The organism is Chelativorans sp. (assembly GCF_031180965.1).
Taxonomy (GTDB): Bacteria; Pseudomonadota; Alphaproteobacteria; order Rhizobiales; family Rhizobiaceae; genus Chelativorans.
On sequence record NZ_JAPSLH010000006.1, the window covers coordinates 56,091 to 111,256 of the forward strand.

Annotated in this window: 56 protein-coding genes (2 of these 56 cut by a window edge); 36 read left to right on the forward strand and 20 right to left on the reverse strand. The window is 66.6% G+C overall.

All coding sequences use genetic code 11. The annotated features are described in order from the left end of the window. The 3 genes in view from RIN79_RS06495 to RIN79_RS06505 are tightly spaced (each overlapping or abutting the next) and all read left to right on the forward strand, a layout consistent with a single transcriptional unit that may run on beyond the window. Positions 1-1,232, forward strand: partial view of a LutB/LldF family L-lactate oxidation iron-sulfur protein gene (locus RIN79_RS06495; RefSeq protein ID WP_309083823.1) — the 3' portion only. It extends 205 nt beyond the left edge of the window; only the last 1,232 of its 1,437 coding nucleotides appear in the window; its start codon lies off the left edge, out of view; its stop codon occupies positions 1,230-1,232. Next, the gene (locus RIN79_RS06500) at positions 1,229-1,906 is read left to right on the forward strand and encodes a lactate utilization protein (protein ID WP_309083824.1); all 678 of its coding nucleotides are present in this window, start codon (positions 1,229-1,231) and stop codon (positions 1,904-1,906) included. Before RIN79_RS06495 ends, RIN79_RS06500 begins: the two co-directional genes overlap by 4 nt. Then, on the forward strand, positions 1,896-2,639 hold the full coding sequence (locus RIN79_RS06505; RefSeq protein ID WP_309083825.1) for a metallophosphoesterase family protein: 744 nt from the start codon (positions 1,896-1,898) through the stop codon (positions 2,637-2,639). The genes RIN79_RS06500 and RIN79_RS06505 overlap by 11 nt, the downstream gene beginning before the upstream one ends. A gap of 10 nt (positions 2,640-2,649) precedes the next feature. Here RIN79_RS06505 and RIN79_RS06510 read toward each other — a convergent pair whose 3' ends face one another. Further along, entirely contained in the window at positions 2,650-2,781 is a 132-nt protein-coding gene (locus tag RIN79_RS06510; RefSeq protein ID WP_309083826.1) for a hypothetical protein, read from the reverse strand. A 275-nt stretch (positions 2,782-3,056) separates the two neighbouring features. On the opposite strand from RIN79_RS06510, the gene RIN79_RS06515 reads away from it, so the two are divergent. The 8 genes from RIN79_RS06515 to yihA all read left to right on the forward strand — a co-directional run bounded on the left by RIN79_RS06515 (position 3,057) and on the right by yihA (position 10,047). After that, on the forward strand, positions 3,057-3,695 hold the full coding sequence (locus tag RIN79_RS06515) for a hypothetical protein (RefSeq protein WP_309083827.1): 639 nt from the start codon (positions 3,057-3,059) through the stop codon (positions 3,693-3,695). A gap of 31 nt (positions 3,696-3,726) precedes the next feature. Continuing rightward, entirely contained in the window at positions 3,727-4,467 is a 741-nt protein-coding gene (locus RIN79_RS06520) for a 16S rRNA (uracil(1498)-N(3))-methyltransferase (protein WP_309083828.1), read from the forward strand. 87 nt (positions 4,468-4,554) lie between these two features. Continuing rightward, positions 4,555-5,928: a glutamate--cysteine ligase gene (locus tag RIN79_RS06525; protein ID WP_309083829.1), complete on the forward strand. Its 1,374-nt coding sequence runs from the start codon at positions 4,555-4,557 to the stop codon at positions 5,926-5,928. 281 nt (positions 5,929-6,209) lie between these two features. Further along, positions 6,210-6,344, forward strand: coding sequence for a 50S ribosomal protein L34 (rpmH, locus tag RIN79_RS06530; RefSeq protein WP_309083830.1), 135 nt, complete (start codon positions 6,210-6,212; stop codon positions 6,342-6,344). Between the two features lie 22 nt (positions 6,345-6,366). After that, entirely contained in the window at positions 6,367-6,726 is a 360-nt protein-coding gene (gene rnpA / locus RIN79_RS06535; protein WP_309083831.1) for a ribonuclease P protein component, read from the forward strand. Positions 6,727-6,734: 8 nt separating this feature from the next. After that, positions 6,735-8,588, forward strand: coding sequence for a membrane protein insertase YidC (yidC, locus tag RIN79_RS06540; protein WP_309083832.1), 1,854 nt, complete (start codon positions 6,735-6,737; stop codon positions 8,586-8,588). 143 nt (positions 8,589-8,731) lie between these two features. Next, positions 8,732-9,370, forward strand: a complete 639-nt coding sequence (locus RIN79_RS06545; protein ID WP_309083833.1) for a CatB-related O-acetyltransferase — start codon at positions 8,732-8,734, stop codon at positions 9,368-9,370. A gap of 44 nt (positions 9,371-9,414) precedes the next feature. Beyond that, the gene (gene yihA, locus RIN79_RS06550; protein ID WP_309083834.1) at positions 9,415-10,047 is read left to right on the forward strand and encodes a ribosome biogenesis GTP-binding protein YihA/YsxC; all 633 of its coding nucleotides are present in this window, start codon (positions 9,415-9,417) and stop codon (positions 10,045-10,047) included. Between the two features lie 24 nt (positions 10,048-10,071). Here the strand turns inward: yihA and msrB are convergent, their stop codons facing one another. Continuing rightward, positions 10,072-10,575, reverse strand: a complete 504-nt coding sequence (gene msrB, locus RIN79_RS06555; RefSeq protein WP_309083835.1) for a peptide-methionine (R)-S-oxide reductase MsrB — start codon at positions 10,573-10,575, stop codon at positions 10,072-10,074. 152 nt (positions 10,576-10,727) lie between these two features. Between msrB and argB the strand changes: the two genes are divergently transcribed. Beyond that, complete coding sequence (gene argB, locus RIN79_RS06560; protein WP_309083836.1) at positions 10,728-11,621, forward strand: acetylglutamate kinase; 894 nt, start codon at positions 10,728-10,730, stop codon at positions 11,619-11,621. A 9-nt stretch (positions 11,622-11,630) separates the two neighbouring features. Here the strand turns inward: argB and RIN79_RS06565 are convergent, their stop codons facing one another. Beyond that, on the reverse strand, positions 11,631-12,533 hold the full coding sequence (locus RIN79_RS06565) for a DMT family transporter (protein ID WP_309083837.1): 903 nt from the start codon (positions 12,531-12,533) through the stop codon (positions 11,631-11,633). 159 nt (positions 12,534-12,692) lie between these two features. Here RIN79_RS06565 and RIN79_RS06570 point away from each other — a divergent pair, with 159 nt between their 5' ends. Further along, on the forward strand, positions 12,693-13,403 hold the full coding sequence (locus RIN79_RS06570) for a pyrimidine 5'-nucleotidase (protein WP_309083838.1): 711 nt from the start codon (positions 12,693-12,695) through the stop codon (positions 13,401-13,403). On the opposite strand, the gene RIN79_RS06575 is transcribed toward RIN79_RS06570, so the two are convergent. The 4 genes from RIN79_RS06575 to RIN79_RS06590 all read right to left on the reverse strand — a co-directional run bounded on the left by RIN79_RS06575 (position 13,404) and on the right by RIN79_RS06590 (position 16,062). Then, a complete protein-coding gene (locus tag RIN79_RS06575; RefSeq protein WP_309083839.1) occupies positions 13,404-13,637 on the reverse strand; it encodes a hypothetical protein in 234 nt (77 codons plus the stop codon). 90 nt (positions 13,638-13,727) lie between these two features. Beyond that, entirely contained in the window at positions 13,728-14,684 is a 957-nt protein-coding gene (locus RIN79_RS06580) for a DUF1775 domain-containing protein (protein ID WP_309083840.1), read from the reverse strand. 55 nt (positions 14,685-14,739) lie between these two features. Beyond that, positions 14,740-15,135 carry a hypothetical protein gene (locus RIN79_RS06585; RefSeq protein WP_309083841.1) on the reverse strand — a complete coding sequence of 132 codons (396 nt, stop codon included), beginning with the start codon at positions 15,133-15,135 and terminating at the stop codon, positions 14,740-14,742. A gap of 87 nt (positions 15,136-15,222) precedes the next feature. Then, entirely contained in the window at positions 15,223-16,062 is an 840-nt protein-coding gene (locus RIN79_RS06590; protein ID WP_309083842.1) for an LOG family protein, read from the reverse strand. A 148-nt stretch (positions 16,063-16,210) separates the two neighbouring features. Here RIN79_RS06590 and dapD point away from each other — a divergent pair, with 148 nt between their 5' ends. From dapD to RIN79_RS06615, 5 genes are all read left to right on the forward strand, one after another. Next, positions 16,211-17,065, forward strand: a complete 855-nt coding sequence (dapD, locus tag RIN79_RS06595; protein WP_309083843.1) for a 2,3,4,5-tetrahydropyridine-2,6-dicarboxylate N-succinyltransferase — start codon at positions 16,211-16,213, stop codon at positions 17,063-17,065. Positions 17,066-17,076: 11 nt separating this feature from the next. Then, positions 17,077-17,445 (forward strand): DUF805 domain-containing protein, encoded by a 369-nt coding sequence (locus RIN79_RS06600; RefSeq protein WP_309083844.1) that lies wholly within the window; start codon positions 17,077-17,079, stop codon positions 17,443-17,445. Between the two features lie 101 nt (positions 17,446-17,546). Then, positions 17,547-18,176, forward strand: coding sequence for a DJ-1/PfpI family protein (locus RIN79_RS06605; RefSeq protein ID WP_309083845.1), 630 nt, complete (start codon positions 17,547-17,549; stop codon positions 18,174-18,176). A 111-nt stretch (positions 18,177-18,287) separates the two neighbouring features. Further along, the gene (gene dapE, locus RIN79_RS06610) at positions 18,288-19,475 is read left to right on the forward strand and encodes a succinyl-diaminopimelate desuccinylase (protein WP_309083846.1); all 1,188 of its coding nucleotides are present in this window, start codon (positions 18,288-18,290) and stop codon (positions 19,473-19,475) included. Next, positions 19,475-20,071 (forward strand): transporter, encoded by a 597-nt coding sequence (locus RIN79_RS06615; protein WP_309083847.1) that lies wholly within the window; start codon positions 19,475-19,477, stop codon positions 20,069-20,071. Before dapE ends, RIN79_RS06615 begins: the two co-directional genes overlap by 1 nt. Here RIN79_RS06615 and RIN79_RS06620 read toward each other — a convergent pair. Further along, entirely contained in the window at positions 20,039-21,247 is a 1,209-nt protein-coding gene (locus RIN79_RS06620; RefSeq protein ID WP_309083848.1) for an MFS transporter, read from the reverse strand. The two genes, RIN79_RS06615 and RIN79_RS06620, sit on opposite strands and share 33 nt — an antisense overlap. 48 nt (positions 21,248-21,295) lie before the next feature. On the opposite strand from RIN79_RS06620, the gene RIN79_RS06625 reads away from it, so the two are divergent. After that, positions 21,296-21,850: an Lrp/AsnC family transcriptional regulator gene (locus RIN79_RS06625; RefSeq protein WP_309083849.1), complete on the forward strand. Its 555-nt coding sequence runs from the start codon at positions 21,296-21,298 to the stop codon at positions 21,848-21,850. Here the strand turns inward: RIN79_RS06625 and truA are convergent. The 4 genes from truA to def form a co-directional block, all read right to left on the reverse strand. Beyond that, a complete protein-coding gene (gene truA / locus RIN79_RS06630) occupies positions 21,834-22,577 on the reverse strand; it encodes a tRNA pseudouridine(38-40) synthase TruA (RefSeq protein ID WP_309083850.1) in 744 nt (247 codons plus the stop codon). The two genes, RIN79_RS06625 and truA, sit on opposite strands and share 17 nt — an antisense overlap. 2 nt (positions 22,578-22,579) lie before the next feature. Then, positions 22,580-23,083 (reverse strand): N-acetyltransferase, encoded by a 504-nt coding sequence (locus tag RIN79_RS06635; protein WP_309083851.1) that lies wholly within the window; start codon positions 23,081-23,083, stop codon positions 22,580-22,582. Beyond that, positions 23,080-24,015, reverse strand: a complete 936-nt coding sequence (gene fmt / locus RIN79_RS06640) for a methionyl-tRNA formyltransferase (protein WP_309083852.1) — start codon at positions 24,013-24,015, stop codon at positions 23,080-23,082. Before fmt ends, RIN79_RS06635 begins: the two co-directional genes overlap by 4 nt. A 147-nt stretch (positions 24,016-24,162) precedes the next feature. Next, positions 24,163-24,696, reverse strand: coding sequence for a peptide deformylase (gene def, locus RIN79_RS06645; protein ID WP_309083853.1), 534 nt, complete (start codon positions 24,694-24,696; stop codon positions 24,163-24,165). A gap of 115 nt (positions 24,697-24,811) precedes the next feature. Between def and RIN79_RS06650 the strand changes: the two genes are divergently transcribed. Continuing rightward, a complete protein-coding gene (locus RIN79_RS06650; RefSeq protein WP_309083854.1) occupies positions 24,812-26,083 on the forward strand; it encodes a DNA recombination protein RmuC in 1,272 nt (423 codons plus the stop codon). 114 nt (positions 26,084-26,197) lie between these two features. Here the strand turns inward: RIN79_RS06650 and hisG are convergent, their stop codons facing one another. Genes hisG through hisS form a run of 3 tightly spaced genes read right to left on the reverse strand, consistent with a single transcriptional unit; the run spans position 26,198 to position 29,535 of the window. Next, positions 26,198-26,899: an ATP phosphoribosyltransferase gene (hisG, locus tag RIN79_RS06655; RefSeq protein ID WP_309083855.1), complete on the reverse strand. Its 702-nt coding sequence runs from the start codon at positions 26,897-26,899 to the stop codon at positions 26,198-26,200. Further along, a complete protein-coding gene (locus tag RIN79_RS06660; protein ID WP_309083856.1) occupies positions 26,896-28,017 on the reverse strand; it encodes an ATP phosphoribosyltransferase regulatory subunit in 1,122 nt (373 codons plus the stop codon). The genes hisG and RIN79_RS06660 overlap by 4 nt, the downstream gene beginning before the upstream one ends. A gap of 42 nt (positions 28,018-28,059) precedes the next feature. Then, on the reverse strand, positions 28,060-29,535 hold the full coding sequence (gene hisS, locus RIN79_RS06665) for a histidine--tRNA ligase (protein ID WP_309083857.1): 1,476 nt from the start codon (positions 29,533-29,535) through the stop codon (positions 28,060-28,062). Positions 29,536-29,739: 204 nt separating this feature from the next. On the opposite strand from hisS, the gene RIN79_RS06670 reads away from it, so the two are divergent. The 4 genes from RIN79_RS06670 to RIN79_RS06685 all read left to right on the forward strand — a co-directional run bounded on the left by RIN79_RS06670 (position 29,740) and on the right by RIN79_RS06685 (position 36,596). Further along, positions 29,740-30,600: a TIGR01459 family HAD-type hydrolase gene (locus RIN79_RS06670; protein WP_309083858.1), complete on the forward strand. Its 861-nt coding sequence runs from the start codon at positions 29,740-29,742 to the stop codon at positions 30,598-30,600. 6 nt (positions 30,601-30,606) lie between these two features. After that, entirely contained in the window at positions 30,607-31,590 is a 984-nt protein-coding gene (locus RIN79_RS06675; protein WP_309083859.1) for a bifunctional riboflavin kinase/FAD synthetase, read from the forward strand. A gap of 1,177 nt (positions 31,591-32,767) precedes the next feature. Next, positions 32,768-35,755: an isoleucine--tRNA ligase gene (gene ileS, locus RIN79_RS06680; protein WP_309083860.1), complete on the forward strand. Its 2,988-nt coding sequence runs from the start codon at positions 32,768-32,770 to the stop codon at positions 35,753-35,755. 172 nt (positions 35,756-35,927) lie between these two features. Further along, positions 35,928-36,596 carry a hypothetical protein gene (locus tag RIN79_RS06685; protein WP_309083861.1) on the forward strand — a complete coding sequence of 223 codons (669 nt, stop codon included), beginning with the start codon at positions 35,928-35,930 and terminating at the stop codon, positions 36,594-36,596. A 10-nt stretch (positions 36,597-36,606) separates the two neighbouring features. Here RIN79_RS06685 and RIN79_RS06690 read toward each other — a convergent pair whose 3' ends face one another. Further along, positions 36,607-37,050 (reverse strand): nucleoside deaminase, encoded by a 444-nt coding sequence (locus RIN79_RS06690; protein WP_375165886.1) that lies wholly within the window; start codon positions 37,048-37,050, stop codon positions 36,607-36,609. A gap of 93 nt (positions 37,051-37,143) precedes the next feature. On the opposite strand from RIN79_RS06690, the gene RIN79_RS06695 reads away from it, so the two are divergent. From RIN79_RS06695 to RIN79_RS06715, 5 genes are all read left to right on the forward strand, one after another. Next, positions 37,144-38,709, forward strand: a complete 1,566-nt coding sequence (locus tag RIN79_RS06695; RefSeq protein WP_309083862.1) for a pseudouridine synthase — start codon at positions 37,144-37,146, stop codon at positions 38,707-38,709. 9 nt (positions 38,710-38,718) lie between these two features. Further along, positions 38,719-39,279 carry a 16S rRNA (guanine(966)-N(2))-methyltransferase RsmD gene (gene rsmD / locus RIN79_RS06700; RefSeq protein WP_309083863.1) on the forward strand — a complete coding sequence of 187 codons (561 nt, stop codon included), beginning with the start codon at positions 38,719-38,721 and terminating at the stop codon, positions 39,277-39,279. A gap of 91 nt (positions 39,280-39,370) precedes the next feature. Next, on the forward strand, positions 39,371-40,732 hold the full coding sequence (locus tag RIN79_RS06705; protein WP_309083864.1) for a pitrilysin family protein: 1,362 nt from the start codon (positions 39,371-39,373) through the stop codon (positions 40,730-40,732). Further along, entirely contained in the window at positions 40,729-42,075 is a 1,347-nt protein-coding gene (locus RIN79_RS06710) for a pitrilysin family protein (RefSeq protein WP_309083865.1), read from the forward strand. The genes RIN79_RS06705 and RIN79_RS06710 overlap by 4 nt, the downstream gene beginning before the upstream one ends. An 89-nt stretch (positions 42,076-42,164) precedes the next feature. Further along, a complete protein-coding gene (locus RIN79_RS06715) occupies positions 42,165-43,049 on the forward strand; it encodes a patatin-like phospholipase family protein (RefSeq protein ID WP_375165882.1) in 885 nt (294 codons plus the stop codon). 10 nt (positions 43,050-43,059) lie between these two features. On the opposite strand, the gene RIN79_RS06720 is transcribed toward RIN79_RS06715, so the two are convergent. After that, positions 43,060-44,859, reverse strand: a complete 1,800-nt coding sequence (locus tag RIN79_RS06720; protein ID WP_309083867.1) for a monovalent cation:proton antiporter-2 (CPA2) family protein — start codon at positions 44,857-44,859, stop codon at positions 43,060-43,062. Positions 44,860-45,023: 164 nt separating this feature from the next. Here RIN79_RS06720 and RIN79_RS06725 point away from each other — a divergent pair, with 164 nt between their 5' ends. The 6 genes from RIN79_RS06725 to lpxK all read left to right on the forward strand — a co-directional run bounded on the left by RIN79_RS06725 (position 45,024) and on the right by lpxK (position 50,683). Next, positions 45,024-46,358 (forward strand): TldD/PmbA family protein, encoded by a 1,335-nt coding sequence (locus tag RIN79_RS06725; protein WP_309083868.1) that lies wholly within the window; start codon positions 45,024-45,026, stop codon positions 46,356-46,358. Then, positions 46,345-47,148, forward strand: coding sequence for a 3'(2'),5'-bisphosphate nucleotidase CysQ (locus RIN79_RS06730; RefSeq protein WP_309083869.1), 804 nt, complete (start codon positions 46,345-46,347; stop codon positions 47,146-47,148). The genes RIN79_RS06725 and RIN79_RS06730 overlap by 14 nt, the downstream gene beginning before the upstream one ends. A gap of 114 nt (positions 47,149-47,262) precedes the next feature. After that, on the forward strand, positions 47,263-47,511 hold the full coding sequence (locus RIN79_RS06735; protein WP_309083870.1) for a DUF4170 domain-containing protein: 249 nt from the start codon (positions 47,263-47,265) through the stop codon (positions 47,509-47,511). A gap of 3 nt (positions 47,512-47,514) precedes the next feature. Next, complete coding sequence (locus RIN79_RS06740; protein WP_309083871.1) at positions 47,515-48,318, forward strand: lysophospholipid acyltransferase family protein; 804 nt, start codon at positions 47,515-47,517, stop codon at positions 48,316-48,318. Beyond that, positions 48,315-49,637, forward strand: a complete 1,323-nt coding sequence (gene waaA, locus RIN79_RS06745; protein ID WP_309083872.1) for a lipid IV(A) 3-deoxy-D-manno-octulosonic acid transferase — start codon at positions 48,315-48,317, stop codon at positions 49,635-49,637. Before RIN79_RS06740 ends, waaA begins: the two co-directional genes overlap by 4 nt. Then, positions 49,634-50,683, forward strand: a complete 1,050-nt coding sequence (gene lpxK / locus RIN79_RS06750) for a tetraacyldisaccharide 4'-kinase (RefSeq protein ID WP_309083873.1) — start codon at positions 49,634-49,636, stop codon at positions 50,681-50,683. The genes waaA and lpxK overlap by 4 nt, the downstream gene beginning before the upstream one ends. On the opposite strand, the gene RIN79_RS06755 is transcribed toward lpxK, so the two are convergent. The 3 genes from RIN79_RS06755 to mutL all read right to left on the reverse strand — a co-directional run bounded on the left by RIN79_RS06755 (position 50,671) and on the right by mutL (position 54,155). Beyond that, positions 50,671-51,837 (reverse strand): GGDEF domain-containing protein, encoded by a 1,167-nt coding sequence (locus tag RIN79_RS06755; RefSeq protein ID WP_309083874.1) that lies wholly within the window; start codon positions 51,835-51,837, stop codon positions 50,671-50,673. The genes lpxK and RIN79_RS06755 overlap by 13 nt on opposite strands. A gap of 160 nt (positions 51,838-51,997) precedes the next feature. Beyond that, complete coding sequence (locus RIN79_RS06760; protein ID WP_309083875.1) at positions 51,998-52,225, reverse strand: DUF2093 domain-containing protein; 228 nt, start codon at positions 52,223-52,225, stop codon at positions 51,998-52,000. Between the two features lie 67 nt (positions 52,226-52,292). Beyond that, positions 52,293-54,155 (reverse strand): DNA mismatch repair endonuclease MutL, encoded by a 1,863-nt coding sequence (mutL, locus tag RIN79_RS06765; RefSeq protein WP_309083876.1) that lies wholly within the window; start codon positions 54,153-54,155, stop codon positions 52,293-52,295. Positions 54,156-54,274: 119 nt separating this feature from the next. On the opposite strand from mutL, the gene RIN79_RS06770 reads away from it, so the two are divergent. After that, positions 54,275-55,166: the 5' portion of an acyl-CoA dehydrogenase gene (locus RIN79_RS06770; RefSeq protein ID WP_309083969.1), read on the forward strand. The gene runs 299 nt beyond the window's last position; only the first 892 of its 1,191 coding nucleotides appear in the window; the start codon lies at positions 54,275-54,277; its stop codon lies off the right edge, out of view.

The following is a 55,166-nucleotide window of genomic DNA, read 5'->3' on the forward strand; positions in this document are numbered from 1 at the left end:
AAGCCTATGAAAAGAAGGTGACGGAGGCGGGCGGCCACGTGCACTGGGCCGAGACGGGGGCCGACGCGCGGGCGATCATCCTGGAAATCTGCCGCGCCGCGGGCGCGCGCACGGTGACCAAGGGCAAATCCATGATCACCGAGGAGATCGAGCTTAATCATTTCCTCGAGAAGGAGGGGATTCGCCCCGTCGAGACTGACCTTGGCGAATACATCATCCAGCTGCGCCGCGAGAGCCCGAGCCATATCATCGCGCCGGCCGTTCATCTTACCAAGGAGCAGGTGGAGGCGGATTTCCGCCGGATGCACGACCACCTGCCCTTCGCGCGCGATCTGTCGGAGCCTGAGTCGCTCCTGAACGAAGCGCGGCGCGTGCTGCGCGCGCAATATTTCATGGCCGATGTCGGCATCACCGGCGCCAATTTCCTGGTGGCGGAGACCGGAAGCTCCGTCATCGTTACCAATGAGGGCAATGGCGACCTTACGCAGATCCTGCCGCGCGTGCACGTGGTCGTGGCCTCGATCGAGAAGATCGTGCCGACATTGGAGGATATGGGCCAGATCCTGCGTGTTCTGGCGCGCTCCGCCACCGGCCAGGACATGAGCGTCTACACGACGGTCTCCACCGGCCCGCGCCGGCCGGGAGATCCGGATGGGCCGGACGAATATCACGTCGTCCTCGTCGACAATGGCCGCTCGGCGATGCTCGGAACGGAGTTCCAGGACATGCTGCGCTGCATCCGCTGCGGCGCCTGCATGAACCACTGCCCGGTCTATCACGCGGTCGGCGGCCACGCCTACGGATCGGTCTATCCCGGACCGATGGGCGCGGTGCTGACGCCCTCCCTGGTCGGGGTCGACAAGGCTGGGCACCTCCCCAACGCCTCCACCTTCTGCGGCCGATGTGAGGCGGTCTGCCCCATGCGCATTCCGCTGCCGAAGATGATGCGCCACTGGCGCGAGCGGGAATTCTCGCGCGGCCTCAACCCGGCCACGCAACGCTACGGCCTGCGGGCCTGGGCGCTGTTCGCGCGCCATCCCCGGCTCTATCGCCTCGCCACCGCGATCGCCATTCCGGCGCTTTCCCTGTTCAGTGCCGGGAAGGGGAGGTTTAGGCACCTGCCGCTTGCCGGCGGCTGGACGAAGCACCGCGACATGCCGGCGCCCGAAGGCCGCACCTTCATGCAGCAATGGCGCGACCGCGACGCGCTGAAGCAGGGAGGGCAGGCATGAGCGGGCGGGAAGCGATCCTGAACAAGGTGCGCGGCGCACTAGGGGTTTCCTTCGGCGATGCGTCCCGTGCGAGCGCCGTGGCAAGGCGGCTTGACGATGCCCCTGTCGGCGTGGTGCCCGCGCGCGGGCAGTTGCCGGAGAGCGACCGCATCGCCCTCTTTTGCGCCATGGCGCTAAAGGTGTCGGCCAGCGTGGATCGGGTGAAGGGCCCGGGCGAGGTGCCCGAGGCCGTCGCCGCCTATCTGCGTTCCAAGAACCTGCCCGCCTCCGTGCGCATGGGGGCGGATGAGCGGCTGCAGGCGATGCCCTGGAAGGCGGTCCCGGCGCTGGAGGTGAAATCCGGGCCGGCAGGCGCCGAGGATGAGGTCGGCGTAAGCCACGCCATTGCCGGGGTCGCGGAGACCGGAACGGTGGTGCTTCATTCGGGCGCTGCCAATCCGACCACTGTCAATTTCCTTCCCGAGCACCATATCGTGGTGGTTGACGCCAAGGAGATTGCGGGTGATCTGGAAACGGTGTTTTCCAGGATCCGGCACAGATTCGGCAAAGGGACGATGCCGCGCACGGTCAACCTGATTACGGGCCCTTCCCGCTCGGGCGATATCGAGCAGAAGCTTCTGCTTGGTGCCCATGGTCCGCGCGCGCTGCATTTGATCGTGGTCGATGCCGGGTGAGGGTATCCGCTACGATGAGGCCTCGACGCCCGCGGGCATGCGCGTTTACGCCATAGGCGATATCCATGGCCGCTATGATCTTTTGGCCGAGATGCACCGCCGCATCATGGCCGAGATCATCGACGACCGGCCGGAGGACTGGCGTATCATCTGTCTTGGCGACTATGTCGATCGCGGCCCGGAGAGCAGGCAAGTGCTGGAGTTCCTCTCCCGGTCAAGCGCGGCCGATCCGCGGATCATCTGCCTGGCCGGCAATCATGACCTCGGCTTCCTCTCCTTCCTGGCGCAGCCCCGCGCGGAAGGATTGTTTGCCAACAATGGCGGCGATGCGACCGCCCGCTCCTATGGGGTGGAACTCCAGTTCAGCCCGCGTGAAGCGCTCCAGCGCGGCCATGCGGCGCTGATGGAGGCGATCCCGCAGGAGCACCTCGATTTTCTGCACGGCCTGAAACTGTCAGCCAGCTTTGGCGACCTGTTCTTCTGTCATGCCGGCATCAGGCCCGGCATTCCGCTGGACGTGCAGTCGGCAGAAGATCTTATCTGGATCCGCGAGCGCTTCCGGCATGATCCGACCCTGCACCCGAAGCTGGTGGTGCACGGCCATACGCCTCAGCGCGCGCCCGAGATCATGCCCAACCGGGTAAACCTCGACACCGGAGCCTGGCACTCAGGCCGGCTAACGGCAATGATGTTCGAAGGGAGGCGCAAGCGCCTGCTGGAGGTCGCCGGCTAGTCCGGCGAGACTAGCGCGCGAAAGCGGTGATGCCGTAGCCGTCAGTGGCCTGGTAAACGCCACCGGCGGTCGCGGCATAGATGCCTGCACCGCTCATCGTCACTGCCGTGAACAGCATAAGCGAAAGGATTGCAGCGCGCATCACACTCATCTCTCTTCCGATTTTTTGCGAGCATAAACAGGAGCCGTTACCAATTGGTTCCGGCCAGGCGCCCACATTTGGTTAAAGGTTTCATTGAATCTCGGCGCGCCAGATGAGGCTTTGCCGGCGAAGTTGCAAGATGACTCCCGTGCTCGATTCACAGTTTCGTAGGGGTGTTGCTCTTTTGCAGCGCCGAGCATGGCGGGCGCAGGAAACGGATTGCCGATGGGCCGCAGATGTCGCTCCTCGGCCTGCTGAGACCGGAGGGTCCTCCCATGCCTTTCCAGAACCGCGTCGATCCGTTCGGCGCCATCCACGCTGTTGCCGCTCGCGGCCTCTTCACGGGGAACCGAGGCGTCATTCACGATCCCGGGACCAGAACTCTGCTCAAGCGGCGGTGGACGACGCGCGCATGGCTCATCTGCGAATGCGCCTTTCAGGGCCGCCGGCGCGACGTCATGGGCCGTAACGGCCGCACGGGCGGCGCGGGCTGGACCGAGCTCTTCTTTCTCGACGAGGTGACCGCACTGGCGGCCGGCCACAGGCCCTGCTTCTACTGCCGGCGCGAACGCGCGCAGGCCTTCGCCCGCTCCTTTGCGGCGGGGCAGGGGCGGCATCGGATGTCCGCGCCCGACCTGGACGTCATTCTGCATCGCGAGCGGCGCGCCAGCGGCGGCCCGCTCGTTCGCCTTCCGCCCAGCGAGGCAGCGTCACTCCCGGACGGAGCCATGGTGGAGCGCGACGGCCGTCCCTTCGCTGTTCGCGCCGGGAAGCTTCTGCCATGGGATTTCGGCGGGTATGGCGAAGCCGAGCTCACTGCCGCCTCGGAATTCAAGCTGATCACACCGCCTTCCACCGTTGCCGCGCTCAAAGAGGGCTACCGGCCGGTCTGGCACCCTTCCGCCACCCCTTGACCGCGCGAGGGCGCCGACGCATCAAGCGCCGATGCGGGCGAATTACAGGATGCAGCGGCTCTATCTGCCGGACGACCTCTCGGCAGGGGCCGAGATCGAGACCACGCGCGAGCAGGCGCATTATCTCGCCCATGTGCTGCGTATGCGCGAAGGCAGCGAATTGCTCGTCTTCAACGGGCGGCATGGCGAATGGCTGGCCGAGATCGCCGGCGTCGCGAAAAAGTCCGCCCGCCTGGCGGTGCGCACGCTTACCCGCCCGCAGACGCCGCAGCCCGATCTTCTCTATTGCTTTGCGCCGCTGAAGCAGGGGCGGCTCGATTACCTCGTGCAGAAGGCAGTGGAGATGGGGGCCGGCATCCTTCAGCCCGTCATCACCCAGCACACGCAGGTGCCGAGGATCGGGCTGGAACGCATCGAAGCCAACATCATCGAGGCAGCCGAACAATGCGGCATCATCTCCATCCCCATTGTGCGGGAGCCGCTGAAGCTCGAGAGGATGCTGGAGATATGGGAAGAGGGCAGGCGGCTCGTCTACTGCGACGAGGATGCGCCGGGCAACAATCCGCTGCCGGCCCTCTCAGCCCTTGCCGGCCGGAAGCTGGCGCTGCTTGTCGGTCCGGAAGGCGGCTTCTCGGAAGCGGAGCGCGCAATGCTGCGCGCGCTGCCCTTCGTCGTTCCGGTTCCGCTTGGCCCGCGCATCCTGCGCGCCGACACGGCGGCCGTTGCCGCGCTCGCGCTTATCCAGGCGTCCGCTGGCGACTGGCGCGCCTGACGCAGGCTTCAGAACTTTTCGCTTGATTGGGATTTCGGTCTTCGCCAATCAGGCGATGCTTGGGTCAGGCCGGAGACGACGACAACAATGGCGCGCGATACAACCGACAACCGGCCGATCGAAAAGGCCGACGAACTCGTCGCCCATATCGCCGCCGGCTGCAAGCCGAAGGAAGCCTGGCGCATCGGCACCGAGCACGAGAAGTTCCCCTTCTATGTCGATGGCCACCGGCCGGTCCCCTATGACGGGGATCGCGGCATACGCGCGCTGCTCGAGGGCATGCAGAAGATCCTGGGTTGGAACCCGATCATCGACGGCGGCCGCATCATCGGCCTCGTCGAGCCCACCGGCCAGGGCGCGATATCGCTGGAGCCGGGCGGCCAGTTCGAGCTTTCCGGCGCGCCGGTGGAGACGATCCACCAGACCTGCCGCGAGAGCAATGCCCATCTGGCGCAACTGCGCGAGATCGCCGAACCGCTCGGCATAAGGTTCCTGGGGCTTGGCGGAAGCCCGAAATGGACACTGGCGGAAACGCCGCGCATGCCCAAGTCGCGCTACGAGATCATGTCGAATTACATGCCCAAAGTGGGCAGCCGCGGGCTCGACATGATGTACCGCACCTGCACCATACAGGTGAATCTGGACTTCTCGTCTGAAGCCGACATGCGCCGCAAGATGCAGGTCGGCATGCGGCTCCAGCCGCTCGCCACCGCCCTTTTCGCAAGTTCGCCTTTCACCAATGGCGCCGTGAATGGCTTCCAGTCCTGGCGCGCCGATGTCTGGCGCGACACGGATAACCAGCGCGCCGGCCTGCTCTCCTTCGTATTCTCCGACAGTTTCGGCTTTGCGGATTATGTGGAATGGGCACTGGACGTGCCCATGTATTTCGTCATCCGCAACGGCCGTTATTACGATTGCACGCACGTCACCTTCCGCCAGTTCATGCAAGGGGCGCTGCGCGATTCTGTGCCCGAGGGGATGCCCACGATGGGCGACTGGGCCAACCATCTCTCCACGCTTTTCCCGGAGGTGCGCCTGAAGCGGTATCTGGAGATGCGCGGCGCCGATGGAGGGCCGTGGCGGCGCATCTGCGCACTGCCCGCCTTCTGGGTCGGGCTTCTTTACGACGATGCCGCCCTCGACGCGGTGGAAGACCTGACGAAGGGCTGGAGCTTCGAAGAGGTGCAGAGGCTGCGCGACTTGGTGCCCGTGGAAGGCCTCTCCGTCATGTTCCGCAATCATCGGCTGCGCGAGACGGCTCGCGAGGTGCTGGCGATTTCGCGTATGGGGCTTGCGAACCGCGCGCGCAGGAACCGGGAAGGCTATGACGAGACCGGCTTCCTGAGCCCGCTGGAGGAAGTGGTGGCGCGCGGCACCACCAGCGCCGAGGAAATGGTCACCGCCTACAACACCCGCTGGGGAGGCTCCATCGAGCCGGTTTTCCTGGAACATGCGTATTAGGTGATAAGGCGCTCGGGGACCGCCACCCTCTTTGAGGACCATAGCGGCTGTTGCGAATTTGTCTAATTGTCTAGACGACCGGCACAATTAGAACGCCCCACGGCGTCCTCCTGCCCTGATCACGCTCTCCTTCATTGACTTTCGCCGTCCGGCTACCTATAAGCCCGGCACGTTCGGGCTGGCCGCCCGGCGCGTTGTCGTGCGTCCGCTGCGGTCAAGAATGAATGCTCCTGTTCGGAAGACAGAATGAAGAAGGGCCGCACTCCGCGGTATCTAAATAAATGAAGCGCACTTATCAGCCCTCGAAACTCGTCCGCAAACGCCGCCATGGCTTTCGCGCGCGCATGGCCACCAAAGGCGGCCGCACCGTGATCGCCGCCCGCCGCAATCGTGGCCGCAAGCGGCTGTCCGCCTAGGCGTTCGCCGGGGCCGGGGGCGTTGACTGGCCGAGCGCAGAAGCGTCCGGGGCGGCTTACCAAGCGTGCCGAGTTTCTGGCGGCCCAGCGCGGCATCAAGCGGCGTGGGCGGCTGTTTCTGCTCGAGCTTCTGGAGCGCGGGGATCAGGGTCCGCCGCGCCTTGGCATCACCGTGACCAAGAAGACCGGCAATGCGGTCGAACGCAATCGCATCCGCCGCCGGCTGCGCGAGGCGGTGCGCGTTCATGCCGCCGATGACATGGCGCCCGGCACGGATTATGTGGTCGTCGGACGGCGCGAGATTTTGGACGCGCCCTTCGAGGCGCTGAAGGGCGAGCTTTCGCGTCGCTTCCGCGGCAACAGACCCGATCGCGCGGGCTAAGGACATCCATGGAAAACAATCGCAACCTCCTCATCACGATCGCGCTTTCGGTGCTGATCCTGACCCTGTGGCAGGTCTTCTATGTCAATCCGCGCGTGGAGGCGCAGCGCGAGGCGGCCCGCATTGAGGCGGAGCGGTCGGGACAGGCGGCCCAGCAGGGCGGCCAGACCGCGGCCCAGCAGGAGAACGGCAGCGGCGCGTCGGACATCCCCACGACCGGGACCGGCAGCGCGTCCGTGCCCGGTGGCGCGGGCGCAGCAGCCGGACCGGTGACGCGTGACGCCGCCCTTGCCGCCGGCCAGCGTGTGAGGATCGATACGCCGCGCCTTTCCGGCTCCATCAATCTCTCCGGCGCGCGCCTCGACGACCTGCTGCTCAAGGACTATCGCGTCACGGTCGACGATGATTCCCCCAACATCGAGCTCTTGAACCCCTCGCCGCTCGCGGACGGCTATTACGTCGAGCTCGGCTATGTCGGCAGCGAGGCCAGCGGGAGCGTTCCCGGTCCCGACACCGTCTGGACCGTCGAGCAGGGCTCTGTGCTCTCGCCGGGAAACCCGGTGACGCTGAGCTTCACCAATGATCGGGGGCTGACCTTCCGCCGCACCTTTGCGGTGGACGAAAACTATCTCTTCACCGTCAGCGACACGATCCAGAATGCCGCCGGAGCCCCCGTGGAACTGCGCAGCTACGGCCGCACGACCCGCTTCGGACACCCCGAGACAGCAGGCATCTATATCCTGCACGAGGGCTTCATCGGCGTGCTCGGCGAGGAGGGCCTGCGGGAGGTCGACTACTCCGAAGCCGAGGAGAGCCGCCAAATCCAGCCCGGCACGTCGGCCGATGGCTGGCTCGGCATCACCGATAAATATTGGGCCGTCACCATGGTGCCGCGCGCGGGCAAGGATTTCGAGCCCCGCTTCGCCTATTTCGATGACGGCCGGCAGCGCTTCCAGGCCGACTATCTGACCGGTCCGATCACCGTGGCACCGGGCGCGCAGGCGGCGGTGGAGACGCTTGTCTTCGCCGGGGCCAAGGAGGTCCACGTGGTCGACGGCTACGAGGCGCAATACGGCATCCGCCAGTTCGAACTGCTCATCGACTGGGGCTGGTTCTATTTCATCACCAAGCCGATGTTCTACCTGATCGACTGGCTGTTCAGGCTGCTCGGCAATTTCGGCCTTGCCATCCTCGCCACGACCGTGGTGGTCAAGCTCGTCTTCTTCCCGCTCGCCAACAAGTCCTACAAGTCCATGGCGAATATGAAGATGGTCCAGCCGGCGCTGCTCGAAATCCGCGAGAAATACGCGGACGACAAGATGAAGCAGCAGCAGGCGATGATGGAGCTTTACAAGAAGGAGAAGATCAATCCGCTGGCGGGGTGCTGGCCGATCCTGATCCAGATTCCCGTCTTCTTCGCTCTCTACAAAGTCCTCTATGTGACGATCGAGATGCGCCACGCGCCCTTCTTCGGCTGGATACAGGACCTCTCGGCGCCCGATCCGACGACCATCTTCAACCTGTTCGGGCTGCTTCCTTTCGACCCGTCCCAGGTTCCGGTTCTCGGACCCTTCCTGATGCTGGGCGTGTGGCCGATCATCATGGGCATCACCATGTTCCTGCAGATGCGCATGAACCCCGCTCCGCCGGACCCGACCCAGGCGATGATCTTCAACTGGATGCCGGTGATCTTCACCTTCATGCTGGCGACCTTCCCGGCCGGCCTCGTCATCTACTGGGCCTGGAACAATCTGCTGTCGATCATCCAGCAGGGGGTCATCATGAAACGCCAGGGCGCCAAGATCGAGCTGTGGGACAACCTGATCGGCCTCTTCCGGCGAAAGCCGAAACCGGCGGAATAGGGGCCTCTCCTCGCGGGAGGACCGGCGCCTGCCGCGTCCACCCGCCGATGCCCCGAGGGAGGGTGGCTATCGCGCACCCTGCTTGTCTCCAGGCGCAACTGCGGTGACAATCGGGATATCATCGCCCGGACGGAGGAGCCGCCATGCACGGTCCCAGACCCGAACTGAAGCATCCGCTCATGATGCATCCGCGCGTCGGCTTTCTTAAGCCTCTGGTCGACGCGCCGAACGTAGAGATCGGCGAATACACCTACTACGACGATCCGGAAGGACCGGACCTGTTCTTCAAGAAATGCGTGCTGCATCACTATGAATTCATCGGCGACAAGCTGATTATCGGCCGCTTCTGCGCCATCGCCGAGAATGCGCGATTCATCATGAACGGGGCCAATCATATCCTGTCCGGTTTTTCCACCTATCCGTTCAACATCTTCGGCCATGGCTGGGAGGTCGGCTTCGACGATCAGGCCTGGCGCAACGAGGTTCGTGGCGATACCGTCATAGGCAACGATGTGTGGATCGGCTTCGAGGCGGTCATCATGCCCGGCGTGAAGATCGGCGATGGCGCCATCGTCGGCGGGCGCTCCGTCGTCACCCACGACGTGCCGCCCTATGCCGTGGTCGCCGGCAATCCGGCGCGCACCGTGAAGATGCGCTTCGATGCGGCGACGGTCAGGCGCCTGCTGGAGATCGCCTGGTGGAACTGGCCGGTCGACAAGATCACGCGCAACCTGGATGCAATTCGCGGCAATGACCTGGCGCGCCTGGAGGCAGCGGAGTGAAGGCGGGAGATACGGCTACTGCCGAGCCGGAACGTGCGCCGAGCATGAAATTGTTCGTGCGCCCATGGACCTTCATCCGTGGCGTGCCGGCGATGAAGTTCCTGCCGCCGGAAGGGCCGCCGGAAGTCGCCTTTGCCGGCCGCTCCAATGTGGGGAAATCCTCGCTGATCAATACCCTGGTCGGCCAAAAGGGGCTGGCGCGCACGTCGAACACGCCGGGCCGGACGCAGGAGCTCAACTATTTCGTGCCGGAGGGTTTTAGCGGCGAGGCCGGCGATCTTCCGCCCATGGCGCTCGTCGACATGCCCGGCTACGGCTTCGCCAAGGCGCCGAAGGCGCAGGTGGACGCCTGGACGAAGCTCGTCTTCGACTATCTGCGCGGCCGCGTGACGCTGAAGCGCGTCTACCTCCTCATCGACGCCCGCCACGGCGTCAAGAAGATCGACGAGGAGGTTATGGACATCCTTGACAGCGCCGCCGTTTCCTACCAGGTCGTGCTGACCAAGGCCGACAAGATCAAGCCGCCCGCGGTCGCGCGTCTCATCGAGGAGACGCGGGCGAAGCTTGCCAAGCGCCCGGCTGCCTTCCCTGAGGTGCTCGCCACCTCGTCGGAGAAAGGCCTCGGCATGGAAGAGCTGCGCGAGGCGATCATCCGCGCCGTCAAGGACAATCTCTAGCTGCCGGCGAAAGGGGTCTCTGCCCTAAGCCGCCGTCTCCGGCCTGAACGCCAGGGCCACCCCGTTTATGCAGTGGCGCTTTCCGGTCGGCGGCGGACCGTCGTTGAAGATATGGCCGAGATGCCCCCCGCAGCGCCGGCAATGGCATTCGGTGCGCGCCATGAAGAAGGAATTGTCCTCCTTGGTGCCGATGGCATTGGGAAGGGACTCCCAGAAGCTCGGCCAGCCTGTGCCGGAATCGAATTTCGCCTTGGAGGAATAGAGCGGCAGGTCGCATCCGGCGCAATGGAAGGTACCGGCGCGCTTTTCCTCGTTGAGCGGGCTGGTGAAGGCCGGCTCGGTGTCTTCCTCGCGCAGCACGGAATATTGGTCGGGTGACAAGGTGGCGCGCCATTCGGCGTCCGTCTTGGTGATCTCGAATTCTTCGGCCATGGCGCGTCCGCTCTGTTCTTCGCGCAGGATGAGGGCTCCGCCGGCGAGGGCGGCAATCGCACCGGCGCTGCCAAGGAGAAAATTGCGGCGTCTCATGAGCTGCCTCTCCGTTACCTCCCCAAAGGGTAGGCCAGAAGGGCCGCGGCGGCAAATCACTGGGGCGTGAGGTTCGGAAGATCACTTCGCCGTTGCGTGCGCGACTGAATGCTATATGGAGACGGGCGTCCATAGAGCAGGGCGCGACGACCATGACGGAAATCACCGAAACCGCCGAAGCGCAGGCGCGGCTCCTCTCTGCGGCGCTTCCCTTCATGCAGCGCTACGAGAACAAGACCGTCGTGATAAAATATGGCGGCCATGCCATGGGTGATGTCGCCCTCGGCCGCGCCTTTGCACGCGACGTAGCGCTTCTGAAACAGTCCGGCGTGAATCCGATCGTCGTCCACGGCGGGGGCCCGCAGATCGGCGACATGCTGAAGCGGCTGGGCATCGAATCCAAGTTCGAGGGCGGCCTGCGCGTGACCGACCGGCGCACCGTCGAGGTGGTGGAAATGGTGCTGGCCGGCTCCATCAACAAGGAGATCGTCGCGCTCATCAATGCCGAGGGCGAGTGGGCGATCGGCCTTTGCGGCAAGGACGGCAATATGGTTTTCGCCGAGAAGGCCAGGAAGACGATTACGGATCCGGACTCCAATATCGAGCGCGTGCTGGACCTTGGCTTTGTCGGTGAGCCGGTGGAGGTGGACCGCACGCTCCTGGACCTCCTTGCCCGCTCGGAGATGATCCCCGTCATCGCGCCCGTCGCACCCGGGCGCGATGGTCACACCTACAACATCAATGCTGACACTTTTGCCGGCGCCATCGCCGGCGCCGTCCAGGCAAGCCGCCTCCTTTTCCTCACCGACGTTCCCGGCGTGCTGGATCGCGATAAGAAGCTGATCGACGAGCTGACGGTCTCGCAGGCCCGCGCGCTGATCAGGGACGGTACGATCTCGGGCGGCATGATCCCCAAGGTGGAGACCTGCATCGAGGCCATCGAGCGCGGCGTCGAGGGCGTCGTGATCGTGAACGGCAAGACGGCCCATGCGGTGCTTCTGGAGCTCTTCACCGAGCATGGCGCGGGAACCCTGATCGTCCCCTGAGCGGTGGGTTCAGACAAGCACGAGAACAAGGATGCCTGCCACGATCAGCAGGCATCCGGCCACCTCCGTGCGGTTGATCTGCTCGCGGAAGAAGTAGACCGACGAGGCGAAGGTGAAGATCATTTCGATCTGGGCCAGCGCCTTCACCACCGCGGCCTGTTGCAGCGTCATGGCGGCGAACCAACCAAAGGAAGCGGACGCGCCGACCAGGCCGACGAAGAGCGACGGCTTCCACGCTTTCCCGATGCGGCCGATCTCCGGGCGGTCGCGCCAAAGGATCCAGGCGAGCATCACGACGGTCTGGAAGAAGATGGTGAAGAGCAGCGTCGTGGCCGCCTGCATCATGAAATTGGGGCCGCCGAGCGAGAGCGAAGCGGCACGGTAGGCCACTGCCGCCACGCCGAACAGCGTTCCCGATGCAAGGCCGATCAAGGCGTTGCGGCTGACGAGCGAGACGAGGAGATTGCGCCAGCTCATCGGCACATGGGCGACCGAGATCAGCATGACGCCGAGGACGGTGATCGCGATCGCGATCAGCGAGCCCGGCCCGGAGAGTTCATGCAGGAAGATGAGGCCGAAGACGGCCGCCTGCGCCGGCTCGGTACGGGAATAGGCAGTGCCCACCGCAAAGTTTCGGAAGGAAAAGAGGTGCAGCAGCAGGAAGGTCGCGGCGATCTGCCCGAGGCCTCCCAGCACCACCCAGCCGAGGAAAGCCGGGTTGATCTGCGGCAGCGGATAGCCGGCCAGCCCATGCAGCGCGAGCACGAAGAGCGCGGCGAAGGGCAGGCCGAAGCCGAAGCGCACGAAGGTCGCGCCCGTCGTGCCCATCACGTTCTTCAGGTGCTTTTGCGCCGTCGAACGCAGATTCTGCAGGAGCGCGGCGGCGATGGTGATCGGGATCCAGAGTTCCATGGAAAGTGCGGCAAGTGGGATACCGCGAGGCTTAGACCGGCAATCCGCCTGGCGCAATATGCGTCTCATACGCGATGACGGGAGGTCTTTGCGCGTGGGTCGGCTGGCGCCGCCGGATCATCTCGTTTGAAAAGCGACGGCGACCTGCCATAAGGGGCTATGACGAACCTTCCCGATCCCTCGCGTTTCGCCCATGTCACCGATTGGGTCTTCGACCTCGACAACACGCTCTACCCGCACCACGGCAATCTGTTCTCGCAGATAGATGTCAAGATGACGGCCTATGTCTCGGAACTCCTGCATCTGCCGCGGGAGGAAGCGCGGCTGTTGCAGAAAGAACTCTACCGCGATCACGGAACGACGCTGCGCGGACTGATGGAGCGCTACCAGATCGATCCCGATGATTTTCTCGAGAAGGTGCATGATATCGACTATTCGTGGATCGAGCCCGATGCTGCGTTGGGCGAGGCCATTCGCGCGCTGCCGGGGCGCAAGTTCATTTTCACCAATGGCAATCGCGGCCATGCCGAGCGCGCGGCGCGCCAACTCGGCATACTCGACCATTTCGAGGACATTTTCGATATCGTCGCCGCGGGGCTGCAGCCGAAGCCCTCGAAGGAGAGCTACGACCTCTTCGTGGCGCTCCATGCGATCGCCGGCCCGAATGCGGTGATGTTCGAGGATCTGGCGCGCAATCTTCTGGTGCCGAAGGAACTGGGCATGACGACCGTGCTCATCGTGCCAAGGAATTTCGAGCCGACATTTTCGGAGATTTGGGAGCGCGACGCGGGCAGGGAAGACCACGTCGATTATGTGACGGATGACCTGACGAGCTTCTTGCGGGCAATACTGGCGCCCGCCACGCCGTAGCTATCGCTTCGACCGGTCGGTCGCCCGTTCCATTGCCTTTTCGGTGTCGCTCTTTTCCCGCGGCCGGGTCTGCGTGCCCAGCCCGCGATTGGCGCGCACATCGTCCTCGATCTGCTCCGCGGGGCCTTCCTTCCCGGCATCCTTCGCCTGGTCCGGCTGCGGCTTTGTCGGATGGCCGAGATCTTTCGACTGCTGGGCATCCATCATGTCGTCTTCGGGAACGCTTCGGGACATCGCAAAACTCCTTCTCTCCCGGGCAGAACGTCCTCCTGCCGCGCGCGTTCCCGGGCGAGGCGGCTTTTCCTCCGCCTCGCCCGATGGCGCTCAGTGCTGGTGACCGCCGCCGCGTCCGGTGCGCGCCGGCAGCACGGGCAGGCTGAGATCGACCTTACCCGCCTTCTCGAACTCCAGTGTGACAGGAACTTCGGTGCCTTCGGCAAAGGGCGCGCTCACCTCGAGGAACATGAGGTGCAGCCCCCCTGGTTCGAGCTCGGCGCTCCCGCCGGCGGGGATCTCGAGCCCGCCTTCCAGCGGCCGCATCACCATCACCTCCCCCTTCATCTCCATCGTGTGGATCTCCACCTTTCCGGCGGCGGGCGAAGTCACCGCAACCAGCCGGTCCGCCTCGCTGCCATCGTTGCGGATCGTCATATAGGCCCCCCCGGTGGGCTGGCCGGGCAGCATCGCCCGCGCCCAGGGCTCGGCGATGCGCAGCTCGCCGGCGGATATTTCCGCCGCGCCGTGCTGGTGATGCCCGTCCGCCTCGCCGGCAGCAATGGTCACGAAGGGAGCCGGGCGTTCCAGCGCATGCGGATCCTGCCCGTCCGCTGCCTGCTCCACCCATGCCTCCTCTTTCCCCGAGGGGCAGGTCTGCACGGTGTTGAAGAAGAGCCGCTGGCCTTCTTCGACCTCCGCCAGCGTCCCGCGCAGCGTGAATTCGTCATAGTGCTCGTCGGCAAGACTGCCGCCCGTCCAGGTCACGGCGACGGGTCCGGACGCCACCTCGTCCCCGTGCAGCTGGTAGGTCCTGCCATAGTCGCCCTTTTCGATCTCGACCGTCCAGCCGGGCTTCGGCATGGGTTTGACGCCGACAAATCCTTCGGGGATCTGGACGCGGACGGAGATGGTGGGCTCGCCCTCGCAGCCATGCGGCACGCCGAGCACCGCCTTGTAGGTGCCAGGGGTGGCATCGCTCTGCTGCAGCGAGACATGGGCAAGTGCGGGGATGGCGGACGAAAGGAGGAGTGTTGCCGCGCAAGCGGCCAGGCTGAAGTTGTGCATGATATGCCTTCCTGTTCTGCGTGATGGTCATGGCCGCCAAAAAACCGGCCGGTGCTCACGCGGGAAGGGGCGGTCCTCGAATCGCGGGCGGTGCCTCGCCGGCCGGGGCGGCGAGCCTTGTTCCAGCCGGGATCGCGGTCGGCAGGTCTCTCTCCGGTGGGATGACCGCCGGCGCCGCGCTCGCCGCCGTGCCGAGAAAGCCGGCAAGCCCGCACAGGTGCCCCGTAGGGCAGAGCGGGCAATCCGGACCGCCGGCCGGCGGGTGGTCCGCCGGCGCTGGCGAGGAATGGTCGGTGCAGATGACAAGGAGGTCGGCGAACGTGGCGTCCTTAGCCGCCGCAACAGGCTGCAGGAGGCCGAGCAGCACGGCGAGAGCGCCGACAAGGGCGAAGAGCCCCCTGTCGCGCCGCAGCGCCGCGAACCAGCTTTGATGCGAACCTGCACCTTTCATTCAGTTTTTGTAGCGAAGGGGGACCGGCTGCGCCAGCGCTTGTTGCTGCGACATGCCCGCGCTCCCGTCACAGCAAGGATGGAGAGCTTACAGCTGGTAGAAGTCGGCTATGTATTGCCAAGCCTCCTCGGCGGTCTGGGCAAAGCTGATGAGATCTTCGTCGCCGGGTGAGATCGTACCCTGCTCGGCGAGGAACTCCAGATTGATGGCGCGTTCCCAGAACTCCCTGCCGAAAAGGATCACCGGCATCCGCTCCATGCGCCCGGTCTGGATGAGGGTGAGCGATTCGAAGAGTTCGTCCATGGTGCCGAAGCCGCCGGGGAAGACCGCCAGCGCTTTGGCCCGCATCATGAAATGCATCTTGCGGACGGCGAAATAGTGGAAGTTGAAGCAGAGTTCGGGCGTCACGTATGGATTGGGCGCCTGCTCGTGCGGAAGGACGATGTTGAGGCCGATCGACGGCGCCCCGCAGTCCGCGGCGCCGCGATTGCCCGCCTCCATCACCCCCGGCCCGCCGCCGGTCGCCACCACATACTCCCGGTAGTCGTATTTGGCCGATTGCTCCGAGCACAGGCGGGCGAATTTGCGCGCCTCGGCATAGTAGAGGCTGTTCTTTTCGAGGTTCCTTTTCTGCACCTCGTTCTTCGCCGCCCAGGCCTCGCCGCCCGGCTCGGGGATGCGCGCGCCGCCGAAAAGGATGACGGTGGAGCGGATGCCGCGCTCGGCCAGCACCATTTCCGGCTTGAGCAGCTCCAGCTGCAGGCGCACCGGCCTCAGTTCGCGCCGGGTCATGAATTCTTCGTCGTCCCAGGCGAGCCGATAGGTCTCCGCGCGCGTCTGCGGCGTATCCGGCACGCTGCGGGCGCGCTTCAGATCCTCGTCGGAATGGGGAAGCGGCGTCCAGCCCGTCTTGTCATCCGGATTCATTTTCGTTCCCGTGTTCCTGCGCGGCGGCCTGCTCGCTGCGATTGACCCTCTTCGGCGCATCGCATAGGTTCCGCGCCGGTTGCCATTCCGGCACGTCCCAACCTATGGGGTAGCCCTTAACAGCTCATGTAGCGGAGAGAATTCGCTGATGAAGAGTTCCGACGTCGCCGCGCTCGAACGAGTGGTGGAAAACGCCTTCGAAAACCGCGATTCCGTCAGCACCGAGACCCGCGGGGAGGTGCGCGAGGCGGTCGAGGCCTCCTTGGACCTGCTCGACAGCGGCGCGATGCGCGTGGCCGAGCGGCGGGAGAATGGCGACTGGCACGTGAACCAGTGGCTGAAGAAGGCGGTGCTCCTCTCCTTTCGGCTCAATCCGATGCAGATCGTCAAGGGCGGGCCGGGCGAGGCGGTCTGGTGGGACAAGGTGCCGTCGAAATTCGACGGCTGGAGCCCGAACGAATTCGAGAAGGCGGGCTTCCGTGCCGTGCCCAACTGCGTCGTGCGCCGCTCGGCCTATATCGCGCCGGGCGCGGTGCTGATGCCCTCCTTCGTCAATCTCGGCGCCTATGTCGGTCGCAACACCATGGTCGACACATGGGCGACGGTCGGCTCCTGCGCCCAGATCGGCGAGAACGTGCATCTTTCCGGCGGCGTCGGGATCGGCGGTGTTCTGGAGCCGATGCAGGCCGGCCCGACCATCATCGAGGACAATTGCTTCATCGGCGCGCGGTCCGAGGTCGTCGAAGGCTGCATCGTGCGCGAGGGTTCGGTGCTCGGCATGGGCGTCTTCATCGGCAAATCGACCAAGATCGTCGACCGCGAGACGGGCCAGGTGTTCTATGGCGAGGTGCCTCCCTATTCGGTCGTCGTTGCCGGCACGATGCCGGGCAAGAACGTCCCGGGCGAGAACTGGGGGCCGAGCCTTTACTGCGCCGTCATCGTCAAGCGGGTGGACGAGAAGACGCGCTCCAAGACCTCGATAAACGAGCTCCTCAGGGACTGATCGGTTCGCACGTGAACAGGGCGCAGCTCACCTGGGTTTTCTTCAGCTTTTCCGGACGGGTCAGCCGCGCTCCCTATTTCCTGGCCGGCCTGCTGCTTGGCCTGTTCCAGATGTTCGCCTTCTACCGCTTCCTGCTGGCGCCGGAGGGAAGCGACACGCAGGCCTTCTGGGAGGGCCTGCTGCTTGCGATCCTGGTGGTCTCCATCTGGTCGCATCTGGCTCTCGCGGCAAAGCGGCTGCACGACTTCGGCAAGCCGGGCGTTCTGGCGATCCTGCTCTTCATCCCGGTCGTCTCGATCCTCGCCTTCATCGCTCTTTGCCTCTATCCCGGCGATGAGGCCGCCAACAAATATGGCGAGCGCACCAACGCTCCCGCATAGGCTCTTGGGCGTCGCATCCGAAAAAGCGGCTTTTCCTCCTTCGCACCGCGATCTACCATCGTCTCGCAATTCAGCTCGGCTGTGGAGAGAAGGAGGAGGAAATGCCCGGCAAGAAGATCCTGATGCTGGTGGGTGAATTCAGCGAGGAATATGAGATCTTTGTCTTCGAACAGGCCATGCACGCCGTCGGCCACACCGTCCACGTGGTCTGCCCCGACAAGAAGGCCGGCGAAGTGATCAAGACCTCACTGCATGATTTCGAAGGCCACCAGACCTACACCGAGAAGCTCGGCCACGACTACGCGCTCAACAAGACCTTCTCGGAGGTTCGGCCGGAGGACTATGACGCGGTCTACGTGGCCGGCGGACGCGGGCCGGAATATATCCGCATCGACAAGCGCGTGCAGGCGATCGTGCGCCACTTCCATGAGGCCGGGAAGCCGATCTTCACCATCTGCCACGGCGCGCAGGTGCTGATCGCGGTGGACGGCGTGGTGCGCGGCAAGGAAGTTGCGGCGCTGCAATATTGCGAGCCGGAAGTGACGCTCGCCGGCGGCATCTATGTCGACGTCCCGCCGACCGGCGCGCATGTCGATGGCAACCTCGTCTCGGCAAAGGGCTGGCCGGGTCTGGCGGCCTTCATGCGCGAATGCCTGAAGGTTCTCGGCACCGAGATTCGTCACGGCGAGACGATCATTGCCGGTGGGGCAGAGCGGAGCGCCGCTGCCTGAGCCGTTGCGCTGCGGCGGGCGGCGATGGTCGCGCGCCCGCCGCATGTGAGAATTCGCCGCGCGCATCGGAGCGGCGTGACAGCCGACGGGCTTTCAATTATTGGCAGCCCTATGAGTCTGCCCGTCGATCCAGTCTCCAATCTCGCCGCGCTCATCCGGTGCCCCTCCGTGACACCTGCCGAGGGGGGAGCCTTGGGTGTGCTCGAAGCCATGCTGAAGGCGCTCGGCGCGCGGGTGGATCGCCCCGTCTTTACAGAGGACGGGGAGGCGGATGTGGAGAACCTCTACGCCCGCATCGCGGGCAACGGCCCGCATCTGATGTTCGCCGGCCACACGGATGTCGTCCCGCCGGGCGACGAGAGCGCCTGGACGCATCCCCCCTTTGCCGCAGAGATTGCCGGCGGCGAGATGTTCGGCCGCGGGGCGGTGGACATGAAGGGCGCCATCGCCTGCTTTGTCGCCGCCCTTGCGCGCCATGTGGAGATGCGCGGCGCGCCGAAGGGCTCCATCTCCCTCCTGATCACGGGCGACGAGGAGGGGCCGGCTATCAACGGCACGGTGAAGCTGCTCGAATGGGCGGCCGCCCGCGGCGAGAGCTGGGATGCGGCAATCGTCGGAGAGCCGACCAATGCCGAAGCCCTCGGCGACATGATCAAGGTCGGCCGGCGCGGCTCGCTTTCCGGCCGCATCACGGTTTTCGGCCGGCAGGGCCACGTCGCCTATCCACACCTGGCGGACAACCCCATACCGGGTCTCCTGCCCCTCCTCGAAGCGCTTCTGCAGCCGCCCCTCGATGCCGGCACGGCGGAATTCCCCGCCACCAATCTGGAGTTCACCTCCGTTGACGTAGGCAATCCCGCCGTCAACGTCATCCCCGGCAGGGCGACCTCCGCGTTCAATGTGCGCTTCAACGACACCTGGTCGGTGGAGACCCTGCAGGCCGAGATCCACAACCGCCTCGATCGCGCCGCGGCGGAAAACAGGCTGCGGCCCGGCCGCGCCGAGCCGGTCTCCTTCGAGCTCGAATGGCTCGGCCGGTCCAGCCCCGTCTTCCTGACGCGGGATGAAAAGCTGATCGAGACCCTCTCCGCCTCGATCGAGGCGGTCACCGGCCGAAAGCCCGCGCTGTCGACGACCGGTGGCACATCGGACGCCCGCTTCATCAAAGACTATTGTCCGGTCGTGGAGTTCGGGCTCGTCGGCCGAACCATGCATATGGCGGACGAGCGGGTGGCGGTTGCCGATCTTGAAACCCTGACGCGGATCTATCTGCGTTTCCTGGAAGACTGGTTCGCCTGATGCTGTCAGGCGCGGAAGTCCAGCAGTATTTCGCCGGTGTCTGGCGCATGATGCTGGGCCGGCCGGAGGGGCTGAAGCTGCTCGACCTGTCAGCCGACGGTTTCTGGAATTCGTTCTTCGCGGTAATCGTCGCCCTGCCGCCCTTGATTGTGGGTTGGGTCGGGTTTGCAAACAGTGTTCCGGAGGCGGCCGCCGTCGGCTCGCGCTTTGCTCTGCTGGTCCGCCTGTTCCTGATCGATATAGGCGCCTGGATCCTGCCGCTGGTGGTGCTTGCCGCCTTCGCGCGGCCGGCAGGCATAGCGGACCGCTTCGTCCACTATGTGGTGGCGAGCAACTGGGCCTCGGCGCTCTTTGCCTGGCTGATGCTGCTGCCCGCGCTGTTGCGCCTCTTCGTCCCGCAGGCGTCGGACCTGACGGACGGCATCTCGCTCGTCCTCTTCCTGGTGACGCTCGGCCTCTCCTGGCGCCTCACCGTTGTTGCGATCGGGAAGGGCGCCGCGGTCGGCACGGCGGTGTTTTTCGCCATGCTCGTCATCTCAATCTCCGTCCTGATCGCGCTGCAGTCAGTGCTCGGGCTCGAATTCCAGGGCAGCTGAGCTCACCGGGGCGAGCGCTGCGGCGACGGCGAGGATCATCAGCGCCGCCGCAAGCGCCGTGAGCGCGGCAAAGCCAAAGGCCGCATAGAGCGGACCAAAGCCTAGCGTCCCGGCGAATGTGGCCAGATAGGTGACGGCGCTGTTCATGCCCATGATGGTGCCGCGGCGGGAAGGCCGCAGCGCCGTGAGCCGCACGATCAGGAGGTTGAGCCCGAAGTGGTTTGTAAATCCCCAGAGGAGGGTCAACAGGAGCACCGAGCTGTAGCTCCCGCTTCCCGACGTCATCAGGATGTAGACGAGACAGACGGCGGCAAAGGCGAGCGGCAGGGTGAGCCGGACCGGCAGCCGCTTCTCCAGGCCGTCCAGGAAGGCGGCTGAACCGAAGCCAAGGCCATAGGCAACGGTGATCACCCCGTTCGCGCTGAGCGGCAGGCCGAGTTCCTGGTGCAAATGATCTCCCAGATAGGCATAGACGCCGTAGAAGGCCGTCATGAAGGCGCCGCAGGCCAGAAGCAGAGGCGGCACGCCGGGGATGGAGAGCGCCGCGAGCGGCGAGGGCGCTGAGCCGGATGAAGGCAGATCGCGGCGGCCGTTCGACAGGAGGGCCAGCAGCGCTCCCGCCGAGAGAAGCGCGATCGCGCAATAGACGGCGCGCCAGTGCAGCCAGTCCGCAAGGGCGGCCGAAAGGGAAACCCCCGCCACCATGCTCAGCGTCCAGCCGGTGAGCATCAGGCCGACGGTCTTGGTCTCCCGGCCGGGCGGGGCGATCGCCGCCGCGTTCGCATAAATGGCGGGCACCGCCACGCCGGCGGCTATGCCGGCGCAGAACTGCGCCGCGATGAGCACGGCCGCCGCCGGCGCGACCGCGCTGGCCGCCAGGCTCAGCGTCAGCAGACCGAAGGCGAGCCGCAGCATGCGCCAGGCGCCGACGCGGTCGATATGGCGGGCGAGCAGCAGCGCGCTCGCCGCCGTGCCGAGCCCGAACGCGGCCGTTCCGCCCATGACGGCGGGCACGGAGGTGCCGAAGGAGCGCGCCACTTCCGGCGCGATGGGGGAGAGGCCGAGCGAATTGCAGCCGATCACGGCAATGGCCGCCGTCAGCATGAAGACCGAGGGCGGGATGCGCTGCTCGGCGGCGCCGGCGAGGGAGGACGGTGCTTGATGAGCTTCGGACATAGAGCCATAATGCCCGCTGATAATTCGGCGACAACAGGGTTTTACCGAATGCGCATAAATACAGATGACGTTCAGCCCAAGCTCGCCGCCGGCCAGCCCTTGGACGCGATGGACCGAAAAATATTATGCGCGCTGGTGGAAGATGCGACCCAGAGCTATGCGGAGCTCGGCCACAAGGTCGGCCTCTCCGCGCCCGCCGTGCATGAGCGGGTGAAGCGGCTGAAGCGCAGCGGCATCATCCGCAAGGTGGCGGCGATTATCGACGCCGAGGCGGCCGGAAAGGGCCTGCTCGCCTTCGTCCATGTCGACACGACCGGCTGGGGCAAGACGCCGCAACTGCTGGCCATCTCCGAGCATCCGGAGGTGGAGGAGATCCATTCCGTGGCGGGCGACACCTGCATCATGCTGAAGGTGCGCGCCCGCGACACCCATGCGCTGGAAGGCCTGCTGGCCCGCATCTATGCGGCCCCCGGCGTGGTGGCGACGCGCAGCTATGTCGTGCTTTCCACCTATCTGGAGCGGCCGCCGCAGCCTGCGCACACCGCCACCTGGTCGACCGTCGACGACTGGCGCGAGGCCGCGGCGGTCAGTAGTCGACCCTGAGGAGGTAGAGCCCTTCGGGAGGCGCCACCGGCCCGCAGGCGGCGCGGTCGCGCGCCTCAAGGGCGGCCTCCACGTCGTCGGCCGTCCAGCCACCTTCGCCGACCTTCTTCAGCGTTCCCACCAGCGAGCGCACCTGATTGTGCAGGAAGGAGCGGGCCGAGGCGCGGATCTCGATCGCCTCGCCGACCCTTGCGACATCCAGGCGGTCGAGCGTCTTTACCGGGCTTTTCGCCTGGCATTGGACGGAGCGGAAGGTGGTGAAGTCGTGCTTCCCGACGAGCCTCTGCGCCGCTTCGTGCATCGCTTCCGCGTCGAGCTTTTTCGTCACGTGCCAGGCTTTCCCGCGCTCCAGCGCCAGAGGCGGGCGTCGGTTGACAATGCGGTAGAGATAGTGCCGCCCCTTGGCCGAGAACCGCGCATCGAAATCCTCCGCCACGATCGCCGCGCGCAGGATCGAGATCGTCTCGCCGGCAAGACCAAGATGCGCATTCACCGCGTCGCGCACCTTTTCCGCCTTCCATTCCCGCGAAAGCTCGAAATGGGCGACCTGGCCAAGCGCGTGAACGCCGGCATCGGTCCGGCCGGCGCCGCGCAGGGTCACTTCCTCGCCGCAGAAGGCGGCGATTGCCGTCTCGATCGCCTCCTGCACGCTGTGTTGGCCGGCCTGGCGCTGCCAGCCGGCATATTGCCCGCCGTCATATTCGATGTCGATGCGGTAGCGCAGCATCGTCAGGCAAGGTCCGCGAAGGCGGCGGGATATTCGAGCCGCCCGGTGCTGGGCGCCTCACCCCAGGCGAGCGCCTGCAGGAACTCGCCCTGATAGATGCTGTCGAAGCCTTGCGCGCGTTCTCGGCTGTAGCCGAAGCGACCATAGAAGGCCGGCTCGCCGAGCACGAGCGAAAGAAGCTCGCCCCGGTTCTGCAGGCGCAGATGCGCATCGTCCATCAGCGCCGTGGCGATGCCTTCCTTTTGGTGGTCGGGATGCACCGCCAGCGGCGCGAGCGCCACGGCGGGAAAAGCCTCCTCCCCGGTCCGAACGAGGAGCCGCGAGAACAGGATATGGCCGCGTATTTCTCCGGTGCGCTCGGCGACCAGCGAAAGCACCACGTCATCGGCTCGGCGCAGGGCGTCGACGAGCCCGGCTTCAGCCTCGCCCTTGAAGGCGGCGACAAGAAGCGAGCGGATGGCCGCTTCGTCGTCCGCTTCCTCCGGCCGTATGATCACCGCGCTCATGACAGCCGCATTCCCCTTTCAAGCTTGGCGCCGCGCAGGAAATCTTCCGCCCGCACCGGCTTCCCGCCCGCCCGCTGCACCTCGATAAGCCGCACCGCGTCTTGCCCACAGGCGACGCCCAGCGCATCGTCGATCAGCTCGCCCGGCGCGCCGCTGCCCGCGGCCAGCGTGGAGCGCAGCAGCTTCACCCGTTCCGGCTTGCCGGCGACAGGCATTTCGCACCACGCGCCGGGAAAGGGTGCAAGCCCGCGGATGTGATTGTGCACCTCGGCGGCCGGGCGGGTCCAGTCGACCCGCGTCTCTTCCTTGCCGATCTTTTTCGCATATTTGATGCCTTCAGCCGGCTGAGGCGTGAGCGTCAGCTCCCCTTTTTCGAGCCTCGCCATCGCCTCTGCCATCAACCTCGCGCCGGCCTCCTTCAGGACATCGTGCAACTCGCCTGCGGTCATATCGTGAGCGATCTCGACCTTTTCGGTCATGGCAACGGGGCCCGTATCCAGCCCCTCGTCCATTTTCATCACCATCATCCCGGTGTCCCGGTCGCCGCCCATGATGGCGCGCTGGATTGGCGCCGCGCCCCGCCAGCGGGGGAGCAGCGAGGCATGGCCGTTGAAGGCGCCAAGCCTTGTCCCTTTCAGGATAGGTTTGGGCAGGAGTAGGCCGTAGGCGACGACCACCGCCGCATCGGCTTCAAGCGAGCGGAACGCCTCCTGTTCCTCTGCACTCTTGAGAGATACCGGCGTGCGCACGGGAAGTCCGAGCCTTTCCGCAGCCTGATGCACGGGAGATTTGGTCAGCTCCAGCCCGCGCCGCCCGGCCGGGCGCGGCGGCTGGGTGTAGACGGCGGCGATCTCGTGCCCTGCCTCGGCGAGCGCCTCGAGTGTCGGCACGGAAAATTCCGACGTTCCCATGAAGACGAGGCGCAAGGGCATTGATCGGTCCGCTATCTCTCTTCCGCGATCGTGTGGTCACGCTTCAAGGGGTTCACGAGCACCAGGTCAAGGTCGTCGAAACCGCCTTCCGCGTGACCAGCATTGCGCCTGAAGGGCGCGAAAGCCGCGGCGGAAGATGCCGCAATCCTACCCCGCCATCCTTGCCGGCGGCGGGCGGTCCTTGGCCAGCTTCTTGAACTTGCGCACCACGATATCGCGCTTGAGCTTCGACAGATAGTCGATGAACAGTACGCCGTTGAGATGGTCGATCTCGTGCTGCAGGCAGGTGGCGAGAATGCCGTTTGCCTCCACCACATGCTCCTTTCCGTCGAGACCGATATATTTGACAGTCACTTCGGCCGGACGCTCAACTTCCGCGTAATAGTCGGGAATGGAGAGGCAGCCTTCCTCGTGCAGGTTCCGCTCATCGGACCGCGCGAGGATCTCCGGATTGATGAAGACCTGCGGATTCTTCGGCTCGTCCTTCTCGGCCACATCGAGCACAAGCATCCGAAGGGGCTCGCCTACCTGGATGGCGGCAAGCCCTATCCCCGGCGCGTCATACATGGTCTCCACCATGTCGTCGGCGAACTTGCGCAGATTATCGTCCACGCGCTCGACGGGCTTGGAGACCTGGCGCAGCAGGGGATCGGGCAGGAGGATAAGCGGGCGAATGGTCATGCGCGTGAGGTAATGGCTCGGCAGAGGGCCGTCAATATGCGAACGCCTGTGGGCAGGCCGCTTTGTTCACGTTTTGATCTTCTCTTAACCGCAAGAATCATGTAGCGTGCGGTGCATGAACGAATCCAGCCAACTCCTTTCCACGCCCGTAGTCCACCTCGGTGCCACGGTGATCTCGCTCGGCGAACTGGCGGTCGCCTGCGGCGCGCTCTTGGTTCTCCTGATCCTCGTTCTCGCACTGTCGCTCCGGCGCAGCGCCCGTGCGCGCGCCCTGGCGGAAGCCGAAGCTGCCGCCCGCGCCCGCGAGGCGGAGGCGCGCCTTGCCGAGCTTGCCAAGGCGCAGACCGAGCTCCAGGGCCGCATGGGAGCGATCGCCGAAGTGTTCGGCACGCGGCAGGCGGAGCTGACTAAGGCGATTTCGGAGCGGCTCGACGGCATGACCTCGCGGCTCGGCCAGTCGATCACCGAGCAGACCAAGTCCACGCACGAGAACCTGGCCAAGCTGCAGGAGCGGCTCGCCGTCATCGACACCGCGCAGAGCAACATTCAGTCGCTGGCCGGCCAGGTGGTGCAGTTGCAGCAGATTCTCTCCAACAAGCAGACGCGCGGCGCCTTCGGCCAGGCCCGAATGGAAGCGATCATCGCCGACGGCCTTCCCCCAACGGCCTACGAATTCCAGTTCACGCTGTCCAATGGCAGCCGCCCCGACTGCCTGGTGAAGATGCCGAACGGAACACCGCCGCTCGTCATCGACGCCAAGTTCCCGCTGGAGGCGTGGAACGCGATCCGTGCCGCCGCCGAAGGGGAGGGCGGGCCGGAGGGGCGCAAATATGCCGAGGCGGCCTTCCGCCGCGATGTGGAGGTGCATATCAAGGCCATCGCCGAGAAATATCTTATCCCAGGCGAGACGCAGGACACGGCCTTCATGTTCGTGCCCTCCGAGTCGATCTTTGCCGAGATCCACGAGAATTTCGAGGCGCTCGTGCAGCGCGCGCACCGGGCGCGCATCGTGATCGTCTCACCATCCCTGCTCATGCTTTCGATCCAGGTCATTCAGGCGGTGCTGAAGGATGCCCGCATGCGCGAGCAAGCGCATCTCATCCAGGCGGAGGTGGCCAAGCTGATGCAGGATGTCTCGCGGCTGGACGACCGCGTGCGCAAGCTGCAGGCTCATTTCCTGCAGGCCAACAAGGACATCGACCTGATCGTCACCTCGGCGGACAAGGTGACGAAGCGCGGAGCGCGGATCGAGGCTTTGGAACTGGGGGCGGCGGAAGTCAACGGTGCCGCGATCGGGTCTCAGGACGAGGAAGAAACCGGCCGCCCCGCCGCTGTAGCGGCCGCACCCGGATCCGGCTCTCTGCGGCTGCGGGTCGTGGAGGAATGAGCCTGCTCTCTCAAGCAGGCGCTTGCGACCTGTGCCTGAACTTTTAGTCGCCCGCAAAGCAGACCGCGCGCTGCTTTGGCAGAGTGGCGCCGCCGCGCGCCGGCGGTAGACCCTCTACTTCGCCTGCCCGTCCACCGCCGCGGCAAACTCGGCGATCAACCGGGCATCCTCTGCGGAGCGCTCCCTTCGGGAGGCCACCAGGCAGGCCTGTGAGTGCAAGATGATGCCATCCTCCAGCACCTTCAGGTGGTTGGCCTTGAGGGTCGAGCCGGTCGAGGTGATGTCGACGATGACATCGGCCGATCCCGCTGCCGGCGCGCCCTCGGTGGCGCCGAGGCTTTCCACGATGCGGTAGACCTGGATCCCGTGCTTCTGCGAGAAGAACTGCTGCGTCAGCCGCCAGTATTTCGTGGCGATGCGCAGCCGCCTCCCGTGCCGGTGGCGGAAATCCGCCGCAACGTCGTCGAGGTCGGCCATGGTGGAGACGTCGAACCACACATCCGGCACGGCGACGACCACATCCGCATGGCCGAAGCCGAGCCGGGCGGCGATCTCGACCTTCCGCTCCCAGTCGGGGATGGTCTCGCGCACCAGATCCTCGCCGGTGATGCCGAGATCGATGCCGCCGCGGTCGAGCTCGCGCGCGATTTCGGAGGCCGAAAGGAAGGAGATTTCGAGCCCGTCGAGCCCTTCCACCCCGGCCCGGTAGCGGCGGTCGTTCTCGGGCATGCGAATGGGATAGCCGGCTCTCTGCAGCCGCTCGAGCGCTTCGTCCTTGAGGCGCCCCTTCGAGGGGAGGGCGAGGGTGATGCTCATGGTTCCTCCCCCCTGAGCGCGGCCACCCGGTCGAGCCAGATGGAAAAGCCGACGCCCGGAATGGGACTTTCGGCGCCGAGCAGGGTCAGGAGCCGGTCGTAGCGCCCGCCGCCGGCAAGCGGCTGGCTGAGCCCGTCTGTGCCGATCTCGAAGATGAAACCTGTATAATAGTCGAGCGGCCGGCCGAAACCGGCATCATACTCGATTTGCTCGAGCGGCAGCCCGAAATTCTTGATGCGCATCGCGCGCGCAGCAAAACCTGCGAGCGCCTCGTCGACATAGATGTCCACTGCATCGGCAAACGTGGCAAGCCGTTCACCCGCCTCTGCGAGCGGCGCACGGATGGCAAGAAAACTCTTCAGGGCATCCAGCGCGTCATCGGCGAGCCGCACGCTTCGCAGTTCCGCCTTCTCGAGCAGCCGGCCCGCGATCTCGGACGGCAGCCGCCCGGCAGAGGGTGAAAGGCCGGCGCTTTGCATCGCCTCTTCGATATGCCGGGTCAGCGCGGCCTCATCCCTGCGGGCGACGAGGCTCGCCACCTCCCTCGGCAGGTTGGATGCGGCCTGCGGGTTGGTGAATTCGGCTATCGTTGCCTCCAGCATGGCCGGCGAGCCGAAGGCGCGCGTTAGCCGCTTTTGCCAACCGCGCGGCAGGCCGAGCGCGGAAAGGACGGCTTCGAACACCGCCTGATCGCCCAGCGTGACGCGCAGGGTCCGATCCGGCAGCACCCGCGAAAGGATCGCATGCGCATCGGCGAGCGAGCGCGCATCGGCCGCCGCGCGGTCCTCTGCGCCGAGATCCTCTATGCCCGCCTGGAAGAACTCGGCTCCGCCCTCCCGGCGCTGCCGGAACACCTCGCCGAGATAGGCGTAGCGGCGCGGCGTCGAGGCGCGCGTGGCGATGTGGTCGAGGCAGACGGGGATGGTGAATTCCGGCCGCAGGCACAGCGTCTGGCCGGTCTCGCTTTCGGTGAGGAATATGCGCCGGCGCAGGTCCTCGCCGGCCATGTCGAGGAAGGGGTCGGCCGGCTGGATGATGGCGATGTCGGTCAGCACCGCGTCGCGCTCGGCGAACAGGTCGAGGATCTCCCCGGCGAAGGAGGGATAGCGGGTGGTCATGGGAGGGCAGCCACACGCGCGAAAAGGGCAGCACGACCCATGCTAGCTGTCCCGCTCTTTCGCCTGCGCGTCGAGCACGCGGCGGACGGCGGCGACGATCTCGCTCTCCGGCACGGAGAATTGCGCGGGGCGGGATTCGCGCCAGGTGGCATTGTCCTCGATCTCTTCGGACAGGCGCTTGCCTTCCACGAGGTCCTTGATCTGCACCTCGCCCTTTTCGCGCTCGTCGGCCCCCTGGATGATGACGCAGGGGCTGCCGCGCCGGTCGGCATATTTCATCTGCGCCTTCATGCCCGCGCCGCCCAGATACATTTCCGCGCGGATCCCGGCTTTGCGAAGCTCGGAGACCATTCGCTGGTAGCGCCCGAGGCTTTCCGTGTCCTTGTCCATGACGAGGACGACCACCGGCGCGACCGCCTCGGACGTCTCCAGCTTGCCGAGGTTTTTGAGCGCCGTCATCAGGCGGGAGACGCCGATGGAAAAGCCGGTGGCCGGCACCGGCTCGCCGCGGAAGCGCGAGACGAGTCCGTCATAACGCCCGCCGCCGCCGACGGAGCCGAAACGCACCGTCTCGCCGTCCTCGTTGACGACGGGAAAGGTCAGCTCGGCTTCGAACACCGGCCCCGTATAGTATTCGAGGCCGCGGACGACGGAGGGATCGATGCGGATGCGGTCGGTTTCATAGCCGGCCGCAGACACCAAGGCCGCGATCTCCCGCAATTCCTCGGTGCCTTGGCTCCAAGTCTCGTTCGTCGCCGCCTCCGCGGCCCCTTCGGCGTCGAGGCACATGTGGAGGACGACTTCCTGCTGGCTCTCATCGAGCCCGGCCCCTTTGGTAAAATCACCGCTCTCATCAAGTCGGCCTTTCCCGAGCAGCTCCCGCACGCCCTCCGGCCCAAACTTGTCCAACTTATCGATTGCCCTCAGAACCGTGAGCCTACGTCCGGCATTCTCGTCACCGCCGAGGCCGATCGCCTCCAGCACGCCGTCGAGCACCTTGCGGTTGTTGACGCGGATCACATAGTCGCCGCGCGCAATCCCCAGCGCCTCCATCACATCGGCCATCATCATGCACATCTCGGCATCGGCGGAGACATTGGGCGCGCCCACCGTGTCGGCATCGAACTGCATGAACTGGCGGAAGCGGCCGGGGCCGGGCTTCTCGTTGCGGAAAACCCAGCCGGCGCGGTAGCTGCGATAGGGTTTCGGCAGGCGCTCGAAATTCTCCGCCACGAAGCGGGCGAGGGGAGCCGTCAGGTCGTAGCGCAGCGAGAGCCACTGCTCGTCCTCGTCCTGGAAGGAGAAGACGCCCTCGTTCGGCCGGTCCTGGTCGGGCAGGAACTTGCCGAGCGCATCCGTATATTCGATGAGCGGCGTCTCCACCGGCTCAAAGCCGTAGAGCTCATAGACGGCGCGGATCTTCGCCATCATCTCCTCGACGGCGCGGATGTCGGCCGGATGGCGGTCGACAAGCCCGCGCGGGAGCCTTGCCTTCACCCTGTCCGCCTTGTCAGCCATCACAAAAGTCCGTCCGTTCGTGGGGAGAAATGCGCCCGCTGCCGGGCGCGGCTGTCCTAGCCGATAAGCCCGGTAGCGGCAAGGCCGGCACCGGCCGGCCAGCCGCGCGGAAAGCGGATGACATGCCGCGGGTCTTCGGCTAATTCCCTCTCGGTCCTGCCGGTCGCAGCACCCGGCCCAGCCCGAAGCAACACGGAGAAACCGATGCCGCAGCCGCCGGCCATGATCGAGAGTCTCGACGCCGTCGCCGCCAAATACCCGGTGATCCTCTCCGATATATGGGGCGTGCTGCACAACGGCGTCTCGGCGCATCCCGCCGCCGCCGCCGCGCTTACGCGCGCCCGCCGCGCCGGCAAGGCGGTGGTGCTGGTCACCAACTCGCCGCGCCCGAACCACCTGGTGAAGGAGCAGCTGCGCGACATCGGCGTGCCCGACGAGGCCTGGGACGAGGTGGTCACCTCCGGCGACGTCACCCGCGAACTCATCCGCAACGGCCCGCGCCGGATTTTCCACCTGGGGCCGGAGCGCGATCTGCCGATCTATGATGACCTCGATGTCGAGCTTGTCGAAGAATTCGAGGCGGCGGGCGTCGTCTGCACCGGCTTTTTCGATGACGAGACGGAGACGCCGGAGGATTATGCGGAGATGCTGCAGCGCCTGCGCGCCCGCGACCTGCCCTTCATCTGCGCCAATCCGGACATCGTGGTGGAGCGCGGCGACCGGCTCATCTTCTGCGCCGGCGCGCTGGCGCGCGACTATGCGCATCTGGGCGGCCGCACGCTGATTGCAGGCAAGCCGCACCGGCCGATCTACGAGGCCGCGCTGGCCGCGGCGGGGGAAAAGCTCGGCCGCGAGGTGGGTCCCAGCGATGCGCTCGCCATCGGCGACGGCATCCTGACCGACGTGAAGGGCGCCGCCAATATGGGCATCGACCTTCTGTTCGTGACGGAAGGCATCCACGCCGCCGAGTACAACAACGAGCGGCGGCTGGACCGGGAGCGCCTGGCCGCGTTCCTGGAAAAGCACGGCTATCGGCCAGTGGCCGTGATCGAACGGCTCAGGTAGAGCGCGGTGGGCGACATCCTGCGCTGCTCGGGCTTCCAGGACATCCCGCCGGGACTGCGCGGGGGCGTGATCGCGATCGGCAATTTCGACGGCGTGCATCGCGGGCATCAGGCGGTGCTGGCGCGGGCGCTGCAGATCGCCGAGGTGGAAAACGCTCCGCCCGTCGTGCTCACCTTCGAGCCGCATCCGCGCCGCGTCTTCCGGCCGGACGTGCCGCTCTTCCGCCTGACGCCTGCGCCCATGAAGGCGCGGGTGCTTGGGGCGATGGGCTTCGCCGCCGTGGTCGAGCAGCCCTTCACGCGCGAATTCTCCTCGCTGCCGGCCGTGCGCTTCGTGGCCGAGGTGCTTTCGGCGGGTCTCGGCGCTGCCCATGTGGTGACCGGCTACGACTTCCACTACGGCAAGGGGCGCGGCGGCACGCCGGAAACGCTGGAGGCTGGCGGGCAAGCCTACGGCTTCGGCGTGACGGTGGTGGACGCCTTTTCCGACGAGGGCGGCGAGGTGGTCTCGTCGAGCCGCATCCGCGCGCTGCTGGATGCCGGCGAGGTGGCCGAAGCGGCGGGCCTGCTCGGCTACCGCTATACCGTCGAGGCCGAGGTGATCGGCGGCCGCAAGCTCGGCCGGACGCTGGGCTTTCCGACGGCGAACATGGCGCTGCCCGACGAAACCGGCCTGCGCCACGGCATCTATGCGGTGCGCTTCCGCCGCGCCGACGGAACGCTGCATGACGGGGTGGCGAGCTTCGGGATCCGCCCGACCGTGGAGGACAAGGGCGTTCCCCTGCTCGAGACCTTCCTGTTCGATTTCCATGGCGACCTCTACGGCGAGACCTGCGCCGTCTCCTTCTTCGGTTTCCTGCGCGGGGAGGAGAAATTCGACGGGCTCGACGCGCTGGTGGCGCAAATCCGCCGCGACGAGGCGGAGGCGAGGGCGCTTCTTGCCGGCGTGCGGCCGCTTTCCGGTCTCGACCTCGCGATCGCTTTTCCTTGAAGCGGCATCCGGCGGCGCGCGTCATCGCTGCCACGCCCGGCTTTCGCCGTCTGGCCATTGAAGAAGGTGGGAAGCGGGGCGCGTGATCCGTGCCTCTCTGTTAGTTTACGTGGCGCGTTCCACGCGCCCCGCCGGCCGCTGTCCCGACATTGGCCGGTCACTCGGGCTCTTCCATCTTCCCGGCTGCACCCAATGAAGGGGGTGGTCTTTGCCGGGCCGAAGGAAAAGCCCTAGCGGCTTCTCCGCGGTTTCCGCAGTGTCGTCTGGAACCCGACACCCGTTTTTCCGAAGCGCTGTCTGTCACCCAGCACTCCGGCACCGCCGGCCTGTCGCGGGCCCTCAGCATGCCTCCAGGTACCGATCCCTGGAGGGGGAGGTTGCCGCCGCTCTCCCGAACACCCGGTGCGCATCCGGTTCCCGCAAGAGCGATGGGGAGAATGATAAGGGAGGGCGGAAGTTGATGGATAAAAAAACAGCCGCCGGAGAACGGAAAATCGAGTAAGCACTTGTTTTACTTTCAAAGAATTTTTGTGCTTCCAGGCTGCGAGGCCATTTTGATCCACACCGTTCGGGACTTGCGAAGGGCGATTGATCGTTTCAGGGACCCCTCACTTGCGTTTTCCAAGCACTTGCTCGGGGACAAGCCCGCTCGCAAGTGCAGGAAAACGCTTTCTCTCCCGCAAGGGGAGAGATATCGCCGGCATAGGCTTGCCGCTAATCGTCGAGGCTGGTGAGTGGCAGAAGCGCTGGTGCAGGGCGTCTATCTCTCCCCTTGCGGGAGAGAAAGCAAATTCCTGGGCTTGGCAACGCCAAGTCCTTGGAATTTGCAAGAGAGGGGTATACCGCCGACGCTGGCGATTGACAGCTAGGTTGGTGCGAAGCAAGTGAGGGGTGCTTCAGGTGCACGAAGAAGGTCGGAGCCGGCTCTGCCGCGCATGACCGGCCCTTTATTCTTCCGCCGGTCTCGGCTAAAAGCGCGGACCATGAAGACCAGCAGCAGCTTTCGGCCGATCGCCATACGAATTACCGGCCCGGCTTTCCCTGTGGCCTGAAGGGCTGCGGGAAGGTCCGGGTTTCCTGCGCTCGGCATGAGCGCTCCCTCCGCCACCTGAGCATGTCGAAGGTTGATACGGTCATCGGCGAGGCCACCGGGCTTCGCCCTTCTCACGGCGATTAAATGAGCGATACGTCCGAAAAGCTGGATTACTCCAAGACCCTTTATCTGCCGCAGACGGAATTCCCGATGCGCGCCGGCCTGCCCCAGAAGGAGCCGGAGATCGTCGCCCGCTGGCGCGAGATGGACCTCTACCGGCTCCTGCGCGAGGATGCGAAGGGCAGGCCACTCTTCGTGCTGCATGACGGGCCGCCCTATGCCAATGGCAACATCCATATCGGCCATGCGCTGAACAAGGTGCTGAAGGACGTCATCACCCGCTCCTTCCAGATGCGCGGCTATGACTCCAACTATGTGCCCGGCTGGGACTGCCACGGCCTGCCCATCGAGTGGAAGATCGAGGAGCAGTACCGCGCCAAGGGTCGGAACAAGGATGAGGTGCCGATCAACGAATTCCGCAGGGAATGCCGGGACTTCGCGACGCACTGGATCAAGGTGCAGTCGGAGGAGTTCCAGCGGCTGGGCGTCGTGGGCGATTTCGACAATCCCTATACGACCATGGCCTATCACGCCGAGGCGCGCATCGCCGGCGAGCTCCTGAAATTCGCCATGTCCGGCCAGCTCTACCGCGGCTCCAAGCCCGTGATGTGGAGCGTGGTGGAACGCACCGCGCTGGCGGAAGCCGAGGTCGAGTACCAGGACTATGAGAGCGATACGGTCTGGGTGAAGTTTCCTGTGGTGCTGCGTAGCGAGCGAGGCGCGTCCATAGGCGAAGACTTCCGCCAGAAAGTGATCGCACAGAACGCAGACGGCGGCGTCTTGGGCGACCTGCAAGGCTCCACGGTCGTCATCTGGACGACAACCCCATGGACCCTCCCCGGCAACAGGGCGATCGCGTACTCGCCGCGCGTCGGCTATGCGCTCTACGAGGTGACGGCGGCCGAGAACGATTTCGGCCCCAGGCCGGGCGAGAAGCTGATTTTTGCGGAGAAGCTTGCCGAGGAGTCGTTTGCCAAGGCCAAGCTGCAATACCGAAAGGTGCGTGAAGTCGCGGAGGAAGAGCTGGCATCCCTGCTATGCCTGCATCCGCTCCGCCAGCTGGGCGGCGGCTACGAATTTCCCGTCCCGCTGATCCCCGGCGAGCATGTCACCGACGACGCAGGCACCGGCTTCGTGCACACCGCCCCCAGCCATGGCCGCGAGGACTTTGACGTGTGGATGGAGCATGCCCGCGAGCTTGCCGCGCGCGGCATCGACACCGCGATCCCCTTTCCGGTGGACGATGCCGGCTTCTTCACCAAGGACGCGCCGGGCTTCGGCCCGGACCGGCCGGGTGGTGCGGCGCGCGTGATCGACGATGCGGGCAAGAAGGGCGACGCCAACAAGGCCGTCATCGAGGCGCTGATCGAAAGGAACATGCTCTTCGCGCGCGGCCGGCTGAAGCATCAGTATCCGCATTCCTGGCGCTCGAAGAAGCCGGTCATCTTCCGCAACACTCCGCAATGGTTCGTCTATATGGACAAGGACCTCGGCGACGGAACGACCTTGCGCACGCGTGCGCTGAAGGCCATCGACGAGACGCGCTTCGTGCCTGCCGCCGGCCAGACGCGGCTGCGCGCCATGATCGAGGAGCGGCCCGACTGGGTGCTCTCGCGCCAGCGTGCCTGGGGCGTGCCGATCGCCGTCTTCGTCGACGAGAATGGCGAGGTGCTGAAGGACGAGACGGTGAACCGGCGCATCATGGAAGCCTTCGAGCAGGAGGGCGCCGACGCCTGGTTCGCCGAGGGCGCGAAGGAGCGGTTCCTTGCCGGCCGCAACGACATGGAGCGGTGGACGCAGGTGCGCGACATCCTCGATGTCTGGTTCGATTCGGGCTCCACGCACGCCTTCACGCTCGAGGACCGGCCGGACCTGAAATGGCCGGCGGATGTCTATCTCGAAGGCTCGGACCAGCATCGCGGCTGGTTCCATTCCTCGCTGCTCGAGAGCTGCGGCACGCGCGGCCGCGCGCCCTACGACACGGTCGTCACCCATGGCTTCACCATGGGCGAGGAAGGCCGCAAGATGTCGAAGTCGCTGGGCAACACCGTCGTGCCGCAGGATGTGATGGCGAAGTCCGGCGCCGACATCCTGCGCCTTTGGGTGGTGACGACCGACTACTGGGAGGACCAGCGGCTCGGCAACAACGTCCTGCAGACGAATATCGACGCCTACCGCAAGCTCAGGAACACGGTCCGCTGGATGCTGGGCACGCTCGCCCATGACGAGGGCGAGACGGTGCCGCTGACGGAAATGCCGGAGCTGGAGCGGCTGATGCTGCACCGGCTGTTCGAGCTCGACCAGGTGGTGCGCCGGGGCTACGACAATTTCGACTTCAAGCGCGTGATGCGCGCGGCTCTCGACTTCATGGTGGTGGAGCTTTCCGCCTTCTATTTCGACGTGCGCAAGGACGCGCTCTACTGCGACGCGCCGTCGAGCATCCGCCGCAAGGCGGCGCTCCATGTGGTGCGCCAGCTCTTCGACTGCCTGGTGACCTGGATGGCCCCGATGCTGCCCTTCACCATGGAGGAGGCGTGGCTGGAGCGCTATCCGGAGGCCAAATCCGTGCATCTGGCGCAGTTCCCCGACGTGCCCAGCGCCTGGCACGACGAGGCTCTGGCGGAGAAATGGCGCAAGGTCCGCCAGGTGCGGCGGGTGGTGACCGGCGCGCTGGAGATCGAGCGCAAGGAGAAGACCATCGGCTCCTCGCTGGAGGCCGCGCCCATCGTCCATGTGACCGACTCGGAGCTTGCCGAGGCGGTGGCGGATGTGGACATGGCCGAGGTGTGCATCACCAGTGGCATCGAGATGCGCGGAGACGCGCCGCCGGAGAGCGCGTTCACCCTGGACGAGGTGAAGGGGGTGGCGGTCGTCTTCCGGCGCGCGGCCGGGCAGAAATGCGCGCGCTCCTGGCGCTATACGGACGATGTCGGGTCGGATCCCGAATTCCCGGACGTGTCGGCGCGCGATGCGGCCGCCCTGCACGAATTGCGGGCGCTCGGGCGCATTTAGGCCGGGCCGTTGCCTCGGACGGGGGTGTCCGCTAAAAGCGGCCGGTCGCGCGCCATCATCTCGTCCGATTTGCGGGCGAAGAGCGGGGCGCGAGCGAGGGGCAGGGTGTGCCAGGAGAACAGGCGTTGACGGCTTTTATCGCGGCGCACGCGGATCGAGCGAGGGGCGAGGCATGAATTCCAGGCTGGTTGCTTTGGCTGCTGCGGCTGCGGCCGCGCTGCTTTCCGGCTGCGCCGGCCCGACCTATGGGACTGGCAAGCCCGCCGACCAGCAGCTGGTCGAGGACCTGACCGGTGTCCTCTCCGTCACGCCCAAGCGGAGCCAGGCGATCGACTACAGCCCCCGTCCCGGTATCGTGAAGCCGCCCTCCACGGAAGTCCTTCCGCCGCCGCAGGAAAATGTGGTGGCCGCCGGCAACCCGGCCTGGCCCGAATCGCCCGAGCAGCGGCTGGCGCGCATCCGCGCCGAGGCGACGGCCAACCAGGACAACCCCTCTTATCGGCCGCCCGTGATCCGCGACGTGGCGACGGGCGGCGGCAGCGGGTCCGGCATCGAGTTCAGCGAGGGCGACCGCGTCCGTCCGGCAATCCTTGCCTCGGGCGGCCAGACCCAACGGCAGCAGGGAGCGGCTTTCCGGCAGCAGCGCCAGGCGAGCCAGCAGGGCAGCCCGACGACGCGGCGCTATCTGAGCGAGCCGCCGCTCGACTACCGCCAGCCGGCGCCCACCGCGCCTGCGGACCAGCTCGGCGAGGACGAGGCAAAGAAGCAGCGCGCCGCCAAGCGCGCCGCCGGCGGGGCGGAGACCGGCGGGCTGCGCCGGCTGATCCCCTGGCTGAACTGACGCGGCGACTTTATTCGTCCGGTGTGCCGCGCCTTGCGGCAAAGAACTGCCTGAGAAGCGCGGCGGCCTCGGCTTCGCCGATCCCTTCGTAGACTTCCGGCGCGTGATGGCAGGTGGGCTGGCTGAAGAAGCGCCCGCCATGGATGACGCCGCCCCCCTTGGGATCGGGCGCGGCGAAATAGAGCCGGCGGATGCGGGCGAAGGAGATGGCGCCGGCGCACATGGCGCAGGGTTCCAGCGTCACATAAAGGTCAGCGCCGGTCAGCCGCTCGGCGGCTTCCGCCGCGCAGGCGGCGCGGATCGCCAGGATTTCGGCATGGGCGGTGGGGTCGGCGAGCTCGCGCGTGCGGTTGCCCGCCCGCGCCAGCAGCCTGCCGTCCCGCACCACCACCGCGCCGACGGGGACCTCGCCGCGCCGGGCGGCAAGGCGCGCCTCCTCGAGCGCGATCTCCATGAAGGTTGGAATTGGCGTCTGCCGGTCCAATCTTTTTGCTCGCAAGCAGGAACCCGAATTGATACCTACCGCCGCTGAAAGGCAAAGGCCACCATGAAGGACAAGAAGGACAGACCCGCGCGCCCGAAGAGGGCGGACGGGCCGCGTGCAAGGGCCGCCGGCCCCGGCAAGGGTCCGGAGCGCGAGGAAGCGCGCGCGGGCGAGGGGGGCGAGCGCATCGCCAAGCGCCTGGCGCGGGCGGGCGTTGCCTCGCGGCGCGACGCGGAGGCGATGGTCGAGGCCGGCCGGGTCAAGGTGAACGGCCGCCTGCTGACCTCGCCCGCCTTCAATGTGCGGCCGACGGACCGCATCGAGATCGACGGCGCGCCCATTCCCGAAGTGGAGCGCACGCGCCTTTTCCTGTTCCACAAGCCGGCCGGCGTGGTGACGACGAGCCGCGACCCGGAAGGGCGCAGGACCATCTTCGACATCCTGCCGGAGGGGCTGCCGCGCCTCATCACGGTGGGGCGGCTCGACATCAACACGGAAGGTCTGCTGCTTCTGACCAATGACGGCGGGCTTGCCCGCGTGCTGGAACTGCCCGCCACGGGCTGGCTGCGCCGCTATCGCGTGCGCGTGCACGGCAAGGTGGACCCGCTGGCGCTGGCGGAGCTGGAAAAGGGCACCGCGGTGGATGGCGTCTTCTACGGCGCGATCAGCGCCACCATGGACCGGCAGCAGGGCTCCAATGCCTGGCTGACGCTCGGGCTGCGCGAGGGCAAGAACCGCGAGGTCAAGAATGTGCTGGGCGCGCTGGGGTTGGACGTGACGCGCCTGATCCGCATCTCCTATGGCCCTTTCCAGCTGGGGGAATTGCCCGAAGGCGCGATCCAGGAGATCAAGGGTCGCACCCTGCGCGACCAGCTCGGCGAGCGGCTGATCGAGGAGGCGGGCGCCAATTTTGAGGCGCCGATCGCCCGGCCTTTCGTGAACAAGCCGGTGCGGGCGGAACGGCCGAGACCCGAGAAGAGCGAAGATGCGCGCAAGCCCGGGCGCGAGCGCCCGGAAGCGGCGGAGAAGAAATTCGTCAACCGCAAGAAGGAGCGCGAGGAAAAGCGCGAGGAGATGCGCGACCGCCTGCAGACGCAGCGCCCCGAGCGTCCCCGGTGGGAGCAGCGACCGGAGCGGCGATGGAGTGATGACCGCCGGGCCACGCCCGGAAGGGACGAGCGCCCGGGACGGCCGGGCAGGGACGAACGTCCCGCGCGATCCGGCAAGGACGAGCGGCCAAGGCGGATGCGCGAGGACGGGGACGAGGCTCGTCCGGCGAGGAATTCCCGCCCGGCAGGGGCGGGGAAGGACGCTCGGGCGGCCCGTTCGAGGGGCGACGCCCGGCCCGGGCGGGTGGGCAGGGACGACAAAGCGTCGAGGCCTGTGGAGCGGCGCTCGCGCTCGGCCAATGTGTGGATGGCGCCGGGCGCCCGTCCGGTGGGCAGGAAGCGGGCGGAGGAAGCCGCAGAGGCGTCCGAAGGAAAGCCGGCGGGCCGGGCGGGCAAGGCGGCCGCGGGTGCGCAGAAACGCAGGCCGGGCGCGACGCCGCCGGGCAAGGGCGGGCGATCCCCCGACCGCCCGCCGCGAGGCGGACCGGGCGGCAAGGCGCAAGGACCGAAGAAGCGGTAGGGGCAGGGCATGCGCATCGTCGGCGGCAGTCTGCGCGGGAGGCGGCTCGCCTCGCCCAAGAACGATGCGATCCGTCCCACGAGCGACCGCGCGCGCGAATCCCTGTTCAATGTGCTGGAGCACGGCTATCCGGGCTCGCTCGAGGGCGCGCGCGTGCTCGATCTCTTCTCGGGCAGCGGTGCGCTCGGCATCGAGGCGCTGTCGCGCGGCGCGGCCTACTGCCTTTTCGTGGAGGAAGTCGCCGCGGCGCGGGCGCTCGTGCGCGAGAATATCGAGAGCCTCGGACTGCAAGGCCGCACCCGCATCTTCCGCCGAGACGCCACGCATCTCGGTCCGGTCGGCACGATGCAGCCCTTCGACCTGGTTTTCGCCGATCCGCCTTACGGAGCCGGGCTGGCCGAGAAGGCGATCGCCTCGGCGCTTGCGGGGGGGTGGCTGACGGATGATGCGCTGATCGTCGTCGAGGAGGCGGCGGCGACGCCGTTCCGCCCGCCGCAGGGGATCGCGGTCGAGGAGGTGCGGGCCTATTCGTCGAGCACGCTTTCCTTCTGCCGCCTGGCCAGAGTTTAGCCACTGTTGCCGGCCATGAGTGACCCGCCCCTTCGCGGGTTGACGTCGCTCGCCCTTCTTTCCTGTCCTGTTCCGATCTGAGGACGTTCGGATGAAAATCCTCTCCCTTTTCATGGCGCTGCTGCTTCTCGCCGCCGCGGCTCCTTCCAGGCTTTCGGCCGCAAGCGCTCCCGGCGGGATGGAGCTTGAACGCTTCGTGCTCGACAACGGGCTGGAGGTGGTGGTCGCGCCGCAAAGGACGGTTCCGGTCGTGACCCACATGCTTTTCTACCGGGTCGGAGGCGCGGATGAAGAGCCGGGGCAATCGGGCATCGCGCATTTCTTCGAGCATCTGATGTTCAAGGCGACCTCGACGCGTGAAAGCGGAGAGCTCGCTGCCGCCGTCGCTGCCGTGGGCGGCAACCAGAACGCCTTCACCACAGAGGACTTCACTGCCTATTTCGAGCAGGTGCCGTCGAGCGCGCTCGGCGAGATGATGGCATTCGAGGCCGACCGCATGCGCAACCTCGTCCTGGACGACGCGGTGATCGAGACGGAGCGGCAGGTGGTGATGGAGGAGCGCCTGTCGAGGGTCGACAATGAGCCCTCGGGCATATTGGGCGAGGCGGTCGATTCCACGCTCTTCCAGAACCATCCCTACGGCCGCCCTGTGATCGGCTGGATGGACGAGATCAAGGCGCTGACGAAGGATCAGCTTACCGCCTTCTACAACCGCTATTACCGGCCCAACAATGCGCTGCTGGTCGTGGCGGGGGACGTTGATACCGCAACCGTGCGCAGGCTGGCCGAGGAGACCTATGGAAAGCTCGAGCGCGGGCCCGACCTGCCGCCCCGCATCCGCACGAAGGAGCCCGAGCCGAAGGTCGAGCGCATCGCCGTCCTGCGTGACGAGCGGGTGTCCCTGCCCTCCTTCTCGCGCAGCTGGTTCGGCCCGGCGACCTTCTCCGCCGATGGCAGGGATGCGGATGCGCTGCTGCTTCTTTCGGTCATTCTTGGAGGCAGCGAGCGCAGCAGGCTCCATCAGGAGCTGGTCGTGAAAAAGCAGATTGCCTCTTCCGCCGGCGCGGGCGTGTCCACCAGCTACCGCGATTATAGCCGGATCAGCGTCTATGCGCGCCCGCTCGATCCCGGCAAGCTCCGCGAGGTGGTTCAGGCGGTAGACGCTGAGATCGAGAAGATCGCCAGGGAGGGGGTCTCGGATCGAGAGGTGGAGGTGACGAGGAAGGTGCTGGCGAGCGGCCTCGTCCTGGGCCGGGAAAGCCAGATGGACCGCGCCATGGAGATCGGCACGACGCTGATGGTCGGCGGCACGGTGGAGGATGTGAACGGGATTCTTGAGCGTCTCGACGCTGTGACCGCCGAGGACATCCAGCAAGTGGCACAGCGGTATCTGGCGAAATCCCGCAGCGTCGCCGCGTATCTTCTCCCCCAGGGCGCGGAGGATCCGGTATGAGGAGCAAGCCTTCCGCGATCTTCATGGCGCCGTCGGGCCGGCCGATCCTCTATGTCCTTTCCTTCTGCCTGGCCCTTGCCTTCTCCCTGCCCGCCCGTGCGGATCTGGATATCGTCGAGGTGACATCCGCGAAAGGAATCAAGGCCTGGCTGGTCGAGGACCCTTCCGATCCGTTGGTGGCCATCTCTTTCGCCTTCAAGGGGGGCACCATCCAGGAGCCGCAGGGCAAGGAGGGCGTGGCCGGCTTAACGGTCGGCCTGCTCGAGGATGGCGCGGGCAACCTTGACGCAGATGCCTTTCAGCAGCGCCTCTACGAGTCAGGAGCGGATCTCTCCCTTTATCCCAGCTCGGACATGATCGCGGGCACCCTGCGGGTACTCGCGGGCGAGACGGAAGAGCCGCTGGAACTCCTCTCGCTTGCCCTCTCCGCGCCGCGTTTCGAGGCGGACGAATTTGCTCGGGAGCGGTCCAGAACCCTCTCGCGGCTCCGTGCCGAGAAGAACGACCCGGATAGCCGCGGCGCACGGGAGCTTGCCTCGGTCCTCTACGGCGACCACCCGCTCGGCCGCCTGGCGACCGAGGAGACGGTTTCCGCCCTCACGCGGGACGACCTGGCGGCGTTCCATCGGAGGATGTTTGCAAGGTCCAATCTCGTCGTCGGGGTGGTGGGCGCGATCGATCCCGAGACGCTGAAGCGCGTGCTTGACGAGGTCTTCGGCGGGCTTCCGGAAAAAGCCGATCTGGCGGAAATCCCTCCGCCGACGCTGAACTTCGGCAGGCAGGTGCGCGAGGTCTATGACCGGCCGCAGACCTCGACCTCGCTTTTCTATCCCGGCCCCGCCACGGCAAGCCCCGAGCTTTATCCCGCGTCCCTGCTGGTGCAAATCCTGGGCGGCGGCGGGCTGGATTCGCGGCTGTTCACCGAATTGCGGGAAAGGCGCGGGCTGACCTATGGCGCGAACGCCGCCTTGGACAGCGCGACCGGCTGGGGCGAAGTCTCGGTCGGCTTCTCGACCAGGAGCGACCGCGCCGCCGAGGCGCTTCAGGCGGCACAGGATGTCATCGCCGACATGGTGGAGAAGGGCCCGACGCCCGAGGAACTCGCCGCCGCCAAGAAATACCTCATCGGCGCCTATGCGATCCGGCATCTAAGCTCCACCACGGGCATTGCCATGACGATGGTGCACTTGCAGGTGGAAGGCAGGAGCAAGAACTATATCGAGGAGCGCGTCGCCAAATTCAACTCGGTGACGATGGAGGATGTGAAGCGGACCGCCGGGCTTCTTTTCTCGGTCGAGCCGACCGTCCTGATGGTCGGGCCTGAACCGAAGGCGGAAAACTGAGTTAGTATAACCAGGGGACGGCTGCAGCCCCCCGGGGCATGAGGTGCCGGCCGGGCTCCGCTTGAGAGAAGTCGTTGCGGCAAGGATGAATGATGGCTGATCGGGGTGCAGGAAAAGTCCGTCTGGCGGCCAAGAGCACATCCGGCCCGAGCTTTGCGGTCGCCTTCGGCGGCGGCGGGGCGCGCGGCCTTGCGCACATCCATGTCATCGAGGCGCTGGACGAGCTCGGCATCAGGCCGGCCATGATCTCCGGCTCCTCGATCGGCGCCATCATGGGCGCGGGCATGGCCGCCGGCATGCGCGGCAAGGAGATCCGCGCCTATGCGGCAAGGGTGCTCGCCCGCCGGTCGGAGGTTGCGGCGCGCATATGGCGCTCCCGTCCGGCGAAGCTTTCCGAGATGATGGAGACGGGCCTGCGGCTCGGCCAGTTCAACGCGGAGCGCATCCTGAAGGAATTCCTGCCGCCTCAGATCCCCGACCGGTTCGAGGATCTGGCGATCCCGCTGCGCGTCACCGCCACAGACTATTATGGGCATCACCTGGCCGTCTTCGAGAAGGGCGACCTGTGGTCCGCGCTCGCCGCCTCGGCGGCGCTGCCCGCCGTCTTCCGGCCGGTGATGCGCGAGGGCCGCATGCTGATCGACGGCGGCATCTACAATCCGGTGCCCTTCGACATACTCGAAGGGACGGCGGATTTCGTCATCGCCGTCGATGTGGTGGGCGTACCCACCGTCCGCTCGCCGAAGATACCGAGCACCATCGAGATGATGTTCGGCGCGACGCAATTGATGATGCAATCGATCATCGCGATGAAGCTGCAGAAGCGCCGGCCGGACATCCTGCTGCGCCCGTCCATCTCCGGCTTCCGCGTGCTCGATTTCATGAAGATGGACGCGATCATGGCCGAGACCGCCTCCATCGGCGACGAACTGAAGCGCGCGGTGGAGGCAATCCTGACACGGGATGCGGCCTGAGCGGGGAAGCTCAGGTCGTGTTGTCTTCCCTCACCCTGTCGAGCCGCCGCCCCTCGCGCGCCGGCTTGATCAGCGGCTCCGGCGTGACCGGCCGCACATGCATCTTCTCGCCGCCTGCCTGCAGCCCTTCGAGCGACTGGATGGCGAGCCGCTCCTCGTCGCGGCGGCGGACATCTTCCACGATCGCCTCGGCGACCGCCTCGGCGGTGCCGAGGGCCTCCAGCGACTTCCGCCCGAAGATCAGGGCCGACTCGAAGGTTTCGCGGATCTCGTAGTCGACGCCTTGCGCCCGCAGCGCCAGCGTATGCGCCCGGTCGTAGGAGCGCACATAAAGCTTCACATGCGGGAACTCGGACTTGATCATCTCGACGATAGCGTCCGTGGTCGAGCGCACATTGGTGCAGACGGCCACGATCTTCGCGCGCTGGATGCCGGCTGCCTCAAGCACCTCACGGCGGCGGCCGTCGCCGAAATAGATGCGGAAGCCGAAATTCTCCACCGCCCGCACGCGGGCCGCCGAATGGTCGATGATGGTGACGTCGCTGCCGCCGGCGAGCAGGATCTGCGAGGCGATCTGGCCGAAGCGCGAAAAGCCGATCATCAGGATGTCGGCGCCCGCGCCATGGAAGTTCTCGTCCATTTCCTCGCGCTCCTCGCCGCGCGTCAGCCGCTCGCCGATGCGCACGAAGAGCGGCGTCAGCGCCATGGAAAGCGTGACCACGGCAGTGAGAAGCGAGGCGGTGGCGGGCGGAAAGATGAGCGCAGCCGAGGCGGCGGTGAAGAGCACGAAGCCGAACTCGCCGCCCTGCGGCAAGAGCGCGGCGATCCTCATGGCGCAATCGTGGTCGCAGCCGAACAGGCGGCAGAGGCCGTAGAGGATCGCGGACTTGGCGAGCATCAGCGCCGGCACCGCGACAAGAACCAGCGCCCAGTTCTCGATGACGACGCCAAGGTCGAGGGAAAGGCCGACGGCCATGAAGAAGAGGCCGAGCAGGATTCCGCGGAAAGGCTCGATATCGGCGCTGAGCTCGTGCCGGAAGGAGGAATCGGCAAGGAGCACGCCGGCGATGAAGGCGCCGAGGCCCATGGAGAGGCCGGCAAGCTGCAGCAGCGTCGCCGAGGCGAGCACGACGAAGAGCGCGGCGGCGATCATCACCTCGCGCGCGCCGGTGGTGGCGATGACGCGGAAGAGCGGATTGAGGACGTAGCGCCCGACGAGGATGAGCGCCGCCACGCTTGCCAGCGCCAGCACGAAGCGGCTGCCGGAAATGTCTGCCGCGCCCTCGCCGCCGGGCGAAAGGAGCGGCACAACGGCAAGCAGCGGCGCAATCGCGATGTCCTGGAACAGGAGCACGGAAAAGGCGGTCCTGCCGTAGCGCTGGTTGAGGGTTCCCTGGGATTCCAGCGTCTGCATGGCGAAGGCGGTGGAGGACAGCGCCAGGCCGAAGCCGATCACCATGGCGGCGGACACCGGGAAGCCGAGGAGGAAGAAGGCTATGAGAGCGAGGGCAAATCCCGTCACCAGCACCTGGGCAAGGCCGAGGCCGAAAATATCCCGCCTCATTGTCCACAGCCGGGAGGGATTGAGCTCGAGGCCGATCAGGAAGAGGAGGAAGACGACGCCGAGCTCGGCAACGTGCAAAAGCTCCTCCCCGTCGGCGATCAGCTGGGCGACGGGGCCGATCGCCACGCCGGCGGCGAGGTAGCCCAGGATGGTGCCCAGCCCGAGCCACTTGAACAGGGGGGCCGCGATGATCGCCGCGCCGAGAAGCAGCAGCGGCTGGTAATATGTGTGGAGGGCCGCTTCCATGCTTGCCTTCGTCTATGGGCTGCGGGGGACTGCGCGGCATTGCGCTTGCCGCTTCCGAACCATAAATGGTTTGCCATGTCCATGTCTTGCCGACTCTTGCCGCCCTCCCAAATCACCTCCATGGCGCCGCGCCGGCGGCCGAACCGACCAGAAGCGGAGTGACCATGTCCGACGAAAAGAACCTGCTCGAGCGCGTGACGGCCCTGGTCGAGGCCGCCAAGAAGGCCGGAGCGGACGCCGCCGACGCGGTGGTGATGCGCGGGCATTCCCGCGGCGTCTCGGTGCGTCTCGGCAAGGTGGAGGGGACCGAGTCGTCGGAAGGCGACCACATGTCGCTGCGCGTATTCGTAGGGCGCCGCGTCGCCAGCGTCTCGGCGAGCATGAGCTCCGATCCGGCGAGCCTCGCCGAGCGGGCGGTCGCGATGGCCAAGGTCTCGCCCGAGGACCCGCATCAGGGCCTGGCCGATCCCGACCGGCTTGCGCGCGAGATCGCCGATCTCGACCTGGTCGACAGCGCCGAGGTCTCGGCCGAGCGGCTGAAGGAGGATGCGCTTGCGGCGGAGGAGGCTGCGCTCGCCGTTCCCGGCGTGACGAATTCGGCCGGCGCGGGCGCCGGCGTTGGTTCGGGCGGGCTGGTGCTCGCGACCTCGCACGGCTTCGTCGGGCAGTATTCGACCACCCGCTTCTCCCGCTCGGTCAGCGTGATCGCCGGCGAGGGCACGAAGATGGAGCGCGACTACGACTATTCCACGCGCCTGCACTACGCCGATCTCGACAGCCCGGAGAAGATCGGCCGCACGGCCGGCGAGCGCGCGGTAAAACGCCTCAATCCGCGGCGGGTGAAGACCGGCGTCTTCCCCGCCGTCTACGATCCGCGCGTGGCGCGCGGCATCGCCGGCCACATCGCGGCGGCGATCAACGGCGCCGCCGTCGCGCGCAAGACGACCTTCCTGCGCGACATGATGGGAAAGCAGGTGGCCTCGGCGGCGATCACCGTGACCGACGATCCCTTCCGCCGACGCGGACAGAACTCCCGCCCCTTTGACGGCGAGGGTGTAGCGGGGGAGCGCCTCGTCCCGGTGGAGAAGGGCGTGCTCAAATGCTGGTTCCTCTCCACCTCCGCCGGGCACGAACTCGGCCTGCCGACCAATGGACGGGGCGTGCGCGCCGCCTCCTCCGTCAATCCATCCTCGACCAATTTCGCCATCGAGCCGGGCGAGAGCTCGCCGGAAGACATGATCGCCTCGATCAAGAGCGGCTTCTATGTGACGGAGCTCTTCGGGCACGGCGTGGACTTGATCACCGGCGACTATAGCCGCGGGGCCTCCGGCTTCTGGATCGAGAACGGCGCCATCGCCTATCCGGTTTCCGAGATCACCATCGCCTCCAATCTGAAGGAGATGTTCCTGCGCCTGGTGCCGGCCAATGACCTTGACCGCAACTACGGCACTGCCGCTCCGACGCTTCTCATCGAGGGGATGACGATTGCCGGGGAGTGAGGGCGCCGCATACGCCGCCGAGGAAGAGCTGTCGCTGATCGCCGAGGCGGCCCGCGAGGCCGGCCGGATCGCCATGGCGCACTTCCGCCGCGATCCGGAGGTCTGGTGGAAGGAGGGCAAGTCGCCGGTGAGCCAGGCCGATCTGGAGGTGGACCGGTTCCTGCAGAAGGCGCTGCTCGAGGAACGGCCGGACTATGGCTGGCTGTCCGAGGAAACGGCCGACAACAAGGAGCGGCTCGCCGCCCGCCGCACCTTCGTTGTCGATCCCATCGACGGCACACGCGCCTTCATCAACGGGCAAAGGCAGTGGTGCGTGAGCATCGCCGTGGTCGAGGACGGCCGGGCTGTGGCCGGCGTGCTCGACTGCCCGGCGAGCGGCGCGGTCTTCACCGCGCATCTTGGCGGCGGCGCGCGGCGCAACGGCGAGGCGATCGGCGTCCGGCAGGCCGGGCGCCAGCTTTCCCTCGCCGGCCCGAAGAACATGCTGAAGGGACTGCCCGCGGACGTCCATGCACGCGTCGCGCCCTACGCCTACGTGCCCTCCCTTGCCTACCGGATCGCGCTGGTGGCGAGCGGCGCGCTGGACGCCACCTTCATAAAGCCCGCTTCCCATGATTGGGACCTGGCGGCTGCGGACATCATCCTTTCGGAGGCAGGCGGGCAGATCGTCGACGGGACGATGCGGCGGCCGCATTATGCCGGGCCTGATCCCCGGCGCGGGCCGCTCGCGGCGGGCAGCGGTCGGCTATTGGAGATCATGGCCGGCGTGATCGCCGATATCGCCGGGTGACGGGCGCCGGCCGCAAGGGCGAGAAGTGGTTTTCAAGGCAGGGGAATTCATCTAGATCAGGCGACCGCTTCGCGAAGCGGTGCCGCAACCTCCAAGACAAGGCGGACGAGACCGATGGCTGACCAACCGGGCAAAAAGCAGCTTCTTCATCTTGTCTTCGGCGGCGAATTGAAGTCGCTGAACAGTGTCGAATTCCGCGATCTCGATGCACTGGACATCGTCGGCATCTATCCCGACTACAAGTCCGCCGAGGCGGCCTGGCGGGCAAAGGCGCAACAGACCGTGGACAATGCGCATATGCGCTATTTCATCGTCCATCTCCATCGGCTGCTCGATCCGGACTCGGGCGGCACCCGGAATTGAGTGATGCGGGATGATGCGGCCGTATCGTCGATCGCGATGAGGGAGGGACGCCGCGGCCGCAAGCGGCCGATGAAGGAGATCTGGCGGCGCATCCGCAAGCCGCTGGCGCGCTCGCGCCTGGTGAAGCACGCGCTCGCACGGGTGATGGCCGCGGCCATCCGCCTCGTCGAGCGTACAAATCCCCGGGCCGAGGGCTCCGACGACGTGGAAAAAGCAATCGCCGAGTACACGCCCGCCATTGCCGCTTTCTGGCACGGCCAACATCTGCTTGCCCCGGCCCTCAAGCCGAGGCGGGAGCGGTTCGTGGCGCTTTTCTCGAGGAGCGCCGACGCCGAGCTCAACGCGCTGGTGGCGGAAAAGCTCGGGTTCGAGACGGTGCGCGGTTCGGGCGGGCGGGAAGGGACGAAGAACAAGAGCAAGGGCGGCGCCGCCGCGCTCATCCAGTTGAAGCGCACGATCGACGCGGGCTGCAACGTGGCGATGATCGCCGACATCCCGCATGGCACGCCGCGCGAGGCCGGCCTCGGCGTGGTGACCCTCGCCAAGCTTTCCGGCCGCCCGGTCATTCCGGTGGCGATAGCCACCAGCCGCCGCAAGGTGCTGGAGCGCAGCTGGGACAAGACGACGATAAACCTGCCCTTCGGGCGCAGCGCCGTCGTTGTGGGCGAGCCCATCTATGTGGCCGCCGAGGCCGACGAGGAGGAGATGGAGCGCAAGCGGCGCGAGGTGACCGACGCGCTGAACCGGGCCACCGGAGAAGCCTACCGGCTGGTCGACCGAAAACCGGATCGTGACGGCGAGCGATGAGCGAACGCTGGGCCCGTGCCATGCTAGCCACCTACCGCTTTGCGGGGGCCGCCGCCTTCCCGTTCGTCGGCGGCTATGTCGCCTTCCGCGTGAGCAAGGGCAAGGAAGACCGCGCGCGCCGGCATGAGCGCTACGGCAAGGCGAGCAGGCCGCGTCCCGAGGGGCCGCTGGTCTGGGTGCATGCCGCGAGTGTGGGCGAGACCATGGCCGTCATCGGCATGATCGAACATTTCCTGGCGAACGGCATCAACGTGGTGCTGACGACGGGGACCGTCACCTCCGCCACGGTGGCGGAGGAGCGGCTCGGCGACCGGATCATCCACCAGTATGTGCCGCTCGACCTGAAGCCGGCGGTGAGCCGCTTCCTCGACCATTGGCAGCCGGATCTCGCCATCATGGCGGAATCGGAGATCTGGCCGATGACCATCCTGGAGCTGGGCATCCGCCGCGTGCCCCAGGTGCTGGTCAACGGACGCATGTCCGACCGCTCCTTCGCGCGCTGGCAGCGCCGGCCTTCCGTGGCCGAAGCGCTGTTCGAGAACCTGGCGCATGTGGTGGCGCAGTCCGAGCTCGATGGGGAACGCTTCCGCCAGCTTGGCGCGCGCCCGGTGACCGTGTCGGGAAACCTCAAGGTGGACACGGACCTTCCGCCCGCCGATCCGGCGGCGCTCGCCGGGCTGCAGCGGGCGATCGGAAGCCGCAAGACCTGGGCGGCGCTTTCCACCCATCCCGGCGAAGAGAAAATCGCGGCCGATGTGCATTGCATGGTGCGCAAGCGCCATCCCGATCTGCTGACGATCATCGTGCCTCGCCACCCCGAGCGCGCCGCCGCGCTCAAGGAGGAGTTCGCCGCGCGCGGGCTGAAGGTCGCCGCCAGGAGCGCCGAGGATCCGATCACCGCCGACACGGACATCCTTTTGGGCGACACGATCGGTGAGATGGGCCTCTACCTGCGGCTGACGGAGATCGCCTTTGTCGGCCGTTCGCTGGTAGGCGAGGGCGGCCAGAACCCGCTGGAGCCGGCGATGCTGGGCACGGCGATCCTGGCGGGGACCAATATACAGAATTTCCGCGACGCCTATCGCCGCCTGACCGAGAGCGGCGCGGCCAAGCTGGTGCGCGACGCGCAGATGCTTGCGGGGGCGGTGAACTTCCTCCTCAAGAATGACGAGATGCGCAAGGCCATGATCGCCGCGGGCGAGCGGACGGTGCTGGAGATGTCGGGCGCGCTCGAGCGCACGCTGGCGGCGCTGGAGCCCTTCATCCACCCGCTGATCGTCGAGAGCCGCCTGCGCCGCGGCGAAGGCGCCAACCCGTGACGGCGAGCGAGGCGCCGCCCTTCTGGTGGGAAAGGCCGGATTGGCGAGCCTGGGCCCTCTGGCCCTTGTCCGCCGCCTACGGCTTTGCCGCAAGCACACGCATGAAGATCGCCCGGCGCGAGAAAGTGCCGGCCGCCGTGCTCTGTATCGGCAACCTGACCGTCGGCGGCGAGGGGAAAACGCCGCTCGCCATAGCGCTGGCGGCGGAGGCGGGGCGCCAGAAAATCCGCGCCGGGTTCCTGACGCGCGGCTATGGCGGCACTTTGATCGCGCCGCATCTCGTCACCCTGACGGATACGGCGCGAGCGGTGGGCGACGAGCCGCTGCTTCTTGCCCGGCATGCGCCGACCGTGGTGGCGCGCAACCGCGCGGCAGGCGCGCGCCGGCTCATCCAAGAGGGTTGCGAGCTGATCATCATGGACGACGGCTTCCAGAGCGCGCGCGTCCACATGGACTATGCGCTCATCGTGGTGGACGCCGCGCGCGGCCTCGGCAACGGGCATGTGATCCCGGCAGGGCCGCTGCGCGCGCCGGTCACCGACCAGATGCGCCATGCCGATGGCGTGGTCGCCATGGGCGAGGGGCCGGGCGCCGACATCGTCGTGCGCAGCGCCTCGCGCGCGGGGGGGCCGGTCTCCCCCGCGCGGCTCCCGGCGCGCGACGCCAGTCTCCTGAAGGGGGCGCGCGTGCTGGCCTTTGCCGGCATCGGCAACCCGCAGAAGTTCTACGACACGCTGCGCAAGCTCGGCGTCGAGGTGGCGGAGACGCGCTCCTTTCCGGACCACTATCCCTTCGGCGAGGAGGACATCGCCGAGCTCAAGTCGGAGGCCGCCGCCAAGGGCCTTTCTGTCGTGACGACGGAGAAGGACATGGTGCGCCTTGTCGACGGGCCGGAGGCGCTGCGGGAGTTTGCCCGGTCGGTTCTGGTGCTGCCCGTGGAAGCCGTGTTCGAGCAGCAAAGCGCCCCCACCGCGATCATCCGCGAGACGATGAAGGTCTGGCGGGAGCGCATGCTGGAAGGGAACAGTCAGCCTTACGGCCGGTGAGCGGACGCCTGCGCCCCGACAGCGCCCCGCTGCCATTCGGCGCGGATCCGGTTCCGGCCCGCGCCCTTGGCTTCGTAGAGCGCCTTGTCGGCGCGTTTGAGGCTCGCCCAGAATGCCTCCCCCGGCAGGATACGCGCAAGACCGAAGCTGCAGGTGACGCGACCTCTGCCAAGGCCGGGGAAATTTGCCGCCTCGACGGCGCTGCGCACCCGTTCGGCGAGCGCGAGGGCTTGTTCCTCGGTGATGTCCTCCAGCACCAACGCGAATTCCTCGCCGCCGGTGCGCGCGAGGACGTCGCCGCTGCGCATGTTCTGCCGGATGATCTCGGCGAACTGCGTGAGGACTGCATCCCCGATGTCATGTCCGAAGCTGTCATTGATCGCCTTGAACTTGTCGAGGTCGCAAATGGCGGCCACGCGGATCAGGCCCGGCGACGGTTCCTCGCCCCTCTTGGTGTAACGGTCGAGCCCGCGGCGGTTGAGAACGCCCGTCAGCGGGTCGAGGTCGCGCTCCTGCCGCAGCTTCGAGACGACGTCCACCACGAGGATGCCGAGCAGGCACAGGCCGGCGGCGGCGCCGAGAAGGGTGGTGGTCAGCATCAGCGACTGCCAGAACTCGGTCTGGCCGAACTGCTCCGGCGTGGTGACGCCGACCGCCGATCTGATGCTGATCAAGGTGCGGGGCAGGAAGTGCAGGCCGCAGATCAAGAGAAGGTAGAAGAGCGCCTTGTCGGTGCGGGTGCCGGCGGTCAGATGCCGCGCCAGCCAGCAGGCATGCAAGAGCACCAGAGCCATGCCGAAATTAAGGATGTAGATGCGCGCGATGAGGCTGCGGTCGACATAGAAGAAGTACCACAGCCCGCCGGCCACCGCGACGATATAAGCCACCGCCACGACGGACGGGAATCGCCGCCCGGAGCGCTGCAGGATGCCTTCGCCGACGAGAAGGGCGCCGAGCACGTAGAGCGTGCCGGAGATCACCGCGTTGCGGCCGATATCCGGCGGCCATCCGCCGAACTGGCTGAACATGGCGAGCGACAGGGTGCCGAATCCGGCGGCGAGGGTGAGGGCGAAGCGGAGCTTGCGCTCCAGCGCCCAAAGGCCGGCGAGAGCGAAGCCGAAGAGAAGGAACAGGACCGGCGGAACGAACTTCATGCGCTGTCTCGCAAGAGCAGGCCGGAGGCGGTCCGGGCCTTCGAGCTACAAGCCTCGCACATATCCGGTTCCAGTAACGTTTACAGGCGCGCGTGGCCAGGCCGAGTTGCAGGCAGGCTTAACAAGGGTTGAGCGGAGGAGAGGCGGAGCCCCCTTGCCGTCAGCGCCGCCGCAGGTGCGGATCGAGCTCCAGCTCGCGCTGTAGCGAGATCTCGGCATTGAGGTAGGGCTCCTGGCGCGCCACGCTCCAATATTTCAGCTCCTCGAGCGGGATGGTTTCGCCGGTGACGGCGCAGCGCACGAAGGCGCCCGGCGTCAGGACCTGGAAATCGCCGTCGAGATAGCGGATGCGTGCCTCACGGGCGCCGGGGCCCTCGAAACGGTTCATGCGGGAACTGCCTTTCCTCGACCGTGATGCGCCACACTTCTTCCGATCCGTCAAGTCCGGACGGTCCTCAGCGGCGGCCGAACAGCCTTTCGATATCGGCAAGCTTGAGCTCGATATAGGTCGGCCGGCCGTGATTGCACGTGCCGGAGCCGGGGGTGGCTTCCATCTGCCTGAGGAGGGCGTTCATCTCCTCGGGCTTCAGCCGGCGGCCCGAGCGGACTGAGCCGTGGCAGGCCATGGTGGCCGCGATGCGGTCGACGCGCTCCTTGAGGCCGTCGGCGCTGTCGCTCTCGGCGATCTCGTCTGCAAGGTCGCGCACCAGCGCCGCGGCATCCACCTCGCCCAGCATGGAAGGGGTTTCGCGCACGCAAACGGCGCCCGGGCCGAAGCGCTCCAGGCCAAGGCCGAGGCGGCCGAGAAACTCCGCATGGGCGGCGAGCCGGTCGGCATCCTCCTCCGGCAGGTCGACGATCTCCGGCATGAGGAGCATCTGCGAGGGAAGAGGACGGGAATGGATCGCCTGTTTCAGCGCCTCGTAGACGAGCCGCTCATGGGCGGCATGCTGGTCGACGATGATCAGGGAATCCTCCGTCTGCGCGACGATATAGTTCTCGTGCACCTGCGCGCGCGCCGCGCCGAGCGGCCGCTGGGTCAACCCGGCGGGCTCCGCGACAGTTGCCCGCGCGTCGGCGCTGAGCGCTGGGCCTATGTCGAAGCTCGCCTGCGGCCCGTCGGAAAAGCCGGCCGGCGCCGCCACGGCGAAGGCAGGTTCGAGCGGCCGGCTCGGCGAGCTTTCCGTGTTCCACCCGCCACGCGGCTCCGCGTCGAAATGCCGGCTGCCGCCGCCGAACCCGTTTGCGCCACTGCCGAAGGATCCGCTCTGCGGCGCGCGGAACGCGTCGATCATCGCGGCGGCCCCGGTCGTCGCCGCGCGCATGCCGGCCTTCTCCAGCGCCTGCCTGATGGCGCCGACGATGAGGCCGCGCACGAGGCCCGGATCGCGGAAGCGCACATCCGCCTTGGCCGGATGCACATTGACGTCGACCAGCGCCGGATCGAGCGACAGGAAAAGCGCCGTCACCGCGTGCCGGTCGCGCGGCAAAACGTCCATATAGGCGCCGCGCACGGCGCTCGCGACCAGCTTGTCGCGCACCGGGCGGCCGTTCACATAGGCAAACTGGTTGAGGGCGTTGCCGCGCGTGAAGGAGGGGATCGAAACGTAGCCGGAGAGAGCGACGCCGTTCCGCTCCGCCTCGATCGGCAGGGCGTTTTCCGGAAACTCGCGGCCCATCACCTGCGCAAGCCGCCTGAGCAGCCCGTCCCCGTCGGCGGGGACGGCGGGAAATTCCGCCAGATTGCGGTCCGTGCCCGAAAGCGTGAAGCGCACGGCGGGGAAGGCGAGCGCGATGCGCTTGACGACGTCGGTAATCGCCGCCGCCTCCGCCCGCTCGCCCTTCATGAATTTGAGCCGAGCCGGGGTGGCGAAGAAGAGGTCGCGCACCTCGACCGTCGTGCCGCGATTGGCGGCGACCGGCCTCACCGCTCCGACGCGGCCACCATCCACGCGAATTTCCGCGCCGCCATCCCCGTCCGCTGTGCGCGAGCGCAGGCAAAGCCGCGCCACCGAGCCGATCGAGGGCAGCGCCTCGCCGCGGAAGCCCAGCGTGCGGATGTCATGGATGTCGCCGGAGAGCTTGGACGTGCAGTGCCGCGCCACGGCGAGCGGCAGTTCGGCGCCGGGGATCCCGCAGCCGTCGTCGATGACGCGGATCAGGCCGAGGCCGCCGCCCGCCGTTGCCACCTCGATGCGCGAGGCGCCGGCGTCGAGCGCATTCTCAACGAGCTCCTTGACGACGCTGGCCGGCCGCTCGACCACCTCGCCGGCGGCAATCTGGTTGATGACGTTCTCGGACAGCTGCTGTATGGGCATGGCCCGATCATAGGGGGATTCGGGGGGCCTGCGAAGCATGTTGCGCCGGCGGGCCACATATGCTTGCGTGGCCGCGGAACCCTTTCCCACAGCGTTGCAGAAAAAGGCTAGGCATGAACATGGAAAATCCGCGGGCGAGCTTTACCTGGCACGATCCGTTTCTCCTGGAGGAGCAGCTTTCCGAGGAGGAGCGGATGATCCGCGACGCGGCGGCGGGATTTGCCGCCGACAAGCTCAGCGCCCGCATCGAGCACGCCTATATGAACGAGGAGACCGACCCGGAGATCTTCCGCGAGATGGGGGCGGCCGGTCTGCTCGGCGTCACGATTCCCGAAGAATATGGCGGCGCGGGCGCGGGCTATGTCTCCTACGGGCTGGTGGCGCGCGAGGTGGAGCGGGTGGATTCTGGCTACCGCTCGATGATGAGCGTGCAGTCCTCGCTGGTGATGTATCCGATCCATGCCTATGGCTCGGAGGAGCAGAGGAGAAAATACCTGCCCAAGCTTGCCTCCGGAGAATTCATCGGCTGCTTCGGCCTGACGGAGCCCGATGCGGGGTCCGACCCCGGCTCCATGAAGACGCGGGCGGAGAAGATCGACGGCGGCTACCGGCTGGTCGGCACCAAGATGTGGATTTCCAATGCGCCGATCGCCGACGTCTTCGTCGTCTGGGCGAAGTCGGCCGCTCACGACAACCAGATCCGCGGCTTCGTGCTGGAGAAGGGGATGAAGGGCCTCTCCGCTCCGAAGATCGGCGGCAAGCTCAGCCTGCGCGCATCTGTCACGGGCGAGATCGTGATGGATGGCGTGGAGGTTTCCGAGGACGCGCTGTTGCCCAACGTCTCCGGCCTCAAAGGCCCGTTCGGCTGCCTCAACCGGGCCCGCTACGGCATCTCATGGGGGGCGATGGGCGCGGCGGAGGATTGCTGGCACCGGGCCCGCAATTACGGGCTGGAGCGCAAGCAGTTCGGCAAGCCACTCGCCCAAACGCAGCTCTTCCAGAAGAAGCTCG

Coding starts and splice junctions, on each gene's coding strand:
- hisG (WP_309083855.1), bottom strand. CDS start 26,899: ATGAGCATCACCCTCGCCCTCCCCTCGAAGGGGCGCCTCAAGGACGAA.
- argB (WP_309083836.1), top strand. CDS start 10,728: ATGACGGAAATCACCGAAACCGCCGAAGCGCAGGCGCGGCTCCTCTCT.
- RIN79_RS06510 (WP_309083826.1), bottom strand. CDS start 2,781: ATGCGCGCTGCAATCCTTTCGCTTATGCTGTTCACGGCAGTGACGATG.
- rpmH (WP_309083830.1), top strand. CDS start 6,210: ATGAAGCGCACTTATCAGCCCTCGAAACTCGTCCGCAAACGCCGCCAT.
- RIN79_RS06590 (WP_309083842.1), bottom strand. CDS start 16,062: ATGAATCCGGATGACAAGACGGGCTGGACGCCGCTTCCCCATTCCGAC.
- RIN79_RS06635 (WP_309083851.1), bottom strand. CDS start 23,083: ATGAGCGCGGTGATCATACGGCCGGAGGAAGCGGACGACGAAGCGGCC.
- RIN79_RS06710 (WP_309083865.1), top strand. CDS start 40,729: ATGAGGAGCAAGCCTTCCGCGATCTTCATGGCGCCGTCGGGCCGGCCG.
- ileS (WP_309083860.1), top strand. CDS start 32,768: ATGAGCGATACGTCCGAAAAGCTGGATTACTCCAAGACCCTTTATCTG.
- RIN79_RS06755 (WP_309083874.1), bottom strand. CDS start 51,837: ATGAAGTTCGTTCCGCCGGTCCTGTTCCTTCTCTTCGGCTTCGCTCTC.
- RIN79_RS06720 (WP_309083867.1), bottom strand. CDS start 44,859: ATGGAAGCGGCCCTCCACACATATTACCAGCCGCTGCTGCTTCTCGGC.
- RIN79_RS06605 (WP_309083845.1), top strand. CDS start 17,547: ATGCCCGGCAAGAAGATCCTGATGCTGGTGGGTGAATTCAGCGAGGAA.
- hisS (WP_309083857.1), bottom strand. CDS start 29,535: ATGGCTGACAAGGCGGACAGGGTGAAGGCAAGGCTCCCGCGCGGGCTT.
- RIN79_RS06660 (WP_309083856.1), bottom strand. CDS start 28,017: ATGACCACCCGCTATCCCTCCTTCGCCGGGGAGATCCTCGACCTGTTC.
- rsmD (WP_309083863.1), top strand. CDS start 38,719: ATGCGCATCGTCGGCGGCAGTCTGCGCGGGAGGCGGCTCGCCTCGCCC.
- def (WP_309083853.1), bottom strand. CDS start 24,696: ATGACCATTCGCCCGCTTATCCTCCTGCCCGATCCCCTGCTGCGCCAG.
- RIN79_RS06650 (WP_309083854.1), top strand. CDS start 24,812: ATGAACGAATCCAGCCAACTCCTTTCCACGCCCGTAGTCCACCTCGGT.
- RIN79_RS06685 (WP_309083861.1), top strand. CDS start 35,928: ATGAATTCCAGGCTGGTTGCTTTGGCTGCTGCGGCTGCGGCCGCGCTG.
- dapE (WP_309083846.1), top strand. CDS start 18,288: ATGAGTCTGCCCGTCGATCCAGTCTCCAATCTCGCCGCGCTCATCCGG.
- RIN79_RS06520 (WP_309083828.1), top strand. CDS start 3,727: ATGCGGGCGAATTACAGGATGCAGCGGCTCTATCTGCCGGACGACCTC.
- RIN79_RS06515 (WP_309083827.1), top strand. CDS start 3,057: ATGCCTTTCCAGAACCGCGTCGATCCGTTCGGCGCCATCCACGCTGTT.
- RIN79_RS06615 (WP_309083847.1), top strand. CDS start 19,475: ATGCTGTCAGGCGCGGAAGTCCAGCAGTATTTCGCCGGTGTCTGGCGC.
- RIN79_RS06705 (WP_309083864.1), top strand. CDS start 39,371: ATGAAAATCCTCTCCCTTTTCATGGCGCTGCTGCTTCTCGCCGCCGCG.
- waaA (WP_309083872.1), top strand. CDS start 48,315: ATGAGCGAACGCTGGGCCCGTGCCATGCTAGCCACCTACCGCTTTGCG.
- RIN79_RS06575 (WP_309083839.1), bottom strand. CDS start 13,637: ATGTCCCGAAGCGTTCCCGAAGACGACATGATGGATGCCCAGCAGTCG.
- RIN79_RS06740 (WP_309083871.1), top strand. CDS start 47,515: ATGCGGGATGATGCGGCCGTATCGTCGATCGCGATGAGGGAGGGACGC.
- truA (WP_309083850.1), bottom strand. CDS start 22,577: ATGCTGCGCTACCGCATCGACATCGAATATGACGGCGGGCAATATGCC.
- fmt (WP_309083852.1), bottom strand. CDS start 24,015: ATGCCCTTGCGCCTCGTCTTCATGGGAACGTCGGAATTTTCCGTGCCG.
- RIN79_RS06725 (WP_309083868.1), top strand. CDS start 45,024: ATGTCCGACGAAAAGAACCTGCTCGAGCGCGTGACGGCCCTGGTCGAG.
- mutL (WP_309083876.1), bottom strand. CDS start 54,155: ATGCCCATACAGCAGCTGTCCGAGAACGTCATCAACCAGATTGCCGCC.
- RIN79_RS06565 (WP_309083837.1), bottom strand. CDS start 12,533: ATGGAACTCTGGATCCCGATCACCATCGCCGCCGCGCTCCTGCAGAAT.
- RIN79_RS06620 (WP_309083848.1), bottom strand. CDS start 21,247: ATGTCCGAAGCTCATCAAGCACCGTCCTCCCTCGCCGGCGCCGCCGAG.
- msrB (WP_309083835.1), bottom strand. CDS start 10,575: ATGAGACGCCGCAATTTTCTCCTTGGCAGCGCCGGTGCGATTGCCGCC.
- RIN79_RS06580 (WP_309083840.1), bottom strand. CDS start 14,684: ATGCACAACTTCAGCCTGGCCGCTTGCGCGGCAACACTCCTCCTTTCG.
- RIN79_RS06695 (WP_309083862.1), top strand. CDS start 37,144: ATGAAGGACAAGAAGGACAGACCCGCGCGCCCGAAGAGGGCGGACGGG.
- dapD (WP_309083843.1), top strand. CDS start 16,211: ATGAAGAGTTCCGACGTCGCCGCGCTCGAACGAGTGGTGGAAAACGCC.
- RIN79_RS06625 (WP_309083849.1), top strand. CDS start 21,296: ATGCGCATAAATACAGATGACGTTCAGCCCAAGCTCGCCGCCGGCCAG.
- RIN79_RS06735 (WP_309083870.1), top strand. CDS start 47,263: ATGGCTGACCAACCGGGCAAAAAGCAGCTTCTTCATCTTGTCTTCGGC.
- RIN79_RS06690 (WP_375165886.1), bottom strand. CDS start 37,050: ATGGAGATCGCGCTCGAGGAGGCGCGCCTTGCCGCCCGGCGCGGCGAG.
- RIN79_RS06505 (WP_309083825.1), top strand. CDS start 1,896: ATGCCGGGTGAGGGTATCCGCTACGATGAGGCCTCGACGCCCGCGGGC.
- RIN79_RS06570 (WP_309083838.1), top strand. CDS start 12,693: ATGACGAACCTTCCCGATCCCTCGCGTTTCGCCCATGTCACCGATTGG.
- RIN79_RS06715 (WP_375165882.1), top strand. CDS start 42,165: ATGATGGCTGATCGGGGTGCAGGAAAAGTCCGTCTGGCGGCCAAGAGC.
- RIN79_RS06545 (WP_309083833.1), top strand. CDS start 8,732: ATGCACGGTCCCAGACCCGAACTGAAGCATCCGCTCATGATGCATCCG.
- yidC (WP_309083832.1), top strand. CDS start 6,735: ATGGAAAACAATCGCAACCTCCTCATCACGATCGCGCTTTCGGTGCTG.
- yihA (WP_309083834.1), top strand. CDS start 9,415: ATGAAATTGTTCGTGCGCCCATGGACCTTCATCCGTGGCGTGCCGGCG.
- RIN79_RS06525 (WP_309083829.1), top strand. CDS start 4,555: ATGGCGCGCGATACAACCGACAACCGGCCGATCGAAAAGGCCGACGAA.
- RIN79_RS06585 (WP_309083841.1), bottom strand. CDS start 15,135: ATGAAAGGTGCAGGTTCGCATCAAAGCTGGTTCGCGGCGCTGCGGCGC.
- RIN79_RS06760 (WP_309083875.1), bottom strand. CDS start 52,225: ATGAACCGTTTCGAGGGCCCCGGCGCCCGTGAGGCACGCATCCGCTAT.
- RIN79_RS06670 (WP_309083858.1), top strand. CDS start 29,740: ATGCCGCAGCCGCCGGCCATGATCGAGAGTCTCGACGCCGTCGCCGCC.
- RIN79_RS06500 (WP_309083824.1), top strand. CDS start 1,229: ATGAGCGGGCGGGAAGCGATCCTGAACAAGGTGCGCGGCGCACTAGGG.